This is a genomic window from Clostridium sp. MF28 (genome assembly GCF_002969175.1).
Classification (GTDB): Bacteria; Bacillota; Clostridia; order Clostridiales; family Clostridiaceae; genus Clostridium; species Clostridium beijerinckii.
This window is the reverse complement of sequence record NZ_CP014331.1, coordinates 1,843,604-1,901,274: the sequence shown is the minus strand read 5'-3', so window position 1 is coordinate 1,901,274 and position 57,671 is coordinate 1,843,604. Positions and strand designations below refer to the sequence as shown.

At 29.1% G+C, this 57,671-nt stretch carries 55 protein-coding genes, 1 pseudogene and 1 riboswitch (2 of these 57 running past the window's edge); of the genes and pseudogenes, 42 read left to right on the top strand and 14 right to left on the bottom strand.

All coding sequences use genetic code 11. The annotated features are described in order from the left end of the window. Positions 1-490 carry the 5' end (the start) of a PLP-dependent aminotransferase family protein gene (locus AXY43_RS08530; protein ID WP_031275509.1) on the bottom strand. It extends 860 nt beyond the left edge of the window, so the window shows 490 of its 1,350 coding nt (coding positions 1-490); its start codon is at positions 488-490; its stop codon lies beyond the left edge, outside the window. 153 nt (positions 491-643) lie between these two features. On the opposite strand from AXY43_RS08530, the pseudogene AXY43_RS08525 reads away from it, so the two are divergent. The 10 genes and pseudogenes from AXY43_RS08525 to AXY43_RS08490 all read left to right on the top strand — a co-directional run bounded on the left by AXY43_RS08525 (position 644) and on the right by AXY43_RS08490 (position 9,791). Beyond that, positions 644-1,581, top strand: a pseudogene (locus AXY43_RS08525) (transposase). A 445-nt stretch (positions 1,582-2,026) separates the two neighbouring features. Further along, the gene (locus AXY43_RS27795) at positions 2,027-2,191 is read left to right on the top strand and encodes a hypothetical protein (protein ID WP_017209025.1); all 165 of its coding nucleotides are present in this window, start codon (positions 2,027-2,029) and stop codon (positions 2,189-2,191) included. 2 nt (positions 2,192-2,193) lie between these two features. Further along, positions 2,194-2,349 (top strand): diguanylate cyclase, encoded by a 156-nt coding sequence (locus AXY43_RS28735; RefSeq protein ID WP_106884451.1) that lies wholly within the window; start codon positions 2,194-2,196, stop codon positions 2,347-2,349. 172 nt (positions 2,350-2,521) lie between these two features. Then, a complete protein-coding gene (locus AXY43_RS08520) occupies positions 2,522-3,487 on the top strand; it encodes an aromatic acid exporter family protein (protein ID WP_012060191.1) in 966 nt (321 codons plus the stop codon). A gap of 111 nt (positions 3,488-3,598) precedes the next feature. Then, a riboswitch (cyclic di-GMP riboswitch) is annotated at positions 3,599-3,686 on the top strand. Between the two features lie 161 nt (positions 3,687-3,847). After that, positions 3,848-4,159: a hypothetical protein gene (locus AXY43_RS08515; protein WP_241395051.1), complete on the top strand. Its 312-nt coding sequence runs from the start codon at positions 3,848-3,850 to the stop codon at positions 4,157-4,159. A gap of 53 nt (positions 4,160-4,212) precedes the next feature. Further along, entirely contained in the window at positions 4,213-5,199 is a 987-nt protein-coding gene (locus tag AXY43_RS08510) for a 3-oxoacyl-[acyl-carrier-protein] synthase III C-terminal domain-containing protein (protein WP_012060189.1), read from the top strand. Positions 5,200-5,446: 247 nt separating this feature from the next. After that, positions 5,447-6,313, top strand: a complete 867-nt coding sequence (locus AXY43_RS08505; protein WP_077854616.1) for a radical SAM protein — start codon at positions 5,447-5,449, stop codon at positions 6,311-6,313. Between the two features lie 94 nt (positions 6,314-6,407). Further along, positions 6,408-6,599 (top strand): anti sigma factor C-terminal domain-containing protein, encoded by a 192-nt coding sequence (locus AXY43_RS08500; protein ID WP_023973049.1) that lies wholly within the window; start codon positions 6,408-6,410, stop codon positions 6,597-6,599. A gap of 265 nt (positions 6,600-6,864) precedes the next feature. Then, positions 6,865-8,325 carry an ArnT family glycosyltransferase gene (locus AXY43_RS08495; protein ID WP_023973048.1) on the top strand — a complete coding sequence of 487 codons (1,461 nt, stop codon included), beginning with the start codon at positions 6,865-6,867 and terminating at the stop codon, positions 8,323-8,325. A gap of 110 nt (positions 8,326-8,435) precedes the next feature. Continuing rightward, positions 8,436-9,791 carry an APC family permease gene (locus tag AXY43_RS08490; RefSeq protein WP_012060185.1) on the top strand — a complete coding sequence of 452 codons (1,356 nt, stop codon included), beginning with the start codon at positions 8,436-8,438 and terminating at the stop codon, positions 9,789-9,791. A gap of 94 nt (positions 9,792-9,885) precedes the next feature. Here the strand turns inward: AXY43_RS08490 and AXY43_RS08485 are convergent, their stop codons facing one another. Genes AXY43_RS08485 through AXY43_RS08475 form a run of 3 tightly spaced genes read right to left on the bottom strand, consistent with a single transcriptional unit; the run spans position 9,886 to position 12,831 of the window. Further along, on the bottom strand, positions 9,886-10,860 hold the full coding sequence (locus AXY43_RS08485; RefSeq protein ID WP_077308881.1) for an acyl-CoA dehydratase activase: 975 nt from the start codon (positions 10,858-10,860) through the stop codon (positions 9,886-9,888). Further along, positions 10,848-11,939, bottom strand: coding sequence for a 2-hydroxyglutaryl-CoA dehydratase (locus AXY43_RS08480; protein ID WP_105411408.1), 1,092 nt, complete (start codon positions 11,937-11,939; stop codon positions 10,848-10,850). Before AXY43_RS08480 ends, AXY43_RS08485 begins: the two co-directional genes overlap by 13 nt. A 4-nt stretch (positions 11,940-11,943) precedes the next feature. Further along, complete coding sequence (locus AXY43_RS08475; protein ID WP_181246087.1) at positions 11,944-12,831, bottom strand: acyl-CoA dehydratase activase-related protein; 888 nt, start codon at positions 12,829-12,831, stop codon at positions 11,944-11,946. A gap of 315 nt (positions 12,832-13,146) precedes the next feature. On the opposite strand from AXY43_RS08475, the gene AXY43_RS08470 reads away from it, so the two are divergent. Beyond that, complete coding sequence (locus tag AXY43_RS08470) at positions 13,147-14,100, top strand: DMT family transporter (RefSeq protein WP_077308877.1); 954 nt, start codon at positions 13,147-13,149, stop codon at positions 14,098-14,100. A 104-nt stretch (positions 14,101-14,204) separates the two neighbouring features. Further along, positions 14,205-14,969 carry an N-acetylmuramoyl-L-alanine amidase family protein gene (locus AXY43_RS08465; protein ID WP_077308875.1) on the top strand — a complete coding sequence of 255 codons (765 nt, stop codon included), beginning with the start codon at positions 14,205-14,207 and terminating at the stop codon, positions 14,967-14,969. A gap of 151 nt (positions 14,970-15,120) precedes the next feature. Here the strand turns inward: AXY43_RS08465 and AXY43_RS08460 are convergent, their stop codons facing one another. Continuing rightward, the gene (locus AXY43_RS08460; protein ID WP_077868419.1) at positions 15,121-17,385 is read right to left on the bottom strand and encodes a glycoside hydrolase family 3 C-terminal domain-containing protein; all 2,265 of its coding nucleotides are present in this window, start codon (positions 17,383-17,385) and stop codon (positions 15,121-15,123) included. A 188-nt stretch (positions 17,386-17,573) separates the two neighbouring features. Between AXY43_RS08460 and AXY43_RS08455 the strand changes: the two genes are divergently transcribed. The 8 genes from AXY43_RS08455 (at position 17,574) to AXY43_RS08420 (ending at position 28,627) form a co-directional block, all read left to right on the top strand. Then, positions 17,574-18,359 carry a Cof-type HAD-IIB family hydrolase gene (locus tag AXY43_RS08455; RefSeq protein WP_012060178.1) on the top strand — a complete coding sequence of 262 codons (786 nt, stop codon included), beginning with the start codon at positions 17,574-17,576 and terminating at the stop codon, positions 18,357-18,359. A 572-nt stretch (positions 18,360-18,931) separates the two neighbouring features. Continuing rightward, positions 18,932-19,285: a response regulator gene (locus tag AXY43_RS08450; protein WP_012060177.1), complete on the top strand. Its 354-nt coding sequence runs from the start codon at positions 18,932-18,934 to the stop codon at positions 19,283-19,285. A gap of 24 nt (positions 19,286-19,309) precedes the next feature. Beyond that, positions 19,310-21,373 (top strand): chemotaxis protein CheA, encoded by a 2,064-nt coding sequence (locus AXY43_RS08445; protein WP_077854611.1) that lies wholly within the window; start codon positions 19,310-19,312, stop codon positions 21,371-21,373. Positions 21,374-21,396: 23 nt separating this feature from the next. Continuing rightward, positions 21,397-21,900 (top strand): chemotaxis protein CheW, encoded by a 504-nt coding sequence (locus tag AXY43_RS08440; RefSeq protein ID WP_077308871.1) that lies wholly within the window; start codon positions 21,397-21,399, stop codon positions 21,898-21,900. 78 nt (positions 21,901-21,978) lie between these two features. Next, positions 21,979-24,873, top strand: a complete 2,895-nt coding sequence (locus AXY43_RS08435; RefSeq protein WP_105411406.1) for a methyl-accepting chemotaxis protein — start codon at positions 21,979-21,981, stop codon at positions 24,871-24,873. A 160-nt stretch (positions 24,874-25,033) separates the two neighbouring features. Further along, a complete protein-coding gene (locus tag AXY43_RS08430) occupies positions 25,034-26,563 on the top strand; it encodes an ATP-binding protein (RefSeq protein WP_023973039.1) in 1,530 nt (509 codons plus the stop codon). A gap of 35 nt (positions 26,564-26,598) precedes the next feature. Beyond that, a complete protein-coding gene (locus tag AXY43_RS08425; RefSeq protein WP_023973038.1) occupies positions 26,599-27,000 on the top strand; it encodes a response regulator in 402 nt (133 codons plus the stop codon). 286 nt (positions 27,001-27,286) lie between these two features. Continuing rightward, positions 27,287-28,627, top strand: coding sequence for an FAD-dependent oxidoreductase (locus AXY43_RS08420; protein WP_039772032.1), 1,341 nt, complete (start codon positions 27,287-27,289; stop codon positions 28,625-28,627). Positions 28,628-28,709: 82 nt separating this feature from the next. Here AXY43_RS08420 and AXY43_RS08415 read toward each other — a convergent pair whose 3' ends face one another. After that, a complete protein-coding gene (locus AXY43_RS08415) occupies positions 28,710-30,227 on the bottom strand; it encodes a PLP-dependent aminotransferase family protein (RefSeq protein WP_023973037.1) in 1,518 nt (505 codons plus the stop codon). Positions 30,228-30,586: 359 nt separating this feature from the next. On the opposite strand from AXY43_RS08415, the gene AXY43_RS08410 reads away from it, so the two are divergent. Continuing rightward, the gene (locus AXY43_RS08410) at positions 30,587-32,386 is read left to right on the top strand and encodes a heme NO-binding domain-containing protein (protein WP_077829387.1); all 1,800 of its coding nucleotides are present in this window, start codon (positions 30,587-30,589) and stop codon (positions 32,384-32,386) included. 61 nt (positions 32,387-32,447) lie between these two features. Here AXY43_RS08410 and AXY43_RS08405 read toward each other — a convergent pair whose 3' ends face one another. After that, positions 32,448-32,870, bottom strand: coding sequence for a carboxymuconolactone decarboxylase family protein (locus AXY43_RS08405; protein WP_105411405.1), 423 nt, complete (start codon positions 32,868-32,870; stop codon positions 32,448-32,450). Between the two features lie 133 nt (positions 32,871-33,003). On the opposite strand from AXY43_RS08405, the gene AXY43_RS08400 reads away from it, so the two are divergent. The 8 genes from AXY43_RS08400 (at position 33,004) to AXY43_RS08370 (ending at position 40,823) form a co-directional block, all read left to right on the top strand. Then, positions 33,004-33,456 carry an Lrp/AsnC family transcriptional regulator gene (locus AXY43_RS08400; RefSeq protein ID WP_023973034.1) on the top strand — a complete coding sequence of 151 codons (453 nt, stop codon included), beginning with the start codon at positions 33,004-33,006 and terminating at the stop codon, positions 33,454-33,456. Between the two features lie 68 nt (positions 33,457-33,524). Beyond that, positions 33,525-34,079, top strand: a complete 555-nt coding sequence (locus tag AXY43_RS08395; RefSeq protein ID WP_243099192.1) for a TraX family protein — start codon at positions 33,525-33,527, stop codon at positions 34,077-34,079. Between the two features lie 32 nt (positions 34,080-34,111). After that, positions 34,112-34,339, top strand: coding sequence for a TraX family protein (locus AXY43_RS27790; protein WP_435867742.1), 228 nt, complete (start codon positions 34,112-34,114; stop codon positions 34,337-34,339). A gap of 342 nt (positions 34,340-34,681) precedes the next feature. After that, the gene (locus AXY43_RS08390; protein ID WP_023973032.1) at positions 34,682-35,854 is read left to right on the top strand and encodes an NAD(P)-dependent malic enzyme; all 1,173 of its coding nucleotides are present in this window, start codon (positions 34,682-34,684) and stop codon (positions 35,852-35,854) included. A gap of 200 nt (positions 35,855-36,054) precedes the next feature. Next, positions 36,055-37,029 carry a 2-keto-3-deoxygluconate permease gene (locus AXY43_RS08385; protein WP_012060164.1) on the top strand — a complete coding sequence of 325 codons (975 nt, stop codon included), beginning with the start codon at positions 36,055-36,057 and terminating at the stop codon, positions 37,027-37,029. A gap of 185 nt (positions 37,030-37,214) precedes the next feature. Further along, complete coding sequence (gene buk / locus AXY43_RS08380; RefSeq protein WP_065418680.1) at positions 37,215-38,285, top strand: butyrate kinase; 1,071 nt, start codon at positions 37,215-37,217, stop codon at positions 38,283-38,285. A gap of 263 nt (positions 38,286-38,548) precedes the next feature. Further along, positions 38,549-40,123, top strand: a complete 1,575-nt coding sequence (locus tag AXY43_RS08375; RefSeq protein ID WP_105411404.1) for an ATP-binding protein — start codon at positions 38,549-38,551, stop codon at positions 40,121-40,123. Between the two features lie 4 nt (positions 40,124-40,127). Beyond that, positions 40,128-40,823 carry a response regulator gene (locus tag AXY43_RS08370; RefSeq protein WP_105411403.1) on the top strand — a complete coding sequence of 232 codons (696 nt, stop codon included), beginning with the start codon at positions 40,128-40,130 and terminating at the stop codon, positions 40,821-40,823. 92 nt (positions 40,824-40,915) lie between these two features. Here the strand turns inward: AXY43_RS08370 and AXY43_RS08365 are convergent, their stop codons facing one another. From AXY43_RS08365 to AXY43_RS08355, 3 genes are all read right to left on the bottom strand, one after another. After that, on the bottom strand, positions 40,916-41,683 hold the full coding sequence (locus AXY43_RS08365; RefSeq protein ID WP_039772056.1) for a 3'-5' exonuclease: 768 nt from the start codon (positions 41,681-41,683) through the stop codon (positions 40,916-40,918). Positions 41,684-41,823: 140 nt separating this feature from the next. Continuing rightward, complete coding sequence (gene clpP, locus AXY43_RS08360) at positions 41,824-42,402, bottom strand: ATP-dependent Clp endopeptidase proteolytic subunit ClpP (RefSeq protein WP_023973027.1); 579 nt, start codon at positions 42,400-42,402, stop codon at positions 41,824-41,826. 36 nt (positions 42,403-42,438) lie between these two features. Further along, complete coding sequence (locus AXY43_RS08355) at positions 42,439-42,822, bottom strand: helix-turn-helix transcriptional regulator (protein ID WP_023973026.1); 384 nt, start codon at positions 42,820-42,822, stop codon at positions 42,439-42,441. 241 nt (positions 42,823-43,063) lie between these two features. Between AXY43_RS08355 and AXY43_RS08350 the strand changes: the two genes are divergently transcribed. The 10 genes from AXY43_RS08350 to lepB all read left to right on the top strand — a co-directional run bounded on the left by AXY43_RS08350 (position 43,064) and on the right by lepB (position 52,395). Continuing rightward, on the top strand, positions 43,064-44,644 hold the full coding sequence (locus AXY43_RS08350; protein ID WP_242986201.1) for a [Fe-Fe] hydrogenase large subunit C-terminal domain-containing protein: 1,581 nt from the start codon (positions 43,064-43,066) through the stop codon (positions 44,642-44,644). A gap of 468 nt (positions 44,645-45,112) precedes the next feature. Further along, positions 45,113-45,898, top strand: coding sequence for a YdcF family protein (locus tag AXY43_RS08345; protein WP_023973024.1), 786 nt, complete (start codon positions 45,113-45,115; stop codon positions 45,896-45,898). A 52-nt stretch (positions 45,899-45,950) separates the two neighbouring features. Further along, positions 45,951-46,811, top strand: a complete 861-nt coding sequence (locus tag AXY43_RS08340) for a putative RNA methyltransferase (RefSeq protein WP_023973023.1) — start codon at positions 45,951-45,953, stop codon at positions 46,809-46,811. 242 nt (positions 46,812-47,053) lie between these two features. Further along, on the top strand, positions 47,054-47,620 hold the full coding sequence (locus AXY43_RS08335) for a DUF5317 family protein (protein ID WP_023973022.1): 567 nt from the start codon (positions 47,054-47,056) through the stop codon (positions 47,618-47,620). Then, a complete protein-coding gene (locus AXY43_RS08330; RefSeq protein ID WP_039772024.1) occupies positions 47,598-48,056 on the top strand; it encodes a hypothetical protein in 459 nt (152 codons plus the stop codon). The genes AXY43_RS08335 and AXY43_RS08330 overlap by 23 nt, the downstream gene beginning before the upstream one ends. Continuing rightward, positions 48,049-48,660 (top strand): accessory gene regulator ArgB-like protein, encoded by a 612-nt coding sequence (locus tag AXY43_RS08325; protein ID WP_039772022.1) that lies wholly within the window; start codon positions 48,049-48,051, stop codon positions 48,658-48,660. The genes AXY43_RS08330 and AXY43_RS08325 overlap by 8 nt, the downstream gene beginning before the upstream one ends. Positions 48,661-48,708: 48 nt before the next feature. Further along, positions 48,709-48,834 carry a cyclic lactone autoinducer peptide gene (locus tag AXY43_RS08320; RefSeq protein WP_039772020.1) on the top strand — a complete coding sequence of 42 codons (126 nt, stop codon included), beginning with the start codon at positions 48,709-48,711 and terminating at the stop codon, positions 48,832-48,834. Between the two features lie 58 nt (positions 48,835-48,892). Further along, entirely contained in the window at positions 48,893-50,617 is a 1,725-nt protein-coding gene (locus tag AXY43_RS08315) for a bifunctional diguanylate cyclase/phosphohydrolase (protein ID WP_039772018.1), read from the top strand. Between the two features lie 136 nt (positions 50,618-50,753). Next, complete coding sequence (locus tag AXY43_RS08310; protein WP_023973017.1) at positions 50,754-51,569, top strand: alpha/beta fold hydrolase; 816 nt, start codon at positions 50,754-50,756, stop codon at positions 51,567-51,569. Positions 51,570-51,852: 283 nt separating this feature from the next. Further along, positions 51,853-52,395, top strand: coding sequence for a signal peptidase I (gene lepB / locus AXY43_RS08305; RefSeq protein ID WP_023973016.1), 543 nt, complete (start codon positions 51,853-51,855; stop codon positions 52,393-52,395). A 28-nt stretch (positions 52,396-52,423) separates the two neighbouring features. Here the strand turns inward: lepB and AXY43_RS08300 are convergent, their stop codons facing one another. Further along, complete coding sequence (locus AXY43_RS08300; RefSeq protein ID WP_023973015.1) at positions 52,424-52,750, bottom strand: hypothetical protein; 327 nt, start codon at positions 52,748-52,750, stop codon at positions 52,424-52,426. 464 nt (positions 52,751-53,214) lie between these two features. On the opposite strand from AXY43_RS08300, the gene AXY43_RS08295 reads away from it, so the two are divergent. After that, positions 53,215-53,676 carry a hypothetical protein gene (locus tag AXY43_RS08295; protein ID WP_105411401.1) on the top strand — a complete coding sequence of 154 codons (462 nt, stop codon included), beginning with the start codon at positions 53,215-53,217 and terminating at the stop codon, positions 53,674-53,676. 82 nt (positions 53,677-53,758) lie between these two features. Here AXY43_RS08295 and AXY43_RS08290 read toward each other — a convergent pair whose 3' ends face one another. Both AXY43_RS08290 and AXY43_RS08285 read right to left on the bottom strand, forming a co-directional pair. Next, entirely contained in the window at positions 53,759-54,805 is a 1,047-nt protein-coding gene (locus AXY43_RS08290; RefSeq protein WP_105411400.1) for a substrate-binding domain-containing protein, read from the bottom strand. 134 nt (positions 54,806-54,939) lie between these two features. Then, on the bottom strand, positions 54,940-55,155 hold the full coding sequence (locus tag AXY43_RS08285) for a helix-turn-helix domain-containing protein (RefSeq protein WP_023973012.1): 216 nt from the start codon (positions 55,153-55,155) through the stop codon (positions 54,940-54,942). A gap of 135 nt (positions 55,156-55,290) precedes the next feature. Here AXY43_RS08285 and AXY43_RS08280 point away from each other — a divergent pair, with 135 nt between their 5' ends. Together AXY43_RS08280 and AXY43_RS08275 are read left to right on the top strand one after the other, a co-directional pair. Next, positions 55,291-55,449 carry an aspartyl-phosphate phosphatase Spo0E family protein gene (locus AXY43_RS08280; RefSeq protein ID WP_017208982.1) on the top strand — a complete coding sequence of 53 codons (159 nt, stop codon included), beginning with the start codon at positions 55,291-55,293 and terminating at the stop codon, positions 55,447-55,449. Between the two features lie 247 nt (positions 55,450-55,696). After that, positions 55,697-56,989 carry a hemolysin family protein gene (locus AXY43_RS08275; protein ID WP_017208981.1) on the top strand — a complete coding sequence of 431 codons (1,293 nt, stop codon included), beginning with the start codon at positions 55,697-55,699 and terminating at the stop codon, positions 56,987-56,989. Positions 56,990-57,324: 335 nt separating this feature from the next. Here AXY43_RS08275 and AXY43_RS08270 read toward each other — a convergent pair whose 3' ends face one another. Continuing rightward, positions 57,325-57,671 carry the 3' portion of a hypothetical protein gene (locus AXY43_RS08270; protein WP_105411399.1) on the bottom strand. The gene runs 295 nt beyond the window's last position, so only the last 347 of its 642 coding nucleotides appear in the window; its start codon lies beyond the right edge, outside the window; the stop codon is at positions 57,325-57,327.

The following is a 57,671-nucleotide window of genomic DNA, read 5'->3' as shown; positions in this document are numbered from 1 at the left end:
TTGGAAATTCCATCTTTGAAAAAAGAGTTAATACTTGTAGAATACCTTGAGATAGAATTAAATTTTTGCTTTTAGAATATATATCATCCTTCATAAGTAAATCAGTTAACAGTTCACGTAGAGAAGGAAGTCCTTCTAAATCCATATTTAGAGACATGTTGCCATGGAGCTCTAAGGCTGAGTTTAGACAATGCTGAATGTCCTTTATTGGGATATTGCTAACTAAAGAGTTACCAGTCGATAGGTCATAAATATTAGTTTGATTTGTATTAAAACGTACAAGGTTATCAGCAACGTAAAATCCACTCTGAGGTGAAGAGTAAACTATATGTTCATTGCATAGGTTATCGTAGGCTTTAATCACAGTTCCTTTACTGCATTTGTATTCTTTGCAGAGGGATGTAATTGATGGTAGTTTAGCACCTTGAGGCATTTGATCAAGTATTATTTTTTGTTTTATATCACATGAAATTTGTTCGTATATCTTCAACAATTTAATCCCCCCTTAAATTTTTATAAAATTAGTTTAACATATATTAGGTTGTTGAATAAACAGAATTTGTAAAAAATAAATAAGTCATCCCTTTGTGATATAATAATTTCGCGAAAAACCCAAATATATCACATAAGGAATGACTCAAATATGATTATATCATCAAATATTAAAAGTGAAAATGACCATTATAAAATTTTTGAAGCTGTTAAAATTGCATTTGCTAAATTAAATTCGAATATTAAAAGTACTAAAGGGCGACCACGTAAGTATTCAGATGAACAAATAGTTGCATGTATATTATATGGCGTTAAAAGTAGTATTTTCAGTTTAAGAGAGCTTGAATATCGTATAAAGCAAGACTATGTGTTTCAGTCTATAATTCAACTCAATCAAGTACCAGATTATTCTACATTCTCATTAAGAACTAAAATTTTAGAGAAACATATATATTATGGTATTTATGCTATGCTTGTTGAACTTATCAATCCTGAAACTAGACTGTGTGCAATAGATGGAACTGCTTTAAGAAGTTCAAAATACGATAGCGAAGCTAAATCCGGTAAGGGTACCCGCCTTGGATATTATAAAGGTTATAAATTACACTGTATTGCAGCAGTTAGTGATATTATAATTCCTCTAGTTTTTTATTTAACAACAGCTAATGTTTATGATAATCAAGTCTCAGATTTACTATATGAAGCTAAAATTTATAATCCATTTTTAATACTTGCAGATGCAGCATATGATTCATTAGAAGGTTTGAAATTGCTTCTAGCTTAGAATTTAATTTGTTAACTGATATAAATATGCGTAAGGCTAAAAGTATTGAGTCATTTACTGATAAACGATATGAAAATGCTTTGTTTATTCAATCTCCTATTGGATCAAAATTATATAAAAACAGATTGAAAATAGAGCAATTATTCTCTGTATTAAAGGGATTATATAACTTAGAAAACCCAAGGCTTTATGGGCAAGCCCGATACGAACGTCATATAAAATGGGTCTTATTAGCGTACTTAATAGATGAATTTAACAAAAAGCAGCAAGGAATAAAAACTAGAAAATATCCTTGGAATATATAATTTCTAAGAATATTTTCTTAAATAACCATTTGTAAAAATTAGTTATTCAACAACCTAATATATATATAATTTTATAAATAATCTCTAAATGACTATTCGAAAGCATAATATATAATTTCTATTTGAAAATATTACATGATAAGTTCACTTAAAAATAATTTGAGTAATATAGGACGAAAAAATGATGCGATGTTGTATTTAATGTTAATAATTATATATATTAATACATTTATTTGTATTAAGTTTAAAAATTCGATATTTTAATGAAAGAATATGTTATAATTTTCTTGTTAAAATGGAGAATATTTAAATAAAAATTGAAGTTGGAAATAAGATAATGTAGACAATATATAGTAAAAAATAATCAGTAAATTATATATAGTTAATAAGTAGGATGATTTGTTTAAAAACAAACTATTTAGTATTAGTAGTTTAGGAGAAAGCAATGGAAAAGAATTCAGTTGGATATACCAAAGTTATAAAAACGATAAGAAAAAGATATATGTTAGCATTGTGCATAATTATTTTGGCATTATTACTAAGTCAAATAATAGTGCAATATAATATAAATAATGAAATGAGCTATTCTCGGATAATCAATAAAGATTAAAAATAATAGAAGATTCAGATGGTAAAACATATAAACTAGAAATAAGTTTTGGATCAACTAGCTATAAGCTGAGTGAAGCAGATAATTTAGAGGAGCTGTTAAGGAAAGCTGATTATAAAATGTATGAAAATAAGAAGTTAAAAAAGGTTTCTAGGTAATGAAATATATGCCTCTTATAATCTCAATGAAGGAGGTATATATTTCATTATAAATCTGGAACACGTGTGCAAAAAGCGTTATTTAATTAAGATACATATGAAAGGCAAGCTACATGCAAAAGTGAAGATTATATAATGAATAAGAATTTAAGCATGGTAGGAGAAAGTAAAAATGATAAAATATTTACAATCTAAAACTCTTAAAATGGCATTATCAGCTACAATAGCAATTATTATATCAAATTATGTTGGTTTACAATTTGGAGTGACTTCAGGAATTATTGCAATCCTAAGTATTCAAGATACAAAAAAAGAATCTTTATTAGTTGCAGGGAGAAGAATAATTGCTTCTGCATTAGCCATTCTTTTGTCGTTTATGCTATATTTATTACTTGGAAATAACCCAATCATATTCGGATTATTTTTAATTATATTTATACAAACAACAATAATTTTAAAAATAGAGGAAGGAATGGTAGTTGGATCTGTATTATCAACACATTTACTTACAAGCACAAATATAAATATTTCATGGATTATAAACGAAGCACAATTAACTGTAATAGGAATTGGAGTAGCAATGATGTTTAATTTATATACCGCATCATTGGAAGAACAATTTGAAAAAAACAAAGAAAGAATAGAAGATTATTATAGAGCTATATTATCAGATATGGCAGTAAGCCTTGTTACTCAAGCTGTACCAATTTATGAAAAGCAAATATCAGTGAGCGTTGAGGAATTAATTAATAAGTCTAAATTTATGGCGCAGATAATAAATAATAACCATTTATTTAAAAAAAATGATTATTATTTGAGTTATATAGAGATGAGAATAATACAGCTAGATACAATGAAAAGAATGAAGAGGCATTTCTCGAGATTTTATATGACTTATGATCAAACTAGAATATTATCAGAATTTACAAATGAAGTTGCAATGAATCTTAAGGAAGATAATGATTGTGTAGAGCTTATAGATAAACTAAATTTGCTTAGGAAAGATTATGAAAAAATGGATTTGCCTAAAAATCGAAACGAATTTGAAAATAGAGCGTTATTATTTCAGTTTTTGAATGATTTAGAAGATTTCCTAGTTATTAAGAAAGAATTCAAGGAATCTTTTCAAAATAAGTAGAAATTATAAATATAACTTACTAAAATTAGTTTTAATGCCATTAATGGTAAAAATATTGGTATAAATATTGAAATTTATCAAAAATAAGTGTAAAATTATGCATATCATATGCATTGATAATAGCACACTTGCCGAAAGGTAGGGCCGCAAAGCTATGGGTCTAAAGAAATTCATTTTCAATGATTGCCAGGTTGCCAAAATGTAGTTATATAAACATTAGTCATTTGTTTATTTTTGGTGCCTATTAATAATTAATAGGTACCTTTTTATTTTGATACAAAATCATTGAAATATGTGTATATGGTAACAATTTAAATAAAGAAAGGTTAGGTGTAGTAAATGAAAAAGTATCAACTGTCTTTGGACAAAGCAAAAAAGGAGATTAATATAAGGATATGGGGAATGTTTGAACCAAACGATGCTAATAGTTTTGTTGAAGATTTTAGAAAAGAACTATCTCCTATACAAACTTCAGAATATGTATTGAATTTTGACGCAAGAGAGTTAAACGTTTCAAGACAAGAGATGTTACCAATGTTAGAAGGATGTTTTCAAATGTACAAGGCTTGCAAGTTTGTAAAGGTTATAGCAAATGTTGGTAGCAATATTACTTTAAAGATGCAATTATCAAGAATAAGTAGGAACACTGGATTGGTAATTGAAATAATTTAAAATGATACATAATTTATAATATTAAATTGAATTACATTAGCTAGGAGATTATTATGGGAATAAGACTAAGTTGTATTGATGTTTGTCATGCATCAGAAGTTGTTTCAAATGATATTTATTTAAAACATTTTGAAAAACAAGATAAAGATGTAGAACATTTATTAGTAGATATAATGGGTAGAGATAAACGATTTATGTTTAATGAACAGGAGACAACTTTATCTCTAGCAGTAAAAGTAGCAAAATCAGTATTAGATAAGGCTAACTTGACAGGTAGTGATATAGATGTACTAGTTTATTCATCTATATTATCGGAATATGTAGCACCAGCAACATCTATTTTAATACATAAGGAATTAAATGCAGGAAGAAATGTAATGTGTTTTGATATGAATGCTAATTGTGCTGGCATGACTGTTGCATTAGAGAATATGTCAAATTATTTAGAATCGTCGAAGCGAGCTAAAAGAGCATTAATTATTGGTTGTGATGATGTTGATTCATTAGCTGACCCAAATAATGAGCTTTGCTATGGAAATTATGGACATGCTGCATGTGCAATAATTTTAGAAAAAGTTGAAGAAGAGTGTGGGATAGTTGATGCAGAATATTATATAAACACAGAGGAAAGTCATAACATTATGTATCCAAGTGAAGGATTCTCTAATTTTTTCAAATCAAAAGATGTAAGCGAACTTTATCTGAAATGGTTGCCATTTGATGGTGGGGCATGTGTTTATCCCGCAGCAGAGATTGCTAAAAAGATGCTGAAGAAAAATGGCTTAGAAAATGAAGATATTAAGATGTTTTGCTTTTCTCAGTTTGCGTTTATAAATATAAAAAATATAAGACAACTTTTAGATATAGGAGAAGATAAGAGTATCTATATAGGAAATAAATATGGATATACTGGAACTACTAGCCCTTTCATAGCATTGTATGAATCGATAAAGGAAGGTAAAGTTAAAAGAGGTGACTATGTAATTTTCTGGACTATTGGATCTGGTTCTCAGAGTATAGTTATGTTATATAAATATTAATATTAGAAAACGCACTTCATAAATATAACCTTCTGTAGTAAAATCTATAGAAGGTTATATTTATGAGTTTGATGCTATCATATGAAATGCAAGTAAATATACTTCGGATAAATATATATTAGAATATCACTAATTTAAGAATAAATGCTTATAAAGAATTTAATGAAGTAGAAATATATATGTAGATAGTGTTAGAACTTAAAAAATACTATATTAATTAAAGAATAACAGGGGAGATGGTTTGATAATGTACGATTATCCACTATATAGGCCTCCAAGTGAAAGTAATAGTCTTATAATACAAGTAACTTTAGGGTGTTCTCATAATAAATGTAATTTTTGTAATATGTATAAATCTAAAAAATTTACAATAAAATCTTTGGAAGATATTAAAGCAGACGTAAATTACTTTAGAGAAATGTATTCTTATGTAGAAAAAATATTTTTGGCAGATGGTGATGCTTTAATCATTCCAACGGAAAAATTAAAAGAAATATTAACGCTTATAAGAAATACATTTTCTGAATGCAGGAGAGTAACGCTTTATGGGTCACCAAAATCAATATTAGGTAAAACTCATCAAGAGTTGAAAGAACTTAAAGATTTAGGTTTATATATGATATATATGGGCGTTGAAAGTGGAAGCGATGAGGTTTTAAACGATATAAATAAAGGAGTGAGTAGTAACGAGATAATTGATGCTGCTAGAATAGTTAAAAATGCTGATATCTTACTATCAGTAACAGTTATAGCTGGAGTTGGTGGAATTGAAAAGAGCGATATTCATGCAATCAAAACAGGCAAATTAATAAGCGATATGGCTCCAAATTATTTAGGCGTATTAACTCTTATGGTTGAAGAAGAAACGGATTTATATAATAAAATATTAAGGAAAGAATTTAAACTTCTAAGTGATAGAGAAATATTAAATGAGATAGGGATATTAATACAACATATTAATGTCAATGAATCAGTTACATTTAGATGCAATCACGCATCAAATTATGTTTCTCTAAGAGGAAGTTTACCAGAAGATAAAGAAAAATTGCTTAATCAAATTAACTACTATTTAAAAACTAATCAAATAAAACAAGAGGAATATAGAAGATTGTAAGCAAACAATTGAAGTTAATAATCCAGCATTCGATGTTATTGGGATAAAATCTATTGATGGAGCGGGAGAGTTTAGAAGTGATACAGATGGTAGAATGCAGAACTTTAAGGCAGCGATTAAACAGTTAAAGGATATAGGGCATACTCAGTATATAAAAAATATCGATGAGAGTGATATTAGAATAATTGGAGCTGTAGTGGTTGGAAGTCCAAAAGAACTAAAGGCAATCGAGAACAATCCTATTATAAAACATGCTGTCTTAGGTACTGTGGTTGATAAATATTAATTAAAGGGAAAAATTTAATTTTAGTGGTAATAATGTAATAGTTGATTATAAAAGTAACTTTTGGTTCTAGACTGAAAGTTACTTTTTTATTCTTTATGAATTTATATTGTAATGAAATCTGTGGACATTGTGTTCCTTGTGAGTGTAAATTATGGAAAAGGACGATTCACATTTTTAAGAATGTATATATTTTTCAAGCTAAGGTTAATATAGTAAATGATTTTATGAAATTAAAATATTAAGTATATTACAGGGAGAGCAAAGTATGAGCATGTTTAGAACAAAGTTAATTGATAATATTATAGGGTTTGTTGAAAAATGTTACTACATTATATTAATAGTTATATTGTTAATTGCATCCTTTAATATATTTTACAATTTAGGTGTCATTCCCATATATAGCTGGGATGAGGCACGACATGGTGTTAGCGCTTATGAGATGATAAAAAATAGCAATTATATAGTAAATACATATGCTTATAAAAATGATTATTGGAATTTGAAACCACCAATAAGCTTTTGGGCAATAGCTATGGGATATAAAATTGCAGGATTTAATGCTTTAGGACTAAGAGTATTTTCTGCATTTGCAGCAATAATAACGATAGTACTTGTAGCAATTTTTAGTTTCAATATATATGGGAGATTGACATCTCTGATTGCGACAATTGTTTTAACAACAACAATACCATTTATTACAGAGCATTGTGCAAGAACGGGAGATGCAGATGCAATATACGTTTTATTTTTTACAATATCAGTAATGTCTTTAATTTTAATGGAAAGGAGTATTAAATGGCTATATGTATTTGGATTATCATTTTCAGCAGCTTTTTTAAGTAAAAGTTTTCATGCAGGTAATATCTTTTTTATAGGAATATTATATTTAATATTTAGTAAAAATTTATTTAAATTAACATTAAAGCAAATTCTGGCATTAGTATTAAGTGCATCTTTTCCGATTCTTATATGGGCAATCTTGAGATATTCCAATGACGGAATAGCTTTTTTTAAGACTATGATAGAATTTGATTTGATGGCAAGAACATCAAGACCTTTAGAAGGACATATTGGAGGAAAGTGTTACTATATTGAACATTTGCAATGGTCATATTTTTACTGGAATCTTGTATTCGTAGGTGTTAGCATGGCATATTTAACTATAGCCCATAGATATATTACGGATAGGAAACTAATAAATTGTAATTTGATAATATGGCTGTCGATGATTATTCCGTTTATATTATATACTATTTCAAAAACGAAAATTTCATGGTATGTTTTACCGATATATCCTGCCGCAGCAATATGGATAGGATATGCATCAGGTTTTATATTAAAAGAGCGTAATAGAAATTTTGCTACACAAATAGTATTGGTTGCTATGATTATATTATCGATATATAAAAGTGAAGAAGTTATAGTAACTAGAATTTTAAATCCAAAAGAGGACTTGAGTCAAGAGCTTATTAAGGAAATCGGAAACTTGCCAGAATATTATGGAGAAAAAATATATGTAAATCATTTTGAGCAAAGCTATTGGCTGGATAGTGAGCTTTATGCAGATTTGACTCCGCTAGAAGGTGGTATAGAAGGATTTTTGAAAGATAATAAAGATAAAACATTATTGTTTATTAAAAAAGAAGATTTCGACTCACTTGGAAATGAAAAAGATAATTTAAAAGTTATACTTGAAAATGATGAGGCCTATATTTTTGCAAAATAATATAATTATGGTTTTTGTTGACGAAATTCATTACGAATTATACAATAGAAAAAGTGTTTTATTTAATATTATATATATAAAATTTAAAATTGAGTCAGGAGATGACTAGCATGAATGAATCAACGCAAAAGAATAAGGAAACTGTTATTCCTAAAGGTTTAAAAAAAGAAATAGGACTTATTGAAGCTATTACTATAGTTATAGGTGTAGTTATAGGGTCAGGAATTTTCTTTAAGGCGTCATCAGTATTTAAAAATGCAGGTACCCCAACTCTGGGAATAATGGCTTGGCTGATTGGTGGATGTATAACTATAGCTTCAGCTTTAACCGTTGCTGAAATTGCAGTAGCAATTCCTAAGACAGGTGGAGTTTTTGTTTATATTAAGGAATTATATAGTGAAAAATGGGCATTTTTATTTGGTTGGATGCAGACTTTAATCTATGTGCCAGGGGTGGCAGCTGCATTATCAATAGTTTTTGTTACTCAAGCAACGTATTTTATTCCAGATCTAACACCAATGATGCAGAAAATATTCGCTATATGCATTCTATTTTTTGTAATGGCTTTAAATGTTCTATCATCAAGACTTGGTGGGAAGGTTCAAGTAATTTCTACAATTGGTAAGCTTGTTCCAATAATTTTTATTGTTATATTTGGATTAATAAATGGTACAGCTCATGATTTCTCGACAACTGTATTTGCTTCAAATACATCAGGAGCAGCAGGATTCGGAGCTGCAATACTGGGGACTCTATGGGCTTACGACGGATGGATTAGCGTAGGAAATATGGCTGGGGAGCTTAAAAATCCAGAAAAAGATCTCCCAAAGTCAATAATAATGGGATTAATAGCAATAATAATAGTGTATATATTAATTAATGTAGCAATAATAAATATAATGCCAGTTAACGATGTAATACTTTCTTCCAAGCCAGCTTCGGATGCAGCGGTAATATTGTTTGGAAATATGGGAGCTGCCTTAATCGCAGTAGGCATAATGATTTCTATTTTTGGAGCGCTAAATGGATATCTAATGACAGGGGTTAGAATACCTTTTGCTATGGCTCAGGATAATCTTTTCCCTTTTCCTAAATTTTTTGGGAAAATCAATGAAAAATTTGAGACTCCTATAAATACATTTGCTTTTGAAGTATTACTAGCAAGTTTATATGTATTAAGTGGATCTTTTGACAAACTTACAAACTTGGCTGTGTTTGTAATGTGGATATTTTTTGTTATGTGCGTATGTGGGATTTTTATATTGAGACGTAAACATAAAGAATTAAAAACTTCATACAAAGTTCCTTTATATCCAATTGTTCCATTGATCGGAATAGTTGGTGGGCTGTACATATTAATAAGTACTTTTATAACAGATTCATTAAGTGCAATATATGGAATAGGAATAACTTTAATAGGTCTTCCAGTTTATTTTTATATAAGAAAAAAATATAAAAGAGATTAATATTATATTGCAATACAGACTAAGTAATTAAAATCAATCGCTTAGTCTGTATTTTTTATCCTTAATTATGTAAGAAACAATTATGTTTTTATGATTAAGCACCTTTAGTAATATTTTCATTAATGGTATTGGTCCATTTTCCACAGCGATCTCCAAAGCATCCTATTATTATACTATCATCTTCTATTCGTACAACTTCGCACCGATTAGAGCAGCCTTCACATTCAAAGCTAGTGGATATAAAACTAGAATCAGCAATATCAAAGCCTCTAAAGTTAGTAGCGCCGGTCTTGTCAACAGTTTCTTTAGCAATAATTGCGGCACCTATGGCGCCCATAACATTATAATGTTCAGGAATGTATACTTCACATCCTAAAGCTTTTTCAAAAGATGCCTTCATACCCTTGTTAGCTGCTACACCACCTTGAAAGAATATTTTAGGGCATATTTCTTTTCCTTTCCCAATATCATTGAGATAATTTCTAACAAGGGCTTCGCATAACCCGTTTATAATATCAGGCTCATTATAACCAAGCTGTTGTTTGTGTATCATATCAGACTCGGCAAAAACTGCACATCTTCCAGCTATTCTTAGTGGAGTTGTTGATTTTAAAGCATAATCTCCGAACTCTTCTATTGGAATTCCTAATCTTTCAGCTTGCCTATCAAGGAATGATCCAGTTCCAGCTGCACAGACATTGTTCATCGCAAAGTCTATAGCAACTCCATCTTTTAATATTATTATTTTTGAATCCTGTCCCCCTATTTCTAAAATTGTCCTAACATCGTTATCTATAGCAAGTGCAGCACATGCGTGAGCTGTTATCTCATTTTTTACTGCATCTGCTCCAAGGATAGAGGATGCGATTTGTCTTCCACTACCTGTAGTACCAACAGCTTTAATTTGTTCATCATCATATTTCTCTTTCAAGATTTTAAACCCCTGTTGGATCGCATTTATTGGCTTTCCTTTTGTTCTTAAATATAGTTTATCTACGACATTCAGATTATTATCTAAAAGAACAATGTCAGTACTTACTGAGCCAACATCAACACCTAAATAATACATTTTTGCTTTCTCCTTTCCAATAGATCTAGGAATGCTTCTATTCTTGTAATATATCCTGTTTCACCCGTCATTTCGTCAACTACAAGAGTTAAAATAGGGAAATTCTTATCTTTAGATATGGAAGGAAGCACAGCTTTGCAAACAATTTCTGGCATACATCCCATAGGGAATATTTGTATGGCACCATCAAAGCCATCATGTGCCGCCATTACTGCTTCTCCAATGCATTCTCGTGCGTGTCCTCCAATATATAATGGAAGATATTCTTTAGAAGCTTTTCGTATGTCTAAAGAATTCATTCCAACAACTGACATAATAGAGTTTTTAGCCCACCAGCTTGGCGTAAGTTTTCTTTGGGTTGAAACTCCATATTCCATAAGTTTATCCTCAATAAAAAGGTTCGAAAATGGCTCTATTATTGTATAGATTTCTCCTATTATTGCTACTTTTATTGGATTCCTATCACTACATATCTCTAGGGAATCTAGTCTTTTATGATATTTGTTTAGTATTTTTATCATATCATTAGGACTATTACTATTTTCGGCATCAATTTTACAATTGCTTAAGAGTTTTTTACATTCATTTTTATTTTTTTCATACCCTGCTAAGTAATGTGCTTTTGCCTCTATTTTATCTATTAGATTTAAAACTTTAAATCCTATGCGTAATGCATTTAGCTTTTGCGGCATATTTTTATTGCTGCTAGATGAGATGGAAGATATCCTATTTAGAAATTCTTTTGGGCCTATTTCTGACGGTTTATCTAATACAATAAAATTTAAATTATGTCCTAATTTTTTTAGAATGTTTATTTGGAGTTCGCAATATTCTCCATATCTGCAAGGTCCGCAGCTTCCAGTAATTATTATTGTATCTGCGCCTTGTTCGATTCCCTGTATGTAATTTCCCATCATAAGTTTAAATGGGAGGCACATATCATCTGGAGAATACATAGATCCTATTTCTAATGATTTTTTACTGTTGAATTCCGGAATTATATAGTCTATACCAAGAGTATCAAACACTGCTTTAGTAACCAGATATGTATTTCCTAAATGAGGCGTCATAATTTTCATAACATTACTTCCTTTCTAACATGTCGACAAAGGCTTCTATTCTTGTGTTAAATCCAGATTCTCCAGTATGTTCATCAACTTTTAATACTAAGAAAGGAAAATCTTTCACTTTTTGTTTTATAAGATCTATAACAACAGAATCAATACCACAAGCAAACGAAGATATGTATACTATACCGTTAATTTTTTTATTTTCTGCTAAGTATGTAGATGCCCCATAAGCATTTTTTGCAAATGTCCAGAAAGGTCTTTTAAATAATTCAGTTGTTTTGTCAGCAATAGAGGCTTCGTCTATAAATTCTTCCGTTATAATACCAACACCTAATTTATTTAATTTTTTCACTAAGTTCATATTCACAAATTTATCATAAATATTGTAAGGATGGCCAATTAGAGCTATATTTAATTTATATCCATCGCTTTTAATTCCTATTTCATATTCATCTTGTGCTATTAAAGCTTTATCATAAGCATCCCGAATTCTTTTTTTGTTTGTTGTTATTAGGCTTCCAGTTGAAACTATCCATTTATATAATTTTTCTTTTGACGTTGCATAAATAGGAACCATAGTAACTTTTGGCATATTGGGAATGCTATTTATGATCATTTCAGGTAAGCCACAAAATTTTGGACAGATAAATTCATGTTCACTTAATTGCATAATTCTAGGGATAACCATTAAATCACATTTATCTTTTATTGCATTTACATGACCGTGAAAAATTTTAATAGGCAAACATGCTTCATTTACACAATTCTTTACACCTTCATCTAATATTGTTTTGTTTGTATCTGGTGATCTAACAATATCTGCACCAAGTTCAGAAAAGAACTTCTCAAGGAAAGCAGAATATTTGTAATTTAATAATCCATTGGGAATTCCAACCTTCATATACATTTCACTCCTATAAAATTCATGCTCATTATTATATTTTTTTCAAAATTACTAGAATTATTCATAAAAATTGGATTAATTTATATTTTACTTTAAAGTTTTACATTAAATTATTAAAATACCATTTTATCTAATATTAAAAACAAGAAAGTACTTTTAGATATATCTATATAAATTGTTGTAGATGGTATTTTTTTATAGTATACTTACTTGGAAATTTATATATTTAAGGGATCTATAATAACTTTTGAGTTCTTGACCTCTTAAGTTCATATTTTAAGATCTATGTACAAGGAAGGAAATGACATAAATATGAAAAATAAATCACATATAATTCCATACTTTACTGCTATAATAACTAATTTTATTTTTGGATTAAGCTTCTTATTTTCGAAGCAAGCATTAAGTGTAGCTACGCCAATAGAATTACTTTCGTTTAGATTCTTAGCAGCTTTGCTAATAATGACAATTTTGATATTTTTAAAAGTAATAAAGGTAAATTATAAAAATAAGCCTATGAAGTGGCTTATTATTTTGGCTGTTATAGAGCCTATAGTTTACTTTATATTTGAAACCTATGGAATTAAGAAAACATCTTCGTCTTTAGGCGGACTTATGATTGCTCTTATACCAATAGTTGTGACAGTTTTAGCTGTGTATCTATTAAAAGAAAAACCATCTCCTAAGCAAATCGTAAGTATAATACTTTCGGTATCTGGAGTAATACTGATAATTCTTATGGAAAATTCTAATGATTCAGGAGGGAGTACTCTATTAGGAATTATCCTTCTAGGAGGAGCTGTATTTTCAGCTGCATTATTTAATATAATAGCAAGAAAAATATCACAACAATTTACAGCGATTGAAGTAACATACTTTATGATGCTTATTGGAGCTATATTTTTTAATATTGTTTCAATTACTAATCACGTGATAAATGCAAATTTATCAGAATATTTTATACCATTAAGAAGTATAAACTTTATAGTATCTATATTATATCTTGGAATATTATCTTCAGTTGTAGCATATTTTCTGGCTAATTATACGCTTTCTAAAATGGAAGCTTCTAGATCAGCTGTATTTGCCAATATATCAACTATAGTATCTATCGCAGCTGGTGTGCTCGTATTACATGAAAACTTCCAATTATACCATGTAATAGGATCAGTGATGATTCTAGTGGGTGTATGGGGAACAAATTATTATCAAAAAAAGCTTAATTCAGAAGAGTTTACACCAACTGTTGGTTCTTTTGAACAATAAGCTATATGAATGTATTAGTCTTCTTTCTAATGGATTAAAGTTAAAACTTTCAAATTCTTCTTTAATTATGTAAAATATTCTGGTAATATTTACTATAGAGGGGGATGAGAAAGTTGGATAATTTTAAGGTGAAATTAGTTACTTTCGTACTTGGTTTTGCAATAGTGTCAAGTTTGGCTCCAGCAATACGTGTACAAGCATCAACATCAACACAAAGCACTTTAAGCAACCAGGCAATGACCGCTATAGCTAACCTTGATAAAAAGAAAAAGACAATAGTGGTTGATCCAGGTCATAACTACGGTGGTGATCTAGGAGCTGCATCTACAATTAAAGGCATAACGTATAAAGAAGTAGATTTAAATATGCAGGTTGCATCTAAGTTAAAAACGGAATTAGAGAAAAGAGGATATAATGTTGTAATGACTAGATATCCTAAGGAAGTACAAACGATAGGGACCAATCAGAGTCTTAAAGATAGAATTACAATTGCCAATACAGCAAATGCAAGTTTATTTGTAAGTATACACCATAATGCTGTAAAGGATGCTCCAGACGCAAAAGGGGTAGAAGTTTATTATAGTTCGGCACAGCAAAGTCAAAATTTTAAAGGTGGGGTATCTCCTAACAAGTTAACGATAAGTAAGAACGTAGCAACAGTTATTGATAACAATATTGTTAAGAAGTTTAATTTTAATGATAGAGGTGCAAAGGATAGCAGACTATTCATAAAAAGCACAAATATGCCATCAGTAATTGTGGAAGCAGGATTTATAACTAACGAGGAAGAGGCGAAAAGGTGTTCGGATCCAGTGAGTCAGCAAAAATTAGCAGAAAACATTGCTGAATCTATAAAAACTGTTATATAAATATAATAATGAAAATGAAGAACATGTTTTGGTATTAAGTTGATAAATACTTATATGAAACATGTTCTTTTTAATGTGAATACACTAATATATAGTTTTTAGATATATTGTTGTAATTTTATTTTGAATTATAAATGAAGATATTCTATAATTAAGCTTCATTCGCAGAATATAAAAGATCATTTAGCATTTTTTCGGTGAATGTTCCATTACTTAAGGTAGTAAATCTTCCTATAGGAATATTTTTAAAGTAATTTATAAGCTTTTCTTGCGCATTTGTATCAGAAGTTATGGATTGAGCAGCGCTGCTTAATAAAGGTTCTACAATTTCCTTAGTTTTTGGATTAATGAGAAAATCTTGTGCGAGTGTATCTCTAGTATAATTAGTCTTAGGTAGATATGGTGACTGAACATAAATGTTTTTAGATAAAGGAAGATCTCTAGAAGATTTACCAATTAAAATTTCATAAGGACCGCTTTCAATTACCCAGCTATTTGTGTTTATATCATAGTGAGAAAAATCTTTTGTATCAATCAAAAAACTCACCTCTTTTTCTTCATCTGGAAAAAGAGATACTTTTGTAAAGGCTTTTAATTCTTTTTCAGGTCTTAAAATGTTACTATCAGTATTCTTTATATATAACTGTACAATTTCTTTACCAAAATATTTTCCAGTATTTTTTACTTTAAGTTTAATTTCTAATGTATCATTATCAGTTAATATATCTTTATCAAGAGTTAAGCTGCTATATTTAAAAGTAGTATAGGACAATCCGAATCCAAAAGGAAATTCAACATTCATATTTTTTTTATCATAATATCTATAGCCTACAAAAACCCCTTCTTTATACTGTAAATTATTTTCTGAATCTATATAATCTAAATATGTTGGAGTGTCTGACAATTGTATAGGGAAAGTAGTTGGTAATTTACCGGATGGATTAGCGATGCCAAATAGGATTTCTGCAAGAGCACCTCCACTTGCTTGTCCTGGAAGCCAGGTTTCTAAAATAGAATCAGCATATTTGGCCCAAGATGATATAGTAACTGGAGATCCATTGCTAAGTACTACAATTAAATTTTTCTGGACTTTACCTATTTCCTTAATTAATTTCACTTGATCAGTGGGGAGATCTAGGTTTACATTGTCAGCATATTCTTTATCATAGTATTGTGGAGTTCCTACAAATAATATAACTATATCCGCGGTACGTGCAGTTTTTCTTGCATCTGCAAGAAGTGTGTTATCATCATCTTCTGAATTTTTAGAAGTATTATAACCTTTTTCATAATATATTTTGACGGAACTTCCGACGAGTTTTACTATTTCATCATAGGCATTTTCAAACATTATAGGTATGACGTTAGAATTACCATCACCTTGACATCTTGTTTCTTTTGCATATTCTCCAATTATGGCTAATTTCCTATTTTTTAACCTATCTTTTTTTAAAGGTAAAAGATTACGTTTATTTTTCAAAAGGACAATGCTATCTTCAGCAACTTCTCTTGCTAAATCATTATGTTTTTCTTTGTCATAAATATTGCATTCACATTCTTTTACAGGTTTAATAACTTTAGATATAGTATTTAATATATCTTCAATAGCATTATCAAGGATTGATGAATCTAAAGTACCACTAAGTACAGCTTCTATAATTTGTTTTGTATTATTAGGTGAGTTTGGAAATTCTAAGTCTAATCCAGCCTGTAATGAATTTATTATTGAATTTACTGCATATAAGTCTGATAAAACTAATCCGTCAAAATTCCATCTATTTCTTAAAATATCGATTAACAAATAGTCATTTTCGGTACAAGGTATTCCATTTATTTTATTGTAAGCAACCATTACAGCGAAGGGATTAGAATTTTTTATTACCCGTTCAAAGTTTGATAAATAAATTTCATTTAAAGTTTGTTCATCAATTATGTTATTAATATTTTGTCTATGTGATTCCTGGTTATTTCCAATGTAATATTTAACACATGCGCCAATACCCTCACTTTGGATTCCATTTATAAAAGCTGCACCCATTTCACCACTTAGAACTGGATCTTCTGAAAAATATTGAAAATTTCTTCCGCTTAATGGAGAACGTTGAATATTTACAGCAGGACCAAAGAGAATATTAACATTTTCAGCTAAGCATTCTTCACCAATAGCTTTTCCGACAGAATAAGCAAGATTAACATCCCAAGTTGCGGCCAAGGCAGTAGGCGTAGGAAAACATGTAGCTGGAACAGGGTCATAAGAATCACAGTTTATTTTTGATAATCCATAGGGACCATTCGCAAAAGTTATTGAAGGAATTCCTAATCTTTCAATTTCTTTAGTTTCCCAAAGGTTTTTTCCAGAACAGAGAGAGGCTTTCTCTTCTAAGGTCATTTCATTGATTAATTTCTTTATATCCACTCAGATACCACCTTATCTTTCTTAATAGTATTAATTTATACATTTGAAATTAAATTGCAACATATTTTAAGGAAAATTTAGCTCTCATTATTATATATTTAAAGTAAATAATATATATTACCTTTAACTTTTTTTGTTATTAATGTATGATATAGTTGTGAATGTAATTGTTTTTTAAGGAGGTAAGAATGGGAAAGAAGGCAGTTTTTTTTGATATAGATGGGACACTATATAATCATGAAGTTGGTGTGCCAAAGAGTACAATAAAAGGTATTAGGCAGCTAAGGGAGAATGGTCATCTTGCTTTTATATCAACTGGAAGGGCAAGAGCAATGATTTCACAAGATCTAATTGATATTGGGTTTGATGGAATACTCGCATCTTGTGGTTGTTATGTAGAATATGATGGAAACGTAGTTTATAACATAGATTTGGAAAAGCAAATAGCGGATAATGCAATAAGTGCTTTAAAAAATAATAAAGTATTTTGCATTCTAGAAGGACAAGATTATTTATATATGGATGAGGAGGAATTTATCGATGATAAAAGATCTTCAATAATGATGTTTAAAAATAAATATAGGGAAAAAATAAAGCCAATAACAGGAAATGAACATAGTTTCAATAAAATTACATGCAGAACATATGAGAATAGTAATTTTAAAGAAGCATATTCAATAATAGAAAAGGATTTTGACTGCATATGTCATAGTTCAGAATTTATTGAATTAGTACCAAAAGGATTTTCTAAGGTAAAGGGAATAGAGGCGATTATAGAGCGTTTAGAAATTGATATTGAAAATACATATGCATTTGGTGATAGTTTAAATGATATAGATATGCTAACATATGTTAAATATGGAGTTGCAATGGGAAACAGTAGTCCTGAGATTCTTGATGTTGTAAAATATAAAACAGATAATATTGAAAATGATGGTATTTATAAAGGATTAAAACAGTTTAAATTAATATAGCAATATAATTAATAACTGAGTATGATATTGAAATTATGTCACTAGTAATTTTAGCAGTACTAATATAAATTATATATTTTTCACTGTATATAAATTTATTTAGAATTAAAATATAAGTAAAATTAGTTGAGAGTTATCAGCCAAATATAAACAACTATCCAATTAGAGGGCAATTGGATAGTTGTTTTATTATTTATACTGGCTTATTTTACACTTTATGTTTGATTTGATAAAAAATAATATTATGTTAAAAAAATGTTGTAAATATGAAACATTGGTATAGTAAGAATATACAAATATGCTTAATTTTTAGAACAAACAGACAGAATAATACAAGCATTGACTTTTAAAGATAAATCATTTAAATTATAATCAGATAGTTGTTTACATAATACAACCAATTTATGCAAGTATTTCACCTATAAACGTTTGCAAATAAAATATGCTTGCAATTATTTTTAATATAATTTATAAAAGGCTATTATTTAAATGGATTGGAAGGATTATGTAGTAATATAGATTGAAATATTATTATCTTAATGAAGTTATGATGAAACTGGAGGGGATTATTTATGAAAAGAATACTTGTAGTTGATGATGCTGCATTTATGAGGTTATCTTTAAAAACAATGCTTGAAAAAAATGGTTATGAAGTTGTTGGGGAAGCAGAAAATGGTCGTAAAGCTGTTGAAATGTATAAAATGCTAAACCCTGAACTTGTGACAATGGATATTACGATGCCTGATATGGATGGCATTGAGGCATTAACTGAAATAATGAAATTTGATTCAAAGGCTAAGGTAATTATGTTAAGTGCTATGGGGCAAGAAACCAAAATTAGGGAAGCTGTAATTCAAGGTGCTAAAGGTTTCGTAGTAAAACCATTTAAAGAAGATTATCTTGTTAAAGCATTAAGCAAGTTTTAAGAGTGTTTACTAAGGAGGACAAGCATGGATACTAGAGAACCGATGCTAGAAATGTTTATATTCGAAACATTTGATATGATAGAACAACTTCAGCAACTCATTATTGATAGTGAAAAGAATAAGAGACTAGAAACAGAAGCTATAAATGAAATATTTAGAATAATGCACACAATTAAAGGTTCTTCTGGGATGATGATGTTTGATAACATTTCTAATCTTTCTCACACTATAGAAGATTTATTCTATTTTATTAGAGAATCAAAGCCAGGGAAAATAGATTATTCAAAACTTACAGATTTAGTTTTAGAAGGAAGCGATTTAATAAAAATAGAAACAGAAAAAATAAATAATAATAAAGACACAGATGGAGATTTTACTTTATTTATAGAGAAAGTTAAGGGGTTTTTAAAACTCCTTAAAACATACGATGAAAATTCAGAAGATTCGGGAAATGGCGGGTCAGATGAATTAGTAAGTGAGGAAGATGTAGAACAAAAATATTACTTAAGCACTGATAGGGTAAATTCGAACCTTAATTTATTTAGTTCTACTTTGTTTTTTGATGAAGAATGTGATATGGAGAATATAAGATGCTTTACTGTTGTGCATCAGCTTAAAGAGATTTCTGAAGTTTCATATTATTATCCTGAAGATATTATTGAAAATAATGATACGTGTGAAATTATAAAGAAGCAGGGATTTAAAATATTTTTCAAGACAAATCAAAGTATTGAGGATATTAGAACACTTTTGATGGAAAATGCCTTTTTGAATAATGTTGATATAAACAAATTTTATAGTGAAATTGAATTCAGTGAGCAATTTAGTAAGAAGAACGAAAAACCACAAGAAGATATTATAAAGTCAATTAATAATATAGTTAATGATACAAATGACAATGAGAAAGTAGCGTCTAAAAGTTTATCGTATAAACAAAGTTTAATTAGCGTAGATGTAAATAAATTAGATAAGTTAATGGATTTAGTAGGAGAATTAGTTATTTCAGAAGCGATGGTAACTAAAAATCCAGAAATATCTGAATTGCAATTGGATAGTTTTAATAAGGCAGCGAGGCAGCATAGAAAAAGGCTTTCTGATCTTCAAGATGTTGTTATGTCAATAAGAATGGTATCACTTGCCCCGACATTAACTAAAATGAATAGAATAGTTAGAGATATGTGTAAGAAGTTGAATAAGGAAGTAGAACTTGAAATAATAGGACAAGAGACAGAAGTAGATAAAAATATAATTGAGCATATAGGTGATCCATTAATGCATATAGTAAGAAATTCAATGGACCATGGAATAGAAACCAAAGAAGAGAGGTTAGCAAATGGGAAACCTTCAATTGGAAAAATAACTATTGAGGCTAAAAACACTGGTGGAGAAGTTTGGATTATTATAAAAGATAATGGTAAAGGCCTTAATAAAGATAAGATATTAAAAAAGGCAAAAGATAATGGACTACTAAAAGTAAAGGAAAACGATTTGACAGATAGAGAGATATATTCAATGATTTTTCTACCTGGTTTCTCAACCAAGGAAAATGTTACAGAATTTTCAGGACGTGGGGTTGGAATGGATGTGGTTACAAAGGAGATTGAAAAAATCAGGGGGATTGTGACAGTCGATAGTATACCTGGTGAAGAAACAACAACTTCTATAAAAATTCCATTAACTCTTGCGATTATTGATGGCATGACAATAAAGGTAGGAAAATCAGTTTTTACTATTCCTGTTACTTCAATAAGGCAATCATTCATTATAAAAAAGGAAGATATTATAAGAGATATAGATAATAATGAAATGATATTAATAAGAGGAGAATGTTATTCTATATTAAAGCTTCATGAGTTCTATAATATAAAAACTAATGTAGTAAATATAGAAGATGGTATTGTAATTATGGTTGAAGATCAAGGTAAAGCAAAATGTATTTTCGCAGATGAACTTATTGGAGAGCAACAAGTTGTTATTAAGGCACTTCCAGAATATATAAAAAAGGTGAAAGCAATAAGTGGTTGTTCATTATTGGGAGATGCAACTATAAGCTTAATATTAGATATATCTGAAATTGTTAACTTATAAAATTGCGTTATGGGAGGATTAGAATGTCAGAGTTAGTGGATGTAATGATTGAAAATGAAGAAGATACTCAAAAGGATAAATACCTAATATTTTCGATCGGTCAAGAGTGCTATGGAATTGATATTAAATATGTAATAGAAATAATAGGAGTTGAGCCAATAACAGAGGTGCCGGAATTACCTAAGTATATTAAAGGTGTAATAAATCTAAGAGGAAAAATAATACCAGTGATGGATGTCAGGATTAAACTGAAAAAAGAGGAAAAAGAATATGACGATAGGACATGCATTATTGTAGTTGAAATTGAAAATATAGATATCGGTTTAATAATAGATAAAGTTATAGAGGTTGCCAATATTGATGAAAGTAATATTTCTCCTCCTCCAAAAGTAAATTTAGAGAAACACAATTCAAATAGTTATATAAAGGGTATTGGAAAGATTCAGAATGAAGTAAGGCTTCTTATAGATTGTAATAGGCTTTTAGAAGATGATGAAATAGAAGAATTAGGAAATGGAGAAAGTTAACAATTATAAGAGCATATTAAGTAAGTTTTAATGAAATTACGTTCAGATAAAATTCGAAGAAGATGAGAGGTAAAGAATATGAAGTGGTTTTTGAATTTAAAGATAAGGAGTAAAATTTTAACGGCGTTTTTAGGAATTGTTATATTAATGGGAATTGTAGGATCGGTGGGGATTTTTAATTTACAAAAAATCAGTAAATTAGATAGTGATCTATATGAAGACAACACAAAAGCTATTAGTTTTGCCAGTACTATACAAGTAAATTTACAAAAAAATAAGGTATTGTGCAGAACTTTGTTAATTGAAACTGATACATATAAAAATAATGAAAGTAAGAACATAATATCTAAAAATGATGAAGAAATAGATAAAGCTATGGAAGAGCTTAAGCTCACCCTTAAAGATCAAGAATTAGTTAATGAATATAATAATTTAAAAGTAAATATGGATAAATACAGACCACTTAGAGATAAATTTATTGATTTTGCGTTGCAAAATAAGGATACAGAGGCTGTAGGTATCATGAATGGTGATGCGGGCATATTCTCTAGTAATATTGATAATTCAGCTACCAAACTTATTGAGCTAAAAGAAGCAGAAGGTAAAGTGAAGGCTGACATTAATTCAAAAGCTGCGAGTAGTGCAATTATTATAATGCTTGTAGTAATTTCTATGGGAATAGTTATTGCCTTAGTATTTGGAATTATAATATCGGGATTAATTAGTAGACCAATAAATAAAGTATTAACTATTCTTGGTGAAATGAGTAAAGGACATCTTGGTGAAAGGGTAGACATATCAACTAACGATGAAATAGGACAAATGGCTAAAGTTATGGACTCGTTTTCTACGACATTACAGAATGATGTTATAGGGGCTATGAATAAAATAGCTAAAGGTAACATGGATATTAATATAGTTGCGAAAGATGAAAAAGATGAAATAGCTCCTGCATTAAATAAGGTGGTAGAAAATGTAAGGATGCTTGTGACAGATGTAAATATGTTATCAAATTCGGCAATAGAAGGAAAGTTTGAAACAAGAGCTGATGCAGGAAAACATGAAGGAGATTTCAGAAAAGTAATAGATGGAGTAAATGGAACTTTAGATACTGTAGTAGATAAGGCTGTTTGGTATGAGGCTATTATAGATGCTATACCTTTCCCAATTCACGTTACAGACAATGATATGAATTGGACGTATATGAACAAGTCATTTGAAAATTTAATGATTAATCAAGGTGTCATTAGAGATCGAAAATCTGGTTACGGTTTGGCGTGTAGTCATGCGGGGGCTAATATATGTAATACTGAAAAATGTGGTATAAAACAGCTACATAAGGGAAAATCAGAAAGTTTCTTTGAATGGTGTGGCATGAGCAATAAGCAAGATACGTCTTACTTAAAGAATAAAAATGGTGAGAATGTAGGATATGTGGAAGTTGTAACTGATTTAACACCTATTATTAGGGTAAGCGATTATACAAAGGGTGAAGTTAAGAGACTTGAGGGAAATCTAAAGCTTTTGGCATGTGGAAATACTAATTTTGACTTAAAAATTAAAGAAGCAGATCAATTTACTAATGAAGTTAGCAGACAATTTGAAGGAATATCTAATAGTTTAAAAGATGTTAAGAGTGCAATAGATAATCTTATATTTGATGCTAAAATGCTGTCAAATGCTGCGATAGAAGGAAAATTAGATATAAGAGCAGATGAAACAAAACACAGTGGAGACTTTAAACAGGTTGTAGAGGGTGTAAATCAATTGATTGGAGCTATGGTAGAACCAATTAAGGAAGTTACAAGTGTTATGAGTGAAATATCTAAAGGGAACCTTGATGTTCCAGTAAGTGAAAATTATAAAGGGGAGTTTGGAATTCTAGCTAAAGCTGTTAATGAGACTGAAAATGGATTAAAACGTGTTGTTGGAGAGATTTCTGATATAATAGGAAAAATTTCACAAGGTAATCTCAATATTGAAAATGCAAAAGAGTTTCATGGTAATTTTAATAGCATATCAATTTCTCTAAATACAATAATAGATTCATTAAATTCAGTTCTTAGTGAAATAAATAATGTGTCAGAACAAGTTTATACAGGTGCGAGTCAGGTTTCAGACGGTAGCCAGTTATTATCACAGGGAGCTACAGAGCAAGCAAGTGCGATAGAACAATTGACATCGTCAATAACCGAAATTGCAGCACAAACTAAGGAAAATGCTTTTAATGCGAATCAGGCTAAGGAGTTAGCTCTTGAAGTAAAAGTAAATGCAGAACAAGGAAGTAGGCATATGAATGAAATGCTTAAATCTATGAGTGAAATAAATGAATCTTCAGCCAATATTTCTAAAATTATAAAGGTAATAGATGAAATAGCATTTCAGACCAATATACTTGCGCTAAATGCAGCAGTTGAGGCCGCAAGGGCAGGACAACATGGAAAAGGCTTTGCAGTAGTTGCTGAAGAAGTTAGGAATCTAGCAGCCAGGAGTGCAAATGCAGCGAAAGAAACAACAGCTCTTATTGAAGGTTCCATAAAGAAATCGGAAAATGGAACTGAAATTGCTAATAACACAGCAAAAGCTTTATACGAAATAGTTGATGGGGTATCTAAAGCAGCGACTCTCGTATCAGAAATAGCGGCATCTTCAGATGAACAGGCTACTGGAATATCACAAGTAAATTTAGGAATAGAGCAAGTATCACAAGTTGTTCAAACAAACTCAGCAACGGCGGAAGAAAGTGCGGCAGCTAGTGAGGAACTTTCAAGTCAATCAGAATTGCTTAAAGATTTAGTTTCTAGTTTTAAACTTAAAAATGATAGCTCGAGAGGAAGAGTAAGCAAAAATAGTAAGAACTATATATTGAGACAATCGTATGATATTGGAGACAACTCGCTAGATAAAGAAGTGGCAGTTACTTCAAATAAAAAAAGAATAAAACTAAGTGATAGTGAATTTGGTAAATACTAATCTACAAAGATAAAGGTAGGAAGAGAAAATTAAGAGAAATTTTTGTTTTGCTTCCTACCTTAATTATATAGAATGAGATAAGATAAGCGGTTTATTCCTCTAAAATAAGGATAGTATTAACAGGAGTTAATATATCTAAAGGGAAAGGTTGGGGAATATTGTGGGGAATGAAAGAGAAAATGTGTATAAGTTTGACCGAGCACTGACAAAAGAAGAACTTTTCAAACTTAAAGAAGCAGCAGAGGCAGCCAATAGAGCTAAAAGTGAGTTTCTAGCAAATATGAGTCACGAAATAAGAACTCCATTGAATGGAATAATAGGTATGACAGATTTGACGCTTTCAACTAATCTTACAGAAGAGCAGAAAGAAAATCTGAGTATTGTAAAAAGTTGTGCTCATTCGTTATTATCATTAATAAATAATATTTTAGATTTGTCAAAAATTGAAGCAGAGAAAGTCTTGATTGAGAATGTGAATTTTAATATACAAGTTCTTATTAAAAATGTAATATATACTAACTTGCCAAAGGCTAATGAAAAGTATATACAACTTCACTATACGATTGATGAGAATATTCCGCAAGTTTTAGTTGGAGATGTATATAGACTTGAGCAAGTATTAAACAATTTAGTTTCTAATGCTGTAAAATTCACAGAATCTGGATTTGTAATTATAAAAGTAAGAAAGATAAACAAAAGTAAAAATGAATATGAAATTCAGTTTGTGGTCGAAGATGTAGGTATTGGAATTAGCAGAGATGAGATGCAACACCTTTTTAAGAGTTTTAGTCAGGTTGATGGATCTATAACAAGAAAATATGGAGGAACGGGACTTGGACTTTCTATCTCCAAAAAACTTGTAGAATTAATGGGTGGGAATATAGAAGTAGAGAGTGAAAAAGGAGTTGGAAGTAAATTTTACTTTGCCATTAAATTAGATAAGGCAATGGATGATATTGGAGAATTAGATCATCAAAAAATAAATGATGAAAATTCTAAGAGTGAAAAAATTCTCGTAGTAGAAGATGATAAGATCAATCAGATAGTGATTAAAAAAGTGTTGAAAGAGCTGGGATATATTAATATAAAGATTGCATCAAATGGAGTTGAAGCTTTGAAGTTTATTGAAAATTACAGATTTGATTTAATTCTAATGGATGTACAATTGCCTGAATTAGATGGAAGTGAAACTGTTAGGATAATTAGAAAAAATGAAATAAAAACAGGAGGGCATATTCCTATTGTAGCGATGACAGCCTATGCTTTGAAGGGAGATCGAGAAAGATTTTTATCACAAGGCATGGATGACTATATTTCAAAACCAATAGATATAAATAAACTTAAAAAAATTTTAGAAAGGACTCTAAAGAACATCGACTTAGAGGCAAAAAGCACCATTCAACTATTCTTAAGAAATACTACATATAATAATAGTTTTATTATAGTTGATAAAGAGATTAAGGAGACGTTGTTAAAATGGTTATATAGCATGGAGAGATATTTTATTGAAGAAAAAACGCTAGAAGATTACATTAAGATTGAAAATATAGCTCATGAAATAAAAGAATATTGTGAAGAAAACAGTCTGAATAATATTAAGATTTTAGCATTTAAAATTGAACTTGCGGCAAGAAAGAAAGATGAGTTGGGAATTAAAAATAACTACGAGAAAATTATAAATAGTTTATAAGTTTTATACTATATATTTTATAAGGGGGATTAACAGTGAAAATTTTAATAGTAGAAGATGATCTTTCAAGTAGAAAGCTTTTGTTTAAATTTATGTCTAAGTATGGTGAGTGCGATATCACACTTGATGGAATGGAAGGATTAGATGCCTATTTAATTGCATTAGATGAAGGCGAACCTTATGATTTGGTGTGCTTAGATATAATGATGCCAAAGGTAGATGGAGTGAAGGTTCTAAAGACTATTCGAGAAATAGAAAAGCAAAAAGATATTGAGAATAATAAAAAAGTTAAAATAATAATGACAACAGCTCTAAATGATGCGGACTTAGTCAAAAGCATTTTTAACAATGGTTGTGAAGTATATGCGACAAAGCCTATTGATATAAAAAAAATGGATCTTGTAATGGAAAAATTGAACTTTAAAAAGATAGAATAAGGCTTTTAAATGCATTAAGTATATTATTCAATGAGAAGTATAAAATATATCATAAACAAATAATTAATAATATATATATTCAATGATAAATCTAATAAAACTTTTATCACACTAAGTGATAGCTAATTACAGAATGTAGAGATTTAATTGCAAAATAGATATTAGAGAATGATTGTATTTTTGAAGAAAAATTCTTTATTTTTTTTAGATAAAGATATATAATGTTATTAGTTAATAATTATTATTTGTAAGTAAAAATTATTGAAATATTTCAGGAGGATATGATATGAAGGTTATTGTAATTGGATGCACACATGCAGGAACAGCTGCTATTGTTAATTTAAAGGAATTATACCCAGATAGTGATGTCATAGTTTATGAAAGAAACGATAATATATCATTTCTTTCTTGTGGAATTGCGTTAAGTATAGGAGGAATAGTTACTGAAACAGAAAAATTATTTTATAATTCACCAGATAATTTGAGCTCTTTAGGAGTTAAAACAAAGATGAAACATGATGTTTTAGATATCGACTTTGATAATAAAATTGTTAAAGTTAAGAATTTAGAAAATGATGAGATATTTGAAGATAGTTATGAGAAGTTAGTTTTAACATTAGGGTCTTGGCCAATAATACCTAAATTTGAAGGCGGAAATTTACAAAATATTTTATTATGTAAAAACTATAATCATGCAAAAGAAATTGAAGCTAGACGCAGTGATGCAAAGAATGTAGTTGTAATTGGTGGCGGATACATCGGTGTGGAACTTGCAGAAGCTTTCAAAATTCAGAATAAAAATGTTACATTAATAGATGCTGAAGAGAGAATAATGTCTAAGTACTTGGACAAAGAATTTACTGATATTGCAGAAAGGGAATTTAGAGATCATGGAATAAACCTAGTTTTAGGGGAAAAAGTTAAATTGTTCAAGGGAGATAATGATAAAGTTTCACATGTAGTAACTGATAATAATGAATATGAGGCAGACTTAGTTATATTATGTATTGGGTTTGCACCAAGCACTGCTCTTGTAAAAGGTAAATTGGAGACACTTCAAAATGGTGCAATTATGATTGATGAATATATGCAAACAAGTAGAAAAGATGTATTCGCAGCAGGAGATTGCTGTGTTGTTAAGTTCAATCCGGCTGATGATACACGATATATACCTTTGGCAACAAATGCAGTGAGAATGGGAACTTTAATTGCTCATAATATAGTTGAACCTAAATTAAAGTATATGGGAACACAAGGCACATCAGGAATTAAGATATATGAAAAATGCATTGCATCTACAGGATTAACTGAAGAAGTTGCAAAAAATACAACATCATTTAATGTAGGAGCAGTTTCTGTTACAGATAATTATAGACCAGAGTTTATGCCTACTTACGAAGAAGCATTATTAAAATTAGTTTATGATAAAGATAGTAGAAGAATACTTGGAGGTCAAATAATTTCGAATTTAGATTTAACACAATTTATGAACACATTGTCAGTAGTAATTCAAAATAAAATGACTATAGAAGAACTTGCAATGACAGATTTCTTCTTCCAACCACATTTTAATAAACCTTGGAGTTTACTAAATATAGCTGCTTTGCAGGCATTAAAAAATATATAGGAAAAATTCTTATAATAGGTGTTAAATAAAAAAATCATTGGCCATAATTTTGTGGCAATGATTTTTTTACTTTAAGTAGATACTAATTATCCAAAAGTCTTATATTTTTTCCTATTATCGCAATGCCCTTTTTTATATTTTCGTCACTTACTCGACCAAATCCAATTCTAAAAGTATCATAGCCTTTTAAGCTTTTTTTTCTATGGCTAATAGGCTTGTTATCATCTGTTTTAGTATGAAATTCTACATTATCATTGGAATTTTCATAAAAAATATCACCAGGCATAAATAATACATTATCTTTATAGCAGAGTTCTAGAAGAGTTCTTGCATTTATGTTGTTCTTTAGCTTTATGAATACATGAAGGCCACCCTCACCAGTTATATATTCATATGGAATATATTTTTCAACCATATCGAGTACAAGATTGTATTTATCTCTATAATATTTTCTTACATTTTTAACATATCTGTTGAAAGCACCACTTTTTAAATAATAGAAAAATGCGCTTTGATCTAAAAAAGAAGAATGAATATTTCTTCCACGTTTTACACTTTCTAAGGTTTCTATAAGCTTATCATCTGCGAATATCCATCCTATTCTAAGACCTGGAAACAGTATTTTAGAAAGACTTCCTATATATATGACTCCATTACCAGTTCCGCATAGTGATGCTATTGGATCAATTGGGGAGCTTGAGTAGAGTAATTCTTCATTAAAGCCATCTTCTATTATAGGAACAGAATATTTTCTAAAAAGTTTATATATTTCCTTTCTTCTTTCAGTTTTAGTTACGATTCCAGTTGGATTATTGTAAGACGGGATCAAATATCCGAACTTTGGATTATATTTATTTAAAGCATTTTCAAGAGATATTAAGTCTAGACCTTCTTTATCCATTTTTACTTGAACTATCTTTAATCCATAGCTTTTCATAATTTTTAAAGCTGTATTATGTGTTGGCTCTTCGCATAAAATAATATCACCATTATTTGTTAGCGAACTAATTACTATATCAAAGGCTTCGGTAAATCCATTAGTTACTAAGATATCTTTGTTATTAGTATCAACTCTTTTATCTCTCATATAATCTAAAAAATAATCTATTAATGGCTTATATCCTTTAGCATAACCGTAATTTAATAGATTGGCTTCTTCGTAAGTCCAAGCATCTAACAGAGATCTTTTAAAATCATCAAGATTAAAGAGATGACTTTCAGGAGAAATGGATTTGAATGATATCATTCCCTTTTTATACGGCAATTCACTTTTTATAATATCAAACTTTTTTAAGGTAGTTCCATAATTGTTAATCCTTTTAGAAAAATCTACATTATATTCATAACTTTCATTTTCACTTTCTATGGAGATAAAAGTACCTATCCCTCTTTTTGTTGTTATTACTCCTATGCTTTCTAATTCTTCATAGGCTGAAATTACAGAATTTCTACTTATATTCAAAAACTTACTTACTTCCCTTGTAGATGGAAGCTTACTATCTTTCTTTAATTCACCGTTTTTAATGCCTTGTTTTATATGTCTTTCAATTTGAATATAAATAGGCTCATCTTTATTTATATTAAGATTAGAAAATATCAATACTGAATCACCTCACTACTTTAGATAAGTAACAACAAATCTAATAAGAAAATACTTAATGTTTAAATTATATTGTTAATACTAATATCTAATGAATTTTATAAATGCAATTAAACTGTATAGAATTAATTTATTTCAATTATTTTAGATTTACCATACTATTTCTTTTGTGTCAATAAAATGGTGCGATGGTTATTAAAAATAAAGATATGAAGATATTAAATAATAATATATATTAACTAGTAATATATTTACTGACTAAAGGAAATAAGTGTATAATTATATTATACAATAACGTGAAATATGATAAATGGCATGAAATACTGTTATAGAAAAAGAGAAAAGGGGGTAATGTGTTTATGAAAGGGACCGTTGTATCAACATGGATGAAGACAAATAGAAAGTTGTTTGGAGACTCAATTGTCAACGAAGCAATGGATTATATAGGTTGGGGAACAACAAAAATATTTTCACCTATTGAAAATGTAGACGATGGAGAAGTTAAGAAAATAATATCATACATAGCTAAATCTCAAAATATAGAGGTAGGAACTCTTTGGAGAAAAATTGGACAAGATAATATAAAAGCTTTTAGCCATGATTATCCAGCATTTTTCAAACATGACAATGTATATTCATTTTTAAAGTCGATGTTTGATGTACATGTAGTGATGACAAAAAAGTTTGCAGGAGCGAAGCCACCTTTGGTATCTATAGAGCCAATATCGAGTAGGGAAGCTATCTTTAGCTATAATTCTTCTAGAGGAATGTTTGACTATTTTTTAGGTATGCTTCAAGGGACTTGCGAACACTTTAACGAAAAAGTGGATATAAAAGAAATATCAAGAACGAGCAGTGAGCTTAAATTAAAACTTACTTTTGAAAGAGACGTATATTACAATAAAAAATACTTTTTTAATAGAGTTTTTTCTTTGGGTATTATAAAAAGTTTTGGGGCAAAGGCAGGAGTATTTTCATTCGTAATATCGGCTATAGTTTTTTTGATAATGTTAGGAATAAATGATATTACAAAGGTTTTAATAGGAAGCTTAGTATCCGGTTTAGCTACATTTGTAGGTGTTTCTTTAATGATGTCACCTATAGGAAAAATAAAAGAGGAAATAGAACGAATAATTAAAAATGAATACAATATTGATGGAAAAATTACCACTAATGATTTCTTTGAAGAAATTTATGATTTACTTAAGGAACATAAAAAAGTAATTCAGGCAGATTTCGTTGGATTTAAAGGTGTTACAGATGAAATGAATACTTTTGTAAATACAATAAACAAGATTTCTGATTCGATGAATCATACTTCAACAGAAATAAGTGGCGTTGTTGAACAGGTTGCGAATGGGGCTGTTACACAAGCTCAGAATACAGATAAAGCTGTACAAGCACTTAATGGAAACATCGAAGCCTTAAGGAATATAGTTGAAAACGAGAATGAAAATAAATCAGAACTTGAAGATGCCATGCTTAAAATTAATAATAGCTATGAAAATGTTGAAAATGCAAGTAAAAATATTTTGAAATCTTTACAGAGTTTTAATGAAGTTAAAGAGAAGGGAACACAGCTTGAAGGAAGGGCTAAAGATATAAATAATATTGTATCTATAGTATCAGGAATAGCAGAACAAACTAATTTATTAGCATTGAATGCATCCATAGAAGCAGCTAGGGCAGGAGAACAAGGGAAGGGGTTTGCTGTTGTTGCAGAATCAATAAGAAAACTTGCTGAACAGTCCAAAGAGGCAGTACTTGATATTAACTCTAATTTAGCTCAATTTGTTAAAGAAATAGGTTTCTTAGTGGATCACATAGATGTTCAATATAATGTATTAGAAAAAGAAACCAATAACTTAGACGTCGTACGAAATATTAGCTATGAAGCTAATCAATCAGTACAGAGTGTAGCAACTTCTATGATTGAGACTATAAGCAAGTTAAATATTGAAGCTGATTCTATATCTGATGTATATGATAGTATAGAGTCGTTAGCAGCCATTGCGGAAGAAAATTCAGCATCATCGGAAGAAGTAAGTGCTAGTGTAATAAATTATACAAATGAGATAAAAAAACTTATAGATAATATATCTGATTTTAAAGGTATTACAAAAACCTTTAAAAATGATCTAGAGAAATATAAAATTTAAATTCATGATATATAAAAATACTTACTAAAAGAAAATCATTTACTTTTAGTAGGTATTTTTATTAAATATTAATTGAACAACTTGGTTGTAAATTAAGAGTAGCTCCAAATTTTTGAGAAGCTGTTATAAAGCATATTAGAGCAATAAGCTCTGAAATTTCTTTTTCAGAAAGTTCATTATTTAAAGGGATGAAATCCTCATCGCTAACTACAGAATTTTTTGAAAATGAATTTGCAAATTTGGTAGCTGCTAAAATCTTTGAATCGTTTATGTTATTGAATGGCTTACCTTTAGCCATACAATATTCACAGGCATTATTAAATGCCAAAGTACGTCTTACCTGTTCTTTTAATTCAGAAGTGAATGTATTGGTAGAGAAAAGAAGATTCTCTAAATCGGACCACTTTAACATAATATCTTTATTGTGTCCTAATAGTTTTTGAAATGGTGTATTTCCTTCTTTTGAAAAATTGATTCTTGCCATAATAAATCTCCTTTTATATAATATTAACAATTAATATTATATAGGAGTTATAGTATTATTTACATTCTAGATGACATATAATACTAATGATAAGGTTATATTTGGAACAAAAAATATACTAGGAGCGTTACATATGAAATTTGATGAAATAGATATATCAATATTATCAGAGTTGCAAAAAAATAGTAGGTTATCAATAAGAGAATTATCTAAGCGTATAAATTTATCACCTCCCTCCGTTACAGAGAGAGTGAACAGACTTCAAGATAGTGGTATTATAGAAGGCTATACAATTAGAATAAATAAGAAAAAGCTGGGATTATCAATTGATTGTATAATGAAGATTACAATGAAGAACGGAGAATATAACAAATTTAAAAATTTTATTAAAAATCATAAACGAAGTGAATGGGGATATAGGATAGCAGGGGATGGATGTTTCTTAGTAAAATTATCTGTAAAGAATTTAGAAGAGATAGAAGAGTTTATAAATGATATATCAGAATATTCACTGACAACAACAATTATTGCATTTTCAGAAGTAGAAATAGATAATAACATAAATAAGTTTATGGAACATATATAAATAAATAGTTATTAATAAATATGCATGAACTTACATATGAAGTTTTAATAATAGCTAGGAGATACAGTATGTATATAGCAAATAATAATATTATTCAAAAAGGGTTTAGTGGATTTTCTTTGAAGATAATCGCATTAGTATTAATGACAATGGATCATATGCATGAATTCTTAGCATCGACTGGAATTCCAATTTGGTTTAATTGGCTTGGGAGATTATCGGCTCCACTTTTTTTCTTTACAATGGCAGAAGGCTTTTTTTATACAGGGAATAGAAAAACTTATGTTAAAAGATTATATTTATTTTCAATAGTAATGTCTTTAGGAAAATTTATTTCATGGAAGATATCAGTTGATGATCCATCATATTTTCCAGTGAGTAATAATATATTCGAGACATTCTTTTTGATAGCATTAAATATATTACTAATTGAATATTTAAGAGATGAAAGCAAAGATTTGTATAGGAAAATTTATATTATTTTTTTAGCGATAATGTTTGAAGTTGTATTACCAATAAGTACTTATTCAATATTTTCAAAAAACATAGCTGGAATATTATATCCTTTTTACCTTGTCCATTGCTTTGTGAAGGAAGTGTTTCATTTGTTGCTCTCGGAATAATATTTTTTTATTTAAGAAATGACAGAAAAAAAATGATGATTGTTTATGCAATTTTTTCAGTATCGTTTTTTCCATTTGCGAGTTTTTCATTTAAGAATATATTTTATGGTTACAATCAGTGGATTATGATTTTCGCTATACCGCTAATGATGCTTTATAATGGAAAAAAGGGACGTGGATTAAAATATTTATTTTATTTTTATTATCCTATCCATGTATTCATATTATTTTTATTGGGAGGAATTACACATATAAACTGAAGTTAAATAATGGCTTATGAAAATGCAAAATGGAGATCGTGTTCAAAAGAATAGGATCTTCATTTTGTTTTTTTATTTCTAGGATATGCTTTTTTTATATTTGCATAGTACATAAGCTAATATTTCTAAAAAGATATTTATTGATGCTATGTGAAAAAGTTATTTAGGGCAATTAAAATACTCGTTAAAAAAAACACAAAGTATTCTTAATTTACTAAACATAAATTAAACTTACTTAATATTTTAAATTTTCAGACAAAATGATATTATCTAGTTACACCAAACAACAGCAAAATATTAAATATCAAATGTAAATGTTTAAATATAGAGGGGATGTTTTAAATGAATTATTTTGAAGAAAGTTTAAAATTACATGAAGAAAAACAAGGAAAGATTTCAATCACATCTAAGGTTAAGGTTGAAACAAGAGATGATTTAAGTCTTGCATACACACCAGGAGTTGCAGAACCATGCAGAAAAATTCATGAGAATCAGGAAAACGTCTACAAATATACATCGAAAGGAAATCTGGTAGCAGTAGTAACAGATGGAAGTGCAGTGTTAGGACTAGGAGATATAGGGCCAATGGCAGGAATGCCTGTAATGGAAGGAAAGTCAATTTTATTTAAAGAATTTGCAGATGTTGATGCTTTCCCTATATTAGTAGATTCTAACGATGTTGATGAGATAGTTAATACAGTTAGATTGATAGCGCCAACATTTGGTGGAATAAACTTAGAAGATATTGGAGCACCAAGGTGCTTTGAAGTTGAAGAAAAATTAAAGAAAGTAGTTGATATACCTGTATTTCATGACGATCAACACGGAACAGCAATAGTTGTTCTTGCTGGTGTTATAAATGCACTTAAAGTAGTAGATAAGAAGCTTGAAGATATAAAAGTAGTAGTAAATGGAGCAGGGGCTGCAGGAACTGCAATAGCTAAGCTTTTATTATCATCAGGAGTAAAAAACTTAGTTGCTTGCGATAAAGTAGGTATTTTATATAGAGGCATGGAAAAAATAGATGATGCTAAAGATGCTTTAGCAGAAATAACAAATCCAGATAATATAAAAGGAAGCCTTGCAGATGCTTTAATTGGTGCTGACGTATTTGTTGGCGTGTCTGCTCCAGGAATATTGAAGCCTGAAATGGTTAAAGCAATGAATAAAGACGCAATAATTTTTGCAATGGCAAATCCAACACCGGAAATTATGCCAGATGAAGCAAAAGCAGCTGGAGCTAGAGTTATAGGAACAGGGCGTTCAGATTTTCCAAATCAAGTGAACAATGTTCTAGCTTTCCCAGGTATTTTTAGAGGTGCCTTAGATGTTAGAGCAAAAGAAATAAATGAGGAAATGAAACTTGCTGCAGCATATGCCATAGCTGGATACATTAAAGATGAAGATTTAAGTGAAAATAATGTAATTCCAAGTGCTTTAGATAAAAATGTTGCTACAAAGGTAGCAGAAGAAATTGCAAATGCTGCAAGAGAAAGTGGGGTTGCGAGAAAATAGCTGGATTCGATTTGTACATGTTATTAGAAAGTAAGAAATTAGAATTACTATATTTGTGACATGTACAAATTCTAAATAAAATACGATTATAACTAATTATATCTAACAAAATTATAAATTAGGATTGTTTAAGTAGAAGTTTATCATGAGATATATGTAAAGGTTTAAAGATAAAAAACAAGATTTTAGGAGGTATATATATGCAAATCCCAATTAAGAAAACACTTGATAAAATACCGGGTGGTATGATGCTTGTTCCACTTTTTTTAGGAGTACTAGTTAACACTTTTTGTCCGCAATTTCTTAAAATTGGTGGATATACAACAGCACTATTTAGTTCGACGGCATCATCAACAATTCTGGCTTGCTTTATGTTTTTAATTGGCTCACAAATTAATTTCAAATTAGCACCTAAAGCACTAAAAAAAGGTGCACTATTAATATCTGGAAAATTCATAGTGGGTGCTGGTATCGGTATAATTGTAGGAAAAGTTTTTGGACCAGCTGGTGTATTAGGTTTATCACCACTAGCGATTCTTTCAGCACTAACAAATTGCAACGGTGGGTTATATGCATCTCTAGCTTCACAATATGGTGATGAAACAGATGTAGGTGCTTATGCTCTATTATCTTTAAAAGATGGTCCATTTTTCACTTTGGTTGCATTAGGTGCATCAGGGCTTGCTCAAATTCCATTTATGTCACTTGTTGCAGTTTTAATTCCAATAGGAATAGGAATGATTTTAGGAAACGCCGACCCTGATATGAGAAAGTTTCTTGGAAGCAGTAAGTTGTTATTAATTCCATTCTTCTCATTCCCATTAGGTGCAGGAATGAATCTTGATACAATTGTAAAAGCTGGAGGTCCTGGTATATTATTAGGAGTGATAGCTGCCTTTACTGGAATAGGGGCATATATACTTTTAAAATTATTTAGAGAAGAACCTATAATTGGACTTGCAACAGGATCAACAGCAGGAAATGCCGTAGCCACACCAGCAGCTGTTGCAGCGGCAGATCCAACATTGGCTGCAATAGCAACAATAGCAACAGCACAAGTTGCAGCGGCATGCGTAGTATCTGCTATTGTTTGTCCATTCATTGTTTCTTATGTGTTTAAAATGCTTAGAGCAAATAAAGAAAAGAAATTGAGCAGAGAAGCAGTAGTGCAATAAATAATTATTAGTATTGGGTTAAGAGCTATAGTATGAATTAATAAAATTAATTTTAATATTGAAAAATACTTGCTAAAGCTGATACCTACAGAGTATAATTTAAAAACAGGTTTTGTATCTGTGTTGATAATAATAACAATAGATGCAAATACTATAATTAAATATAACGTAGGGGAGGAAAATGTGTGAGTCATAAATTATTAATTATAAACCCAGGTTCCACATCAACTAAAATAGCAGTATATGAAGGTGAAAAGGAAATTTTTGAGGAAACACTTAGACATTCATCAGAAGAGATAGGAAAGTTTAAGTACGTAGTCGATCAACAAAGCTTTAGAACAGATGTTATATTAAAAATACTAGAAGACAATAAAATAAATATAACTGAAATGGATGCAATAGTTGGAAGAGGTGGACTTTTAAAGCCTATAGTTAGTGGTACCTACAGTGTAAACGATAATATGTTAAAAGATTTAAAAGAAAATGTTCAAGGAGAGCATGCATCTAATCTTGGTGCTATAATTGCCAATGAAATTGCGAGGTCTATTAATAAACCTGCTTTTATAGTAGATCCAGTAGTTGTAGATGAAATGGAAGATATAGCAAGATTTTCAGGAGTGCCAGAACTTCCAAGAAAAAGTATATTTCATGCATTAAATCAAAAGGCAGTGGCTAAGAGGTATGCGCAAGAAAATATGAAGAACTATGAAGATATAAATGTTATAGTTGCTCATATGGGAGGCGGTGTTTCGGTAGGCGCACATAAAAATGGGAGAATAATTGATGTAAATAATGCTCTTGATGGAGAAGGCGCATTTTCACCAGAAAGAAGTGGTGGTATACCATCTGGTGATTTAGCTAGAATGTGTTTTAGCGGAAAATATACTTTAGAAGAAATATTGAAGAAGATAACTGGAAAAGGCGGATTTGTAGCATATCTTGATACAAACGATGGGAGAATAGTTAGACAACTTGCATCAGAAGGAGACATGAAGGCAAAGTTAGTTTATGAAGCTATGGGATATCAAGTAGCAAAAGATATAGGTGCAGCAGCTGCGGTTTTATGTGGAAAAGTAGATGCGATAATTTTAACTGGAGGCATTGCCTACGAAAAAATGATGGTAGACATCATAAAAGAAAAAGTGGAATTTATTGCTCCAATAACTGTTTATCCAGGTGAAGATGAAATGCTTGCTTTAGCTCAAGGTGCACTAAGAGTTTTAAACGGGCAAGAAGAAGTTAAAGAATATAAATAGACTTCTGTATATACTAAAGATTAGAAAGTAGTTGAAAAGATAGCATTAGTATTACTATAATTATTGAGTATTAGTTTATTGGCTTTAATAAATCATGAATTAAGAGCGGATTCCTAGGGATACGCTCTTAACTTTTTGTGGGAAATTGCTTTGATAAATAGCAAGTAAACGTATTACTAAGGAAGTTGTACTATTTTGTAATAAGGAATTATTTATATATAATGTAAGTGAACTAAAATTTAGAATTAGATAGAGGAGATAAAATGAAGCTAAAAGGTAAAATAATATCTCTTGTAATAGCTATCCTTGTAATTTCAATTGGAAGTATAACAATACTTTCTTTTATTGAAATGAAAAAGTTATTAAGAGATCAAATAGATAAAAATATGTTGAATATAGCGGATTCATTTGCATCAACCTATGAAGTTAAAGAATATTTGAAAGGAAATAAGGCAATTCCGATTGATCTGTTAAATAGTGAGATAGAGAAGGCCCGTATAAAGACAAATGTAGAGTTTATCGTAATTATGGATATGAATGGCATAAGATATTCTCACCCAGATAAAAGTAAAATAGGGGAAAGATTTGCTGGTGGAGATGAAGATAGGGTATTAAGCACAGGAGAGCAATATATATCAACAGGAAGTGGTACACTTGGTATTTCTGTAAGAGCATTTGCACCTATTTATGATGATAGTAATAAGCAGATAGGTGCAGTTGCTGTTGGTATGTTGTATAATAAATTTGATAACGAAGTCTATACGAAAATGTATAAATTTATTCCTATAATATTAATGGGATTAATATTGGGTATATCGGGAGCTATAGCTCTATCTTATAATATAAAGAAGTCAATATTTGGACTTGAACCAGAAGAAATAGCCTTGGCTTTAAAGCAAAAAGAAACTGTAATTGAAAATATAAAGGAAGGTATAATAGCTTTAGATAATAATGGATGCATAACGCTATTTAACGGGCAAGCTGGTAAAGTTTTACATTTGAAAGAAAATGATATAGGGAAGCCGATTACTGATTTTACCTACGAAAGTATGGCTCTAAAAGTTTTAAACAGTGGGAAATCTATGACTAATATTGAGATAAAAGTTCGTCCTGGAGTAAACGTTATGTGTAAATACAGTATTATAAGAGGATTTAAAAAACAAATTCTTGGATTAGTTGTAACATTTGAAGATTTAAGTGAAGTTAGAAAAATGGCTGAGGAGTTAACTGGTATAAAGAAAATGGCATGGTCACTTAGAGCACAAAATCATGAATTTATGAATAAACTTCATACAATCTCAGGACTTATACAACTCGAAGAATATGATGAAGTAATTAAGTTTGTTAATGTAATAGTGGAAAGTAAAAAGAATATAACTACTATAATATCTGATAAAATAAAAAATGTATCTTTGGCAGCGTTAATACTATCTAAATATAGTAAGTGTGAAGAAGCTAGAATCAATTTGATAATAGATGATGACTCAAGAGTAATTAAATTACCACAATATATGACATCAGAAGAGTTAGGATCTGTTGTAGGAAATCTAATAGAAAATTCTATTGATGCAGTTAAAAATGATGGGACTGGTGAAATATATATGAAAATCTTTGAGGAAGATGATCAAATGAAAATTATGGTAAAGGATAATGGCTGTGGGATACCAGAGAATATCAGAAATTCTATTTACAACATTGGAATCACAAGTAAAGAAGGAGAACGAGGATTTGGAATGTATATAGTGAAAAAGATCATTGATGAAGCTAAAGGAACTATTAAATTTAAAGTTGATAATGGTACTGAATGGGATATATCTATACCTATGAGGAGGAGTTGAATATATGATTAAAACTATGATTGTTGAAGATGATCCGATGGTAAGACAAATTAATTCTAAGTTTTTGAAAAAAATAGAGGGATTTTCACTGGAAAAAGCAGTTGCAAACCTTTCTGAATCAAAAGAATTTTTGATGCAGAAGCAGGTAGATTTAATTTTATTAGATATTTTTCTTCCTAATGAAAATGGCATAGATTTGCTAAAGTGGTTAAGGCAAAATGAAATACTATCTGATGTTATATTAATTACTGCTGATAAGAGTGTAGAGAGAGTAAAGGATGCTTTTAGATATGGAGTTGTAGACTATTTGATAAAACCCTTTACATTTGAAAGGTTTAACGAATCTCTCAATATTTTTAGAGAAAGATTAAATAGCTTTGAAAATAGCCAGACTATGGAACAAAGCGATCTAGATAAGTTTATTTTGAGTAATAAAAATAAGAAAACAAACAATAGTGAAACAAAACCAAATCTAGAAAAGGGCTTGAACAAGTATACTTATAATTCAATTGCTAATGAGCTTAATAATACTAAAGAAGAGTATTTTACTACTGAGGACTTATCAGAAAAGTTAGGCATTGCAAAAGTTACTGTAAGGAAATACCTTGACTATATGAGCAAACAAGGCGAACTGGAGAAAATCATAGAGTATGGAAAGATTGGAAGGCCATTGTATAAATATAAAATAAAAGGTCTATAATGTTACGGTTTATGAATTCACGGATACTCTAAAAATTAGTAATAGAGTATCCTTTTTATATTGAACTAAAAAAAGTTTTCTACTAGCTGCATTTATTTCAGAAATTGTTTCGTTTTTCCCATCATGTATGCAACTTTAATCATTGACTTTTCATCTTTAGTCAGTTCTCTATTATACATTTTTTCAAATTGCTTTAATAAAGCTTCAGTATCAATTACTTCTTTGGGTTCTGTAGTTCTTTTTGCTGGTGAAGGAACGTAAGTTTCAGGCTTCATGTATTTGTTATAAATACGCTTAAAAATTTCAGAAGTATAGTAAGCATCATTAAGTGCATCATGAAATTCACCATAAATTGGTATATTTAAAATCTCAACAGCATTTCTTAAACCAATTCTAGAATTTTTGGGTGCTTTAAGATATTTTGAAGCATACTTCTGAATGTCAATATATTTTGAAATATATGAAGTAGATAGATTATAAAATCCCAAGTTTCTGTAGAGTTCCTTAATGTCACCAACTCCCCATACACAGAGTAGTACGTCATCATCTCCAATAAATTCTAAAAAAGCTTCATGGACATTAATAAAGTTTTTGCAAGAAGAAACTTTATCACAAGTTATTTTAGTTAAATTCTCAACATATGGATGAATGGTTTTATATAGAGTTGGTTTGACTAAGGAATTGAATGTAGACACTTTTTGGAAATTGTTATCTAGTTTTATAGCACCAATTTGAATTATTTCAAAAGGAATAAGTGGTATGTTAGTATCAGCATTAAATTTTGAAAAATTAATATTATTGCAATCTTCAGAGGCATTACTTTTTTGGTTAAATTCTAAATCATATATTACATAATACATACTTTCACCTGCTTTTTGGTTAAGAATAAGAATACTATTTATATTATAGCCAATGAAGATGTGAATAATATAGGCATAATAAAAAAGATTCAAAAATTTTTGAACCTTTTCAATATATTTATAATAATAATTTATATTTATCAAAGAACTTTATCTATTATTCCATAAGATAAAGCCTCTTGAGCAGACATAAAATAATCTCGTTCCATATCTCTTTCAATTTCCTCTATTGGCTTTTTGGTTTTTTCACTATATATTTTATTTATTTTATTTTTTGTCTTTAGCAGCCATTCAGTATGAATCCTAATATCTGTAGCTTGACCTTGAAAACCTCCATGTACAGATGGCTGATGGATTAGAATCTCACTATTTGGAAGAGCATATCTTTTTCCAGGTGCGCCTGCTGCAAGTAAAAACGATCCCATACTTGCAGCTAATCCTAAACATATTGTTGATACGTCAGGCTTTATATATTGCATTGTATCATATATTGCCATTCCGGCTGTAATAGAACCACCGGGGCTATTTATATAAAAGTGAATATCAGCATCTGGATTTTCTGATTCAAGAAATAGTAATTGTGAAGTAATTATACTTGCGGTAGAATCGCTTACTTGATCGCTTAGCATAATTATTCTTTCTTTTAGCAATCTAGAATAGATATCATAAGAACGTTCTCCTCGACTTGTTTGTTCAATAACCATTGGTACATAGCTCATAAAGATTCACTCCTTAAAAAATGTTTTTGATGAATTCTAAGCAGCCATAGAAAGGTAAGTTGTAGAATTCTTTCTTGAATGTATTGTTGTTAAATTTATTTTGTTTTTCCTAAATTCCTTAGGGGGGATTCCATAAAGCCTTTTGAAAGCCTTAGTAAATGATTCCTGATTACTAAATTGATATTTTAGCGCTATATCTATAATCTTATTTTCTGTAGTTAATAGTTCATTTGCAGCTTCCTCTAATCTTTTTTTACGAATATATTCAGCAACAGGTTCTCCAACCACTGAATGAAAAACCCTATGAAAGTGGTATTTGGATAAAAAGGCCTTATCTGCAAGTTCCTTTAGTTGTATTTTCTTATTTAGATTATTTTCTATATATTCAATGGACTTTTTTATACAAGCTTCATAATTCATGTAAGGCGCTCACCTCATTTAATCTTTTCCTATATTATATAGCAACATTTTATTTAAATCCTGTCTTTTTTTGCTCATTAAATATTTAAGAAACGATCAGAGTCAAGAGTTTATGTTCATTTTTAAATGATAGTTTTCAGTTGCTATGAAAAATTTAAATAATTAATAAACTAGATATAGTAATAATAAAAGAAGATAAAAAGTAATTATAACTATAGAAATGAATAATATGGAGAAATTTATGGGAAAGTCAAAGAAAGCCAATAGAATTGAAGAGGATAATATAATACAAATAAACAAGAAAAAATGTATTGGATGTACTGCATGCGCTTTTACGTGTGCTCAAGAAACTAAGATGGCGATATTAAAGGAAGTAGATTCAGGAAGGAAAACTGTGGATACTAAAAGTGGAGGATTTGGGGCTTCTGGATGTCTATATTGTGGACAATGTACACTTGCCTGTCCAACAGAAGCGATTGATGTAAGAAATGACGTAGATTTAGTTAAAGAAGCCTTAAGTAGTGGGAAATATTTAGTTTTAACGGCCTCTCCAGCAGTCAAAGCAACACTAGGAGAAGAATTTAATCTTCCAATAGGTACTTATGTTGGAGGAAAAATAGCTCCATCCGCAAAGAAATTAGGTTTTCAAAAAGTATTTAATACTGAATTTGGGAATGATATGACAGTTGTAGAGGAAAGTAGTGAATTCATTAAAAGAATTGCTAATAAAGAAAAACTTCCTATGTTTACGTCTTTCTGTCCTTCTTTCATACGTTACGCTGAAATATATCATCCAGAAATACTGGATAATATATCTACAGCGAAATCTCCTCAGCAGATGATGGGAGCAGGAATAAAAACATATTTTGCAGATGTTTATAATATTTTGCCTACCAATATAGTTGTTGTATCTGTACAACCATGTAGTGCTAAAAAATATGAGGCTGATAAAGAGGATATGGGGAGAGATGGTTACAAAGATATTGATATTGTTCTAACTGTAAAAGAATATGCAAATCTCTTAAAAGAGAAAGGCATAGATATAACTGCTATACCAGACGAAAAACCGGATGATTTTATGGGGGAATATACTGGGGCAGCAGCTCTTTTTGGTATGAGTCAAGGAGCAATGCAAGCAATTTTTAGAACCGTGATGAGTTATTTAAAGAACGATATATCTGAGGCTGAAAATATGATATTAAAACCAGTAGAAGGATATAAGGGAATAGAAGAAGTATCGGTTATTTTAGGTAATAAGAATTGTAAAGTAGCAGTGGTAAATGGTCTAAAAGAAATTGAAAAATTTTTAGTCAGTAACAAATGGAAGGAATATTATTTCATTGAAGTAGTGGCATGTAACGGAGGGTGCATAAATGGAGGAGGGACTCCTAGAATAAGTGCAAAGTCTCAAATTAATGAAAATCTATGCATATCGTGTGGTACTTGTATACAAAATTGCCCTGTTAATGCGATACAATATAATGTTAGAGGAAGGGCAGAGGTTAAAGAAGAAGAGTGTGTTGGCTGTAAATTATGTAATAACGTCTGCAGAGCTAAAGCTGTACAGGTAAAATGTTATAATAAATCCTCAAATGAGTTGTTAGGAAAAGATTATAAAATATTGAGAGCAGATATTCTAAGGAATATTGATAAAAAATCAATAAAAAGAGTGTCGGACGAAAATGAAAATCTTGAAAATATGTATAAGAGCTATATAGGAGATCCTAATAGCACAAGGGCAGAATCTTTGTTTCATACCAGCTATATTGATAAATCCAATGAATTTAGAAATAATAATACAAAAAAGAGACAAAGGCATTAACTGGATAAAGGAGAATGAATGACGAAAAACAAATAAGAAATATATTAAAATATATGGCGTTTATTGTTGAAATATGTTAATATATAGTCATACAAAAGATATAAACCCTCTCCCATTTATACCCACGGATAAGATAGACTATTCTTAAAAGGCTAGTCTATCTTATTTTTTTTGATATTTTACTTTATAGCTAAATTTTTATTATAGAATTCTTAATGAATTTATAAGTATGCTTTTTTATTAAAATTTAATTTAATAATATATATTTATGTTGTTATAGCGTTTATCCAATCAATGATTATTATATTAGGGTTTACTAACGATGATATAAATAACATAAAGATAATATTATGGTAAAATAAATATGCAAAGTTAGTGAAAAAAATATATTATAGTTTATGTTATAATTTATTAATTCATATCAGTAGTGATTTTGTTATTATATGCTTTTAGTGGAGGGAAATAACAATGAATAGTGAAAAAATCCAATATTATATTAATAAGATATCTGAATTTTTGGCAGTTAGAGATATTAACACGTTAAATCCTAAGGAACTAGAAAGAAAATTTGGATTAAAAAAAGTTGATGTATTAGTCTTATTAGGGAATTCTATACCTTATACAGTACAGTGTGCTGTGAATGCATGGAAGAATAATATATGTGATAAGATTTTAATTAGTGGGGGGATTGGACATTCTACCCAAATACTAAGAGATGAAATAAGGAGAAGTTCAGAGTTTAATTCGATTGAAGTAGATGGTAGGCCGGAAGCTGATATATTTTTTGATATAATGACTAAAATTTATGGTGTTAACTCAGATAAAATTATTATAGAAAATAAATCTACGAATTGTGGAGATAATGCTAAAAAGACAATAGAATTATTATGGAAATTAAATATAGAATATGAATCTTTAATTTTGATTCAAGATCCTACTATGCAGCTTAGAACTTTTGCTTCATTTTCTAAGTATACATATAATAATATTAAGTTAATAAACTATGCTCCGTTTATTCCTAAGATTGATATAAATCTAAAATTAAGTAATATTGGAATTAATGGAATCTGGGAAGATAAAAGGTATTTGGAACTTTTGATGGGAGAGATATCAAGATTAAGAGATAATGAAAATGGATATGGACCTAATGGAAAGAAATTTATAGTCCATGTTGATATACCAAGAGAAATAGAAGAAGCATACAATAGTCTAAAGACACTGATTAATAATGAAGATTTTTACCGTAGATGTTGATTTTAGCAATTAAAATAAAATACATAATATATGGAAAGAGAGTTGTAAGTTTATGAATGATATTTTAAATGAGACCATGCTGCTTTGCCCTGTTTGTAAGGAAAAGTTAGTCAAGGATATTTCAAATAAGATGTACAGATGTAGTAACAAACATACATATGATATAGCAAAAGAAGGGTATGTAAATTTGTTAATAAGCAATCAGAAAAGAAGTAAGAATCCTGGTGATTCAAAAGAAATGGTTTTATCAAGAATAGATTTTTTATCTAGAGGATATTATAAAGCACTGTCTGATAAAATAAATGAAATAATAGTTGATGGGATGTCAGATAAAATCAGCAACAAATTGAATATTGTAGATCTAGGATGTGGCGAAGGGTATTACTTAACAAACCTAAAAGATTATATGAATAAGAAAAATATTGAGGCTAATTATTATGGCTTAGATGTTTCTAAAGAAGCTGTAAAATACGCAAGTAAACTAAACAAAGATTGTATTTGGGCGGTTGGAAACAATTTTAACATACCACTTGGGGATAAAACAGTGGATTGTATTATTTCAGTATTTAGTCCTATAGATATTGATGAGTGTAATAGAGTTTTAAAGGATGATGGAATATTTGTTAGAGTGTTACCTAGAACTAATCATTTAATACAACTTAGGAATATTATTTACTCTGAGGTTCATTTAAATGATAAAGTTTATAAAGCAAATGCAGAAGAAAATGATTATATAGAGGAAGCTAATGTAACATTCGATATAACATTAAATAAAGAAGAATTATTGAGCTTATTAAAGATGACACCTCATTATTGGAAGTCTACACCAGAGAATAAAGAGAAGTTAGAAGATTATGAATCCTTAGTTATAACTATAGATATGAGAATAGGTATATTTAAAAAGAAAATTTAATTGAGTAAAACTTAATCTAAATTTAATGTAAGCTTATATAGGCAGTGTTTGTCTTAGGAGTTTTATAACTAATATATTAAATTGATCCTTTTGTAGGCAAAGATATAGAAACTGTACAAAATAGGTATTATAATATATATTAATGTGCATAATAATTTACTTATAATTCATAATTATTAGTTTTATTATGATGCATATTATTATTTGAAAATTAAAAAAGTAAATTTGATCACGGAGGAAACATGCCAGAAACAGTATTACTTACATTTTTTTTAGCAAAAATTAGAGGATACAAAATATGTCCGTTATTTAAATCATGGGCTATTTATCCCCTAATTGTATTTGAAATATTCACGTTTGTTGGACAAGTTGCTACTTTTTCTGGCAATTATGTGATTATAAGAACCATAGGGAGATTGACACCTATTTATTTAATTACATATTTGTTTTTAATATTAAAATATGAATTATACATAAGTTCGATAATTGGATCGCTTTTTATGATTTTAGGCGGCGCATTAAACGATATTGCAATAAAAACTAATTGTGGATTTATGCCAGTTTACCAATCATTATCACGCCTTACAGGACGTTCATTAGAGAATTTTCAAGGAATGAATGATATTCATATATTAGGAGATTCACAAACTAAATTAAAGATATTAACTGACTTTATAGACTTAGGATACACTATTCTTAGCGTAGGTGATATATTTATAAGAGTATTTGTGTTTATAGTAATTTATAGTGCTTTAAAGAAAATTAATAATCAAGGGAGAAAAGAAGATGTTGAGATTAACAGTATTTGAATTTATATTTAGGTTAGTTCCAGAAGCATTTGTATTGATACTAGCAATGATAGCGTTATCTAATGTAAAACTTAATTCAAAAAGATATATAATTTCGAGTTTATTATTAGCAGTATGCGAATATGGAATACGACTTCTGCCTATAAATTATGGAGTGCCAACCATACTTGATATATTTGTAATGATTATTATTATGTGGAGTATAAATAAAGCAGATGTGGTTTTGTCTATAAAGTCATCATTAATAACAACTATAGTTTTATTTATGTGTGAAGGATTAAATATGCTACTATTAAACATTGCGTTTAGAAATAGTTTGGATGTTATAATGCTAAATCCAGTATTAAAAGAAATATATGGGTTACCATCTCTAGTATGTTTTGCAATTATAACATTAATTTATTATTTAAAAAAAGGAATGCTTAGAGATGTTTAAAATTGAGAATATATGCAAAAAATTTTCTGGTTATATTGCACGTGAATTAAATCTTAATGATGATAGAAGATCAGTAATAAACTATGGAATATTTGCTTTTGCCCAAATTATGATTTGCATAGCATTAGTTATGATATTTGGAATTGTTTTCAATGCAATGATTGAAGCACTTATCGTATCATTTACAACAAGTATGCTAAGGAAAAGCTCAGGGGGAGCTCATGCAAGTTCACCTGAAAAATGTGCGATTATAGGAACTGTTGTTAGTGTAGGAATGGGAATAATAGCGAAATATGCACATTTTGATTTGATTTTGATTATAGTGGTAGGAAGCATAATATTTGCATGGTCGTATTATATTATATATAAATTAGCTCCTGTTGATAGTGTGGCAAAACCAATTAAAAGTTATAAAATGAAAAAAAGGCTAAAAAAAGTGTCTATCATAACGTTGAGCGTTTACTTAACTATTGTATTAATTTTTATTTTGTCATATTTGCTAACAAAGAATCTTACTTTATTAACATATTCTTTGTGTATTTATATAGGCTTGTCGTGGCAGATTTTTTCTTTAACTAAAACTGGACATTTAGCATTGAGGTAGTTCGGACATTAAAAAACTAGGTTACTTAATTTAAAGGAGGTGAAGTTAATGAAACGAAAAATTTTAATGGTAGTAGCAACAGCAGCAACACTTATCGCATCAATTGTTTCTACTTCTGCATGTATATGGGGACATTATCAGCCAGAAGAGCCTAAGTGCTTAAGAGAAGAATAATTTACAAAGTGAGACCGGCATATTGGGTCTCACTGTAACTATTTATGAGGGATATGATATGAAGCGTGTAAAAGATGACAAAAAAAAACAAGTTAATGATATAATATCTGTAGTAAAATTATCTTCACTTTTATTCGTGGGTATAATTTTATGTAGAGAGTTTATTAAAAATACTAACTCGCAAGTATGGGAAATTAGTTACTATTATCAATATGTATTTCTTTGTGCTCCATTAATGATAATAACTTTAGTTTACTGCGCATGGACATTTTCAATAAAAAATAAGATTAGATGGAGGCATGGAACTATATTCAATAAAATCGAAATAGCAGTATTTATAATAGTGTTTTCGATAATTGTATTTATATGTGGAGTAAATGAAAGCCAATATAAATTTTTGTATTTGTTTATAATAATAACAACAACAATTCAATATGGAATGAAACAAGGTATTATAGTTTCCTGTATTTCATCTCTAATTATTTTAGCTATGGATATATTTATGGAACCTAATGTAATAGTAAATACATATTTTGAAAATGATTTAATCTTAGCAGGAGTATTTATTTTGACTGCATGGCCCCTGGGATTCTATGTAAAGATAGAAGCAGAACATATTAAAAAGTTAGAGGAGTTAATAAATATTGATGGACTTACTGAACTTTATAATCATAGATACTTCTGTGACTCGTTAGCAGAGAAAGTTAAGAATGGAGATAGGAATAGCAAACCTGTATCCATGATTTTTATAGATATAGATTATTTTAAGCAATATAACGATACTCATGGCCATCAAAAAGGTGATTACGTTCTTAGAAGAATTGGTGAAATTATTAAAAGTAACATAGGAGAGGAAGATATTGCAGCAAGATATGGGGGGGAAGAATTCTCAATAATACTGCCTGATGCAAATGAGGAAGAAGCAATTCAGGTGGCAGAAAATTTAAGAAAAAAAATAGAGTGTGCACGTTTTTATGGTGAAGAAAGTCAGCCTAAAGGGAAAGTTACAGTTTCAATAGGTGTATCAGTTTATCCATATAAAGCGAGAAATGATATAGAATTAATAAAAAGCGCAGATGATGCACTATACAGAGCAAAATTTTTCAATAAGAATAGGGTCGAAGCATATACATCAATTCTAGATGAAATCAAAAAAAATATAGATGAAAAAGATATTGAACTTGTCGCTTCGATAAAAACCTTGATTAGTGTTATTAATGCTAAAGATAGATATACTTATGGTCATGTAGAAAGAGTTGTAGTGTATAGTAGAATGATTGCTGATAAACTCAAATTAAGCAAAAGAGAAAAAGAAATTTTAATTTATGGCGCTTACATGCATGATATTGGCAAGATTAACATCAATAAAGAAGTGTTAATGAAAAAAATGAGATTAACAGATGAAGAATGGGAATTATTAAAGCAACATCCTGCTAATGGAGTTGAAATTATAAAATCTGTAGATTCACTTAAAGATATCATACCTTTAATCATAAGCCATCATGAAAGGTATGATGGAAACGGATATCCTAATAAACTAAAGGGCAAAGAAATACCTTATCTAGCAAGAATTCTGACAGTTGTGGATAGTTTTGATGCAATGACATCAAATAGACCATATAATACTAGAAAAACTTATGAGGAAGCTGCAGAGGAACTTGAAAAATGCAGCGGGACACAATTTGATCCTGAGATTTCGGCAGCTTTCATTGAAATAGTGAGAAAGAATGATGGAGAGGCTTTTATAGAAGGCGTAAGCGATATAGGAGAAATACACATATAAATAAATCATAAATATCTATTTTAATCAAATTGCATGTTAATATTAGTTTTAGAAACTTAATAGTAGTAATTCACCTATTTGCTGTAAAAGAATAAGCTGTTTTTAGAAAGAAAGTTTATTAATGGAGGCAATTTGTATGGGTTACTATATTAAAGTAGAACCAGATGTTAAAGTTTATGTAGAAGATCTTAATGAAGAAGGAAGAAATACAATTGTATTTTTACATGGTTGGCCAGGAAGTCATAAATTATTTGAATACCAGTTCAATATCCTTCCTAAAATGGGATATAGGTGTATTGGGATAGATCAAAGAGGTTTTGGCGAATCAGATAAACCATGCAGGGGGTATGACTACGATAGATTAGCAGATGATGTTAGAAGAGTTGTGGAGGTGCTTAATTTAAAAAACTTTACATTGTTAGGTCATTCTACAGGTGGAGCAATCGCTATTAGATATATGTCAAGATATGATAATGACAAAGTTTCTAAGTTAGTTCTTTGTGCAGCAGCAGCACCAAGCCTTGTTCAAAGATCTTATTTTCCTCATGGGTTACAGAAACAAGCTGTTATTGATATAATTAAAGGAACATATAATGATCGGCCTAAAATGCTTCAAGATTTTGGAGATATTTTTTTCTATAAGCATATTACAGAGAGTTTTTCAAATTGGTTCTTTCAGCTTGGATTGCAGGCAGCAGGTTGGGCTACAGCAGAAGTTGCTAATACTTGGTTAGGTGAAGAAAGTTTGTTTTCGGATCTTGGAAAAATTAATGTTCCGACATTGATTCTTCATGGTATTCATGACCAAGTTTGTTTATTTGCTTTGGCTAAAGCTCAAAAGCAAATCATTAAGAATTCCAGAATTATACCATTCACTGATAGTGGACATGGATTATTCTACGATGAAAAAGAAAAATTTAATGAAGAGCTAACAAAATTCATTGAACAGTAATATTCATGAGAGGTAAGTGACTGTAATTAAGTGATATTTTGATTTTAAGTTGAAGATAGGAATATGATATAGAAATTATATTTTTTATAAGGTTACAAATTCTAAAGAATATATATTGTTTAGAATAGTACCTTATATTTTCTTTTATGATGATTAATATAACGTAAGTAAACTTGACTAATTCTTATTTTATTGGTAAGTTAAATAAATGGTTACTAAATTAATCTGTATATATATAGTAAAAGCAGAAATATTAATTATAATCTAGGAAGGATGATATGCTTTGGAAGAAAGTACTAAAATAGAAGAAAAAGGTAAGAAGAAAAGTGATTTTGTTAAAGATTGGATAATACCAATATTTTGTGCTTTAGTAATAGCGTTTTTACTAAGACAGTTTGTATTTTTTAATGTATATGTGCCAACAGGATCAATGATTCCAACTATAAATTTAAATGATAAAATTTTAGTAACAAGAATACATAACTTTGATAATCTAAAAAGAGGAAACGTAATTGTATTTTATTCAGATGAACTTAAAGAAACTTTAGTAAAGAGATTAATAGGTTTGCCAGGAGATAAGATAGATATAAAAAATGGGATAGTATTTGTAAATGGAGAAAAATTGGAAGAAGATTATGTGAAAAATAAGGATGATTATAATGGATCGTTCGAAGTACCACAAGGAAAGTATTTTTTCTTAGGAGATAACAGACCTGTATCATTAGATGCAAGGTATTGGAAAGAACACTATATAGACAGCTCTAAAATAGAAGGAAAGGCTCAGTTTATATTTTATCCTTTTAAAGATTTTGGAATGCTAAAATAATTTAAGAAAACCACTCGAGAGAGTGGTTTTAACTTATACTTATAAAATTAGCAGCTATTTCTCCATTACCGATTATTGATACTATATCACCTTTAACCATAGGACCTAAGTTAATCGTTTCATTGACTGTATCGAATCTCTTAAAAAATTTTATATCTCCATCAGGATCTATAACAATTAAACTTGTAATGTTATTAGGAGTTATAAGTTTTGCAGTATAATTTTCCTTGCTGCTTTCAGAAATTTTATATATACCTTGCTTGTAAGTATTTGCTATTGTAATCGTTGCATTAGCATTGCTTATAGTAAAGATAAAAAATATTAAGAGAGTTGCTAAGAAGTTTTTTATTTTCATTATTTATACCTCGCTTTAATGCAGTTATAATTTTTTAAACGCAGCCAATAAAATACTGGCTGCGTCTTTAATTAAGTTAATTAGAGGAATAGAGATTAATGCATTAAATATATTTTGCAAAATCGTTATTTATTATACTTAAATATTAAATTTATAAAAATATAATAAAAACAATAGAATATTTTGTCGGATTATGTTAATATATAAGTGTACAAAAGAGTATGTCTCAAATTATATAAAACCTTAATAATCTCATAATCTCTTATAAATATAGATGCGGCTAAGTTGGGCCGCATCTTTTTTTGTACCTTCTTAATAAATACTAATGTCATGGTATAGTTTATAAAAAATTTTAATTTAACATTCACTAAAAATTATTTATATTATATTATCATAAGAAAAGTGGATTTTAAGGTCGGTATTTCATAATATGTGTTATAAAATAATATTGAAGGAAGTATATAATGTTAAAAGCAATTTTAAAGCCAGTGGAGAAGATTCTTACTAACAGATTTAATAAACCTGGATTGAAGGAGGAATTATCAAAACATTCAGATTATATTTCAAAAGCACGAGAAATTTGGGATATGATTGATGAGGAATTTGGAATTTCAAGTACAATTGAGAATGTACTAAAATTAAAAATAGACAAGTTTGATAATACTTTAATATCTAAATTTCCAGAATTAAAAAAAGAGGATATTGAGGAATTAAAACAAAATATACTTGAGAATTTAAATCTAGGCAAAGATTTTACATTTGGTAATGCAAAAGTAATTAAGGAATTGAATGATATTAATTCTAAGTTACAAGAGGAAAATGAGAAACTAAAAAGTGAATTAAGGAGATTTGAATCACTACTTACTTCAAGTAGTAATTCAAATTTAAATGAAGCAGAAACAGTTGCTAATAAAGATGAAGAATAATAAGTTTATAACTTAATTAAGAGTAGCCATTTGGCTACTCTTAATATCATATGAATGAGTGTATTAATAATTTCAAATTTATTCATTCTTTATATTCTCTGTAAGGCATTTCTACTACAAAGTCGGTTTCGTTGAACTTATAGTTCGTATTACTAAGCGGTGGTCTATTATAAATTAAATTCATTCCAACTTTATAAAGAGCTTCTGCCATCTCAGATGGATCTTGGATAACAGTACCGAGCATAGAACCTTTTTTAATTAATTCTCTAGCCTCTGGTATTGCATCAACACCAACAACTGGTATTGATTTATTACCTATATTATAACCATATTTTTGCAAAGCATTAATGGCTCCTATAGCTAAAGTATCATTATTTGCAATTATAGCTTCAATTTTATCACCATACTTTAGAAACGTCGACTCCATAATCATTTGAGCAGCTTCTTTAGTTCCTTCTGAAGATATTCTGGAAAGTTCCTCTGTTTTTATTCCAGATTTATTAATTGTTGATATAGAATACCTTGTTCTTGCAGTAGTTAGTGTGCTATTGTTTTTTTCTGTTAACATAATATATTGAAGAATATTGTCTTTGTTTTTATCCATAGCTGCTTTATTGCTTTTCCATGCATTAACGATTAAATCTCCTTGTAGAATTCCGGATTGTTCAGCTGATGTAGCTATTACAAGAGCTTTGGGATAGGATTTTATTGAAGTTGTTACAAATGGAACTATATTGAATAAAAGTACAGGAATATTTTTTGACTTTACTTTGTTAATAAATGAGTCTATATTATTTGCATCTAAATTAACTAAGTTAGCTAATAAAAGATCAAAATCTGTTGAAAGTGTTGAAGTTATAAGTTCGTTTTGTATGTCTGTATTATTCTTCCCATCAAGAAATATAAATTCTAGATTGTTAGCGTTTTCTTTTTGGATTCTTTCTAAGTTATCTTTAATCAAAGAAATATAAGCATCATTAAATGAAGAGAGAAGTACTACTATTTTTATAGTTTTTTCTGATTTAATTTGTGCGTTTGCATATATATTATTTTTTACTATATTTAATGATGTAACGATAAATAATGTTAATATAGTAGTAAAAATTATTATTTTTTTTAATACCTTCATTTGAAGCCTCCGGGTTCTTAATATAATTAATAGTTTTATGTTGTGTTTTAGTAAAAAAAATATACTCTATTTTGTTAATGCAATTTATTAGATATGATCTGTAAGAAGTGTATATGATAATAGTTATATAATTTTTATTTAATAAAAGAATTTTTGCTTTCTATAAAATATAAAAAAATTTCTGTAGGATCTAGGTTTAATTCTTTCGATAATTTTAAAATAAAATTAATATTAGGATTGCAAAGGGAGGGATGTTTTTCTAACTTAGATAAATAACTTTTGCTGATTCCTAATTTTTTTGCCAATTTCGACTGAGTTAAATTTAATTCTCTTCTTTTTCTCTTTAACATACTTATCACCTCATTTTATAGCTTCCGAAAAAAGTCGAAAGTTTCCTGGTAGTAAACAATATTTGTTATATAATGTAATTATTAATGGCTTTAAATACAATATATAGCTAAAAAGTATTTTATTGGAGGTACGGTATGGACAAAAAGAAAGAAATTGAAGAATTAAGGGATGAATTAAATAAAATAATTAGTGAAAGGCTGGACTATAATAAAATTTTAAAGTTAAGTCAGAAGTTGGATATTTATATAGTTGAAGCTATGAAAACAGATGTTGAAGGTATAGATAAAGAGTAGATAAAAATGAACTTAAATGGACAAACTCGATAAAAAGTCATTCCTCATAAGTGTATACAGATTTTGTTTTAGTGAGAAAAATAGTAGGGTTTAATTAATTGGAGAATGGAGAATATAAAATAAAATGAATTATTAATTGTTTATACTCTAACTTATTAAACAATATATGTTATAATGTTAATTAGTATTTAAAATAGTATTATATAGTAGTATACATACAATAAATTGGGAGGGAAACTATCAATATATGATTATAATATTAAATGTTATTATTGTAATTTTGCTTGTATTTATGAATGGTTTTTTTGTAGCAACAGAATTTGCAATGGTAAAGGTAAGAAAATCAAGGATAGAAACATTGGCAATGGAAGGGAACAGAAATGCAAAACATACATTAAAAGTTGTTAAAGATTTGAATTCGTATTTATCTGCATGTCAATTAGGAATAACTTTAGCGTCATTAGGACTTGGTTGGGTTGGAGAACCAGCATTTGCAGAGATGTTAAGACCTTTAATAAATCTATTTAATTTGCCGGAAATAACATTGCATTCAATTTCAGTGGTTTTAGGATTTTCAATTATAACTGGTCTTCATATTGTACTTGGAGAATTGGCACCTAAATCATTGGCAATTATAAACACGGAAAATATTGCAATGTATACAGCTTTGCCGCTTATAGCTTTTTATAGATTGACTTATCCGATAATGTGGACTTTTAACCATAGTACTAATTTGGTTTTAAAGATATTTGGAATTTCACAAATTAATGAGCAAGAAGCAGCTCATACGGATGAGGAAATAAAGCTTTTAGTTGAAGATAGCTATAAACATGGATTAATAGACCAAACGGAATTAACTTTTGTAGATAACATATTTGACTTTTCGGAAAAAACAGTAAGGGATATTATGATACCGCGTACTGATATGGCATGTATTTTTATTGAAGATACTTTTGATGAAATTATAAATTATGCTTTAGAGGAACAGCTGACTAGATATCCTGTATGTAGAGATAGTAAAGATAATGTAATTGGATTCATACATATTAAGGACTTATATAAACTTAAATTTGAAGGCAATGATAACATAGAAGGAATTATTAGAGAAATTAAATTTGTTCCCGAATCATTATCAATTAGTGAATTGTTTAAAACTTTCAAAAAGGAAAAAGCTCAAATGGCAATAATTATAGATGAGTTTGGTGGTACAGCAGGGCTTGTGACTACCGAAGATATCTTAGAAGAAATTGTTGGTGAAATTCAAGATGAATTTGATGATGACGGAGAAGAGGAAATAAGAGAGACTGATAATGGTAGCTATGTAGTTGATGGTAAAGTTTTAATCGGAGATATCAACGAACTTTTAGATACTAATATTGAAGCTGAAAATATTGATACTATTGGTGGATGGATTTACTCTCAATTGAAGTCATATCCAAAACCTAAAGAAAAGATAAATTATGACAAGTATGAATTTATAATTTTAAAATGCGATAGAAAAAGAATAAATCAAGTATTAATTAAAAATTTAAGTGAATAATTTAAAACAGTGCTTTTAGATATTTCTACATATCTGAGTGCTGTTTTTTTATTTGTTTGCTAAATTTTTCTTACATACGTTCAATAAGGCATAGGTATAAAAATATTCGTAACCAGAGCTGCATATCATCTTGTTTTCAAAGAATTAAAGCTATAAATTTATTTAAGGTTAAATTAAGAATTCAAGATGATTTTTATTCAGCAGTGAATAGGAAATGGTTAAATTTGTGAAAGAGTTTCAAGAAATAAATTGGATAAATATAATGTGTTCAAATCGTTTGGATATATTGAATGAAAGATAAAGACACCGCTAATGGTGCTTTATCTTTTATTGAATTATATTTTTGTGGATGATTTAAGAAAATCAGAATGCAATCGTTTTATATGACTTAAAAAGTATATATATGCAGTATCAAATATAAAACAGAAAATTCCTAAAGTAATGATTAATCCACTATGCAAAATAATGCTAGATGAGATTGTAGCTGCTAAGGTACCAATACATTTATTAATAGCTATAGTTAAACTTTGTCCCTTTATATCGGGTCTACCGACAAGCATTATTATGAATGATATAGACATTATGAGGTTTTGGATAAAAGCGGAATAGAATTTAGCTAAATCACCAAATTCTATGATAAAGAAATATTGGATAACAAAAGACATTATAAATATAATCAAAG

Excerpts from the sequence above, each read along its gene's own strand:
- AXY43_RS08390 (WP_023973032.1), top strand. The coding sequence starts at position 34,682 with ATGAATTATTTTGAAGAAAGTTTAAAATTACATGAAGAAAAACAAGGA.
- AXY43_RS08285 (WP_023973012.1), bottom strand. The coding sequence starts at position 55,155 with ATGTTAAAGAGAAAAAGAAGAGAATTAAATTTAACTCAGTCGAAATTG.
- AXY43_RS08410 (WP_077829387.1), top strand. The coding sequence starts at position 30,587 with ATGAAAGGGACCGTTGTATCAACATGGATGAAGACAAATAGAAAGTTG.
- AXY43_RS08295 (WP_105411401.1), top strand. The coding sequence starts at position 53,215 with ATGTTAAAAGCAATTTTAAAGCCAGTGGAGAAGATTCTTACTAACAGA.
- AXY43_RS08475 (WP_181246087.1), bottom strand. The coding sequence starts at position 12,831 with ATGAAGGTTGGAATTCCCAATGGATTATTAAATTACAAATATTCTGCT.
- AXY43_RS08275 (WP_017208981.1), top strand. The coding sequence starts at position 55,697 with ATGATTATAATATTAAATGTTATTATTGTAATTTTGCTTGTATTTATG.
- AXY43_RS08495 (WP_023973048.1), top strand. The coding sequence starts at position 6,865 with ATGAGCATGTTTAGAACAAAGTTAATTGATAATATTATAGGGTTTGTT.
- AXY43_RS08435 (WP_105411406.1), top strand. The coding sequence starts at position 21,979 with ATGAAGTGGTTTTTGAATTTAAAGATAAGGAGTAAAATTTTAACGGCG.
- AXY43_RS08350 (WP_242986201.1), top strand. The coding sequence starts at position 43,064 with ATGGGAAAGTCAAAGAAAGCCAATAGAATTGAAGAGGATAATATAATA.
- AXY43_RS08330 (WP_039772024.1), top strand. The coding sequence starts at position 47,598 with ATGTTGAGATTAACAGTATTTGAATTTATATTTAGGTTAGTTCCAGAA.
- AXY43_RS08365 (WP_039772056.1), bottom strand. The coding sequence starts at position 41,683 with ATGTATTATGTAATATATGATTTAGAATTTAACCAAAAAAGTAATGCC.
- AXY43_RS08325 (WP_039772022.1), top strand. The coding sequence starts at position 48,049 with ATGTTTAAAATTGAGAATATATGCAAAAAATTTTCTGGTTATATTGCA.
- AXY43_RS08375 (WP_105411404.1), top strand. The coding sequence starts at position 38,549 with ATGAAGCTAAAAGGTAAAATAATATCTCTTGTAATAGCTATCCTTGTA.
- AXY43_RS08340 (WP_023973023.1), top strand. The coding sequence starts at position 45,951 with ATGAATGATATTTTAAATGAGACCATGCTGCTTTGCCCTGTTTGTAAG.
- AXY43_RS08505 (WP_077854616.1), top strand. The coding sequence starts at position 5,447 with ATGTACGATTATCCACTATATAGGCCTCCAAGTGAAAGTAATAGTCTT.
- AXY43_RS08400 (WP_023973034.1), top strand. The coding sequence starts at position 33,004 with ATGAAATTTGATGAAATAGATATATCAATATTATCAGAGTTGCAAAAA.
- AXY43_RS08405 (WP_105411405.1), bottom strand. The coding sequence starts at position 32,870 with ATGGCAAGAATCAATTTTTCAAAAGAAGGAAATACACCATTTCAAAAA.
- AXY43_RS08395 (WP_243099192.1), top strand. The coding sequence starts at position 33,525 with ATGTATATAGCAAATAATAATATTATTCAAAAAGGGTTTAGTGGATTT.
- AXY43_RS08465 (WP_077308875.1), top strand. The coding sequence starts at position 14,205 with ATGAGAAAGTTGGATAATTTTAAGGTGAAATTAGTTACTTTCGTACTT.
- AXY43_RS08355 (WP_023973026.1), bottom strand. The coding sequence starts at position 42,822 with ATGAATTATGAAGCTTGTATAAAAAAGTCCATTGAATATATAGAAAAT.
- AXY43_RS08445 (WP_077854611.1), top strand. The coding sequence starts at position 19,310 with ATGGATACTAGAGAACCGATGCTAGAAATGTTTATATTCGAAACATTT.
- AXY43_RS08485 (WP_077308881.1), bottom strand. The coding sequence starts at position 10,860 with ATGTATTATTTAGGTGTTGATGTTGGCTCAGTAAGTACTGACATTGTT.
- AXY43_RS08315 (WP_039772018.1), top strand. The coding sequence starts at position 48,893 with ATGAAGCGTGTAAAAGATGACAAAAAAAAACAAGTTAATGATATAATA.
- AXY43_RS08290 (WP_105411400.1), bottom strand. The coding sequence starts at position 54,805 with ATGAAGGTATTAAAAAAAATAATAATTTTTACTACTATATTAACATTA.
- clpP (WP_023973027.1), bottom strand. The coding sequence starts at position 42,402 with ATGAGCTATGTACCAATGGTTATTGAACAAACAAGTCGAGGAGAACGT.
- AXY43_RS08335 (WP_023973022.1), top strand. The coding sequence starts at position 47,054 with ATGCCAGAAACAGTATTACTTACATTTTTTTTAGCAAAAATTAGAGGA.
- AXY43_RS08280 (WP_017208982.1), top strand. The coding sequence starts at position 55,291 with ATGGACAAAAAGAAAGAAATTGAAGAATTAAGGGATGAATTAAATAAA.
- AXY43_RS08450 (WP_012060177.1), top strand. The coding sequence starts at position 18,932 with ATGAAAAGAATACTTGTAGTTGATGATGCTGCATTTATGAGGTTATCT.
- AXY43_RS08300 (WP_023973015.1), bottom strand. The coding sequence starts at position 52,750 with ATGAAAATAAAAAACTTCTTAGCAACTCTCTTAATATTTTTTATCTTT.
- AXY43_RS08370 (WP_105411403.1), top strand. The coding sequence starts at position 40,128 with ATGATTAAAACTATGATTGTTGAAGATGATCCGATGGTAAGACAAATT.
- AXY43_RS08440 (WP_077308871.1), top strand. The coding sequence starts at position 21,397 with ATGTCAGAGTTAGTGGATGTAATGATTGAAAATGAAGAAGATACTCAA.
- AXY43_RS08345 (WP_023973024.1), top strand. The coding sequence starts at position 45,113 with ATGAATAGTGAAAAAATCCAATATTATATTAATAAGATATCTGAATTT.
- AXY43_RS27795 (WP_017209025.1), top strand. The coding sequence starts at position 2,027 with ATGGAAAAGAATTCAGTTGGATATACCAAAGTTATAAAAACGATAAGA.
- AXY43_RS08470 (WP_077308877.1), top strand. The coding sequence starts at position 13,147 with ATGAAAAATAAATCACATATAATTCCATACTTTACTGCTATAATAACT.
- AXY43_RS08310 (WP_023973017.1), top strand. The coding sequence starts at position 50,754 with ATGGGTTACTATATTAAAGTAGAACCAGATGTTAAAGTTTATGTAGAA.
- AXY43_RS08500 (WP_023973049.1), top strand. The coding sequence starts at position 6,408 with ATGCAGAACTTTAAGGCAGCGATTAAACAGTTAAAGGATATAGGGCAT.
- AXY43_RS08320 (WP_039772020.1), top strand. The coding sequence starts at position 48,709 with ATGAAACGAAAAATTTTAATGGTAGTAGCAACAGCAGCAACACTTATC.
- AXY43_RS08490 (WP_012060185.1), top strand. The coding sequence starts at position 8,436 with ATGAATGAATCAACGCAAAAGAATAAGGAAACTGTTATTCCTAAAGGT.
- AXY43_RS27790 (WP_435867742.1), top strand. The coding sequence starts at position 34,112 with ATGATGATTGTTTATGCAATTTTTTCAGTATCGTTTTTTCCATTTGCG.
- AXY43_RS08480 (WP_105411408.1), bottom strand. The coding sequence starts at position 11,939 with ATGAAAATTATGACGCCTCATTTAGGAAATACATATCTGGTTACTAAA.
- AXY43_RS08510 (WP_012060189.1), top strand. The coding sequence starts at position 4,213 with ATGGGAATAAGACTAAGTTGTATTGATGTTTGTCATGCATCAGAAGTT.
- AXY43_RS08385 (WP_012060164.1), top strand. The coding sequence starts at position 36,055 with ATGCAAATCCCAATTAAGAAAACACTTGATAAAATACCGGGTGGTATG.
- AXY43_RS08455 (WP_012060178.1), top strand. The coding sequence starts at position 17,574 with ATGGGAAAGAAGGCAGTTTTTTTTGATATAGATGGGACACTATATAAT.
- AXY43_RS08420 (WP_039772032.1), top strand. The coding sequence starts at position 27,287 with ATGAAGGTTATTGTAATTGGATGCACACATGCAGGAACAGCTGCTATT.
- AXY43_RS08520 (WP_012060191.1), top strand. The coding sequence starts at position 2,522 with ATGATAAAATATTTACAATCTAAAACTCTTAAAATGGCATTATCAGCT.